Source organism: Cronbergia sp. UHCC 0137, from assembly GCF_034932285.1.
Classification (GTDB): Bacteria; Cyanobacteriota; Cyanobacteriia; order Cyanobacteriales; family Nostocaceae; genus Cronbergia.
Genome location: NZ_JAYGHC010000046.1, coordinates 1 through 42,137, shown reverse-complemented (window position 1 = coordinate 42,137; position 42,137 = coordinate 1). Strand labels below are relative to the sequence as shown.

Annotated in this window: 35 protein-coding genes and 1 pseudogene; 26 read left to right on the top strand and 10 right to left on the bottom strand. The window is 38.0% G+C overall.

Annotated features, from left to right (window positions below; all coding sequences use genetic code 11):
- Nucleotides 1-213: 213 nt before the first annotated feature.
- Nucleotides 214-783: a Uma2 family endonuclease gene (locus VB711_RS20075; RefSeq protein ID WP_323288036.1), complete on the top strand. Its 570-nt coding sequence runs from the start codon at nt 214-216 to the stop codon at nt 781-783.
- Between the two features lie 232 nt (nt 784-1,015).
- Nucleotides 1,016-2,575, top strand: a complete 1,560-nt coding sequence (locus VB711_RS20070; RefSeq protein ID WP_323288035.1) for a sodium:proton antiporter — start codon at nt 1,016-1,018, stop codon at nt 2,573-2,575.
- Nucleotides 2,576-2,976: 401 nt separating this feature from the next.
- On the opposite strand, the gene VB711_RS20065 is transcribed toward VB711_RS20070, so the two are convergent.
- Nucleotides 2,977-3,939, bottom strand: a complete 963-nt coding sequence (locus VB711_RS20065) for a ribonuclease Z (RefSeq protein ID WP_323288033.1) — start codon at nt 3,937-3,939, stop codon at nt 2,977-2,979.
- A 484-nt stretch (nt 3,940-4,423) separates the two neighbouring features.
- Between VB711_RS20065 and VB711_RS20060 the strand changes: the two genes are divergently transcribed.
- From VB711_RS20060 to VB711_RS20015, 10 genes are all read left to right on the top strand, one after another.
- Nucleotides 4,424-4,603 (top strand): hypothetical protein, encoded by a 180-nt coding sequence (locus VB711_RS20060; RefSeq protein WP_323288032.1) that lies wholly within the window; start codon nt 4,424-4,426, stop codon nt 4,601-4,603.
- Between the two features lie 520 nt (nt 4,604-5,123).
- On the top strand, nt 5,124-5,309 hold the full coding sequence (locus tag VB711_RS20055) for a hypothetical protein (RefSeq protein ID WP_323288031.1): 186 nt from the start codon (nt 5,124-5,126) through the stop codon (nt 5,307-5,309).
- An 858-nt stretch (nt 5,310-6,167) separates the two neighbouring features.
- Entirely contained in the window at nt 6,168-9,290 is a 3,123-nt protein-coding gene (locus tag VB711_RS20050; protein ID WP_323288030.1) for a peptidase domain-containing ABC transporter, read from the top strand.
- Nucleotides 9,291-9,682: 392 nt separating this feature from the next.
- The gene (locus VB711_RS20045; protein ID WP_323288029.1) at nt 9,683-11,203 is read left to right on the top strand and encodes an HlyD family efflux transporter periplasmic adaptor subunit; all 1,521 of its coding nucleotides are present in this window, start codon (nt 9,683-9,685) and stop codon (nt 11,201-11,203) included.
- 74 nt (nt 11,204-11,277) lie between these two features.
- Entirely contained in the window at nt 11,278-11,622 is a 345-nt protein-coding gene (locus tag VB711_RS20040; protein ID WP_323288028.1) for a HetP family heterocyst commitment protein, read from the top strand.
- Between the two features lie 266 nt (nt 11,623-11,888).
- A complete protein-coding gene (locus VB711_RS20035; protein ID WP_323288026.1) occupies nt 11,889-12,620 on the top strand; it encodes a peptidylprolyl isomerase in 732 nt (243 codons plus the stop codon).
- A 427-nt stretch (nt 12,621-13,047) separates the two neighbouring features.
- Nucleotides 13,048-13,251, top strand: a complete 204-nt coding sequence (locus VB711_RS20030; RefSeq protein WP_416233597.1) for a helix-turn-helix domain-containing protein — start codon at nt 13,048-13,050, stop codon at nt 13,249-13,251.
- Nucleotides 13,252-13,500: 249 nt separating this feature from the next.
- Complete coding sequence (locus tag VB711_RS20025) at nt 13,501-14,853, top strand: protein kinase domain-containing protein (protein ID WP_323288024.1); 1,353 nt, start codon at nt 13,501-13,503, stop codon at nt 14,851-14,853.
- A 463-nt stretch (nt 14,854-15,316) separates the two neighbouring features.
- Nucleotides 15,317-15,769 (top strand): photosystem II protein PsbQ, encoded by a 453-nt coding sequence (gene psbQ / locus VB711_RS20020; protein WP_323288023.1) that lies wholly within the window; start codon nt 15,317-15,319, stop codon nt 15,767-15,769.
- A 109-nt stretch (nt 15,770-15,878) separates the two neighbouring features.
- On the top strand, nt 15,879-17,009 hold the full coding sequence (locus VB711_RS20015) for an FAD-dependent oxidoreductase (RefSeq protein ID WP_323288022.1): 1,131 nt from the start codon (nt 15,879-15,881) through the stop codon (nt 17,007-17,009).
- A gap of 6 nt (nt 17,010-17,015) precedes the next feature.
- Here the strand turns inward: VB711_RS20015 and VB711_RS20010 are convergent, their stop codons facing one another.
- Entirely contained in the window at nt 17,016-17,330 is a 315-nt protein-coding gene (locus VB711_RS20010) for an antitoxin (RefSeq protein WP_323288021.1), read from the bottom strand.
- Nucleotides 17,331-17,453: 123 nt separating this feature from the next.
- Here VB711_RS20010 and VB711_RS20005 point away from each other — a divergent pair, with 123 nt between their 5' ends.
- Nucleotides 17,454-18,305 (top strand): alpha/beta fold hydrolase, encoded by an 852-nt coding sequence (locus VB711_RS20005; protein ID WP_323288020.1) that lies wholly within the window; start codon nt 17,454-17,456, stop codon nt 18,303-18,305.
- A 370-nt stretch (nt 18,306-18,675) separates the two neighbouring features.
- Nucleotides 18,676-19,260, top strand: coding sequence for a protoporphyrinogen oxidase HemJ (gene hemJ, locus VB711_RS20000; protein WP_323288019.1), 585 nt, complete (start codon nt 18,676-18,678; stop codon nt 19,258-19,260).
- 333 nt (nt 19,261-19,593) lie between these two features.
- Here hemJ and VB711_RS19995 read toward each other — a convergent pair whose 3' ends face one another.
- The 4 genes from VB711_RS19995 to plsX all read right to left on the bottom strand — a co-directional run bounded on the left by VB711_RS19995 (nt 19,594) and on the right by plsX (nt 24,203).
- Nucleotides 19,594-19,863, bottom strand: coding sequence for a hypothetical protein (locus VB711_RS19995; RefSeq protein WP_323288039.1), 270 nt, complete (start codon nt 19,861-19,863; stop codon nt 19,594-19,596).
- Nucleotides 19,864-20,844: 981 nt separating this feature from the next.
- Nucleotides 20,845-21,735, bottom strand: coding sequence for an ACP S-malonyltransferase (gene fabD, locus VB711_RS19990; protein ID WP_323288018.1), 891 nt, complete (start codon nt 21,733-21,735; stop codon nt 20,845-20,847).
- Between the two features lie 220 nt (nt 21,736-21,955).
- Complete coding sequence (locus tag VB711_RS19985) at nt 21,956-22,945, bottom strand: beta-ketoacyl-ACP synthase III (protein WP_323288017.1); 990 nt, start codon at nt 22,943-22,945, stop codon at nt 21,956-21,958.
- Nucleotides 22,946-23,177: 232 nt separating this feature from the next.
- Nucleotides 23,178-24,203 carry a phosphate acyltransferase PlsX gene (gene plsX / locus VB711_RS19980; protein ID WP_323288016.1) on the bottom strand — a complete coding sequence of 342 codons (1,026 nt, stop codon included), beginning with the start codon at nt 24,201-24,203 and terminating at the stop codon, nt 23,178-23,180.
- A 248-nt stretch (nt 24,204-24,451) separates the two neighbouring features.
- On the opposite strand from plsX, the gene VB711_RS19975 reads away from it, so the two are divergent.
- From VB711_RS19975 to VB711_RS19960, 4 genes and pseudogenes are all read left to right on the top strand, one after another.
- Entirely contained in the window at nt 24,452-25,018 is a 567-nt protein-coding gene (locus VB711_RS19975; RefSeq protein ID WP_323288038.1) for a Uma2 family endonuclease, read from the top strand.
- A gap of 265 nt (nt 25,019-25,283) precedes the next feature.
- Nucleotides 25,284-25,556, top strand: a pseudogene (locus tag VB711_RS19970) (DUF4365 domain-containing protein); the annotation flags it as partial.
- A complete protein-coding gene (locus tag VB711_RS19965) occupies nt 25,553-26,734 on the top strand; it encodes a hypothetical protein (RefSeq protein WP_323288015.1) in 1,182 nt (393 codons plus the stop codon). The pseudogene VB711_RS19970 and the gene VB711_RS19965, both read left to right, overlap by 4 nt.
- Before the next feature lie 154 nt (nt 26,735-26,888).
- Nucleotides 26,889-27,077, top strand: coding sequence for a type II toxin-antitoxin system HicB family antitoxin (locus VB711_RS19960; RefSeq protein WP_323288037.1), 189 nt, complete (start codon nt 26,889-26,891; stop codon nt 27,075-27,077).
- Nucleotides 27,078-27,384: 307 nt separating this feature from the next.
- On the opposite strand, the gene aroB is transcribed toward VB711_RS19960, so the two are convergent.
- Nucleotides 27,385-28,479, bottom strand: coding sequence for a 3-dehydroquinate synthase (gene aroB / locus VB711_RS19955; RefSeq protein WP_323288014.1), 1,095 nt, complete (start codon nt 28,477-28,479; stop codon nt 27,385-27,387).
- Between the two features lie 317 nt (nt 28,480-28,796).
- On the opposite strand from aroB, the gene VB711_RS19950 reads away from it, so the two are divergent.
- The gene (locus VB711_RS19950; protein ID WP_323288013.1) at nt 28,797-33,725 is read left to right on the top strand and encodes a response regulator; all 4,929 of its coding nucleotides are present in this window, start codon (nt 28,797-28,799) and stop codon (nt 33,723-33,725) included.
- Nucleotides 33,726-33,807: 82 nt separating this feature from the next.
- Nucleotides 33,808-34,617, top strand: coding sequence for a dienelactone hydrolase family protein (locus VB711_RS19945; protein ID WP_323288012.1), 810 nt, complete (start codon nt 33,808-33,810; stop codon nt 34,615-34,617).
- A 92-nt stretch (nt 34,618-34,709) separates the two neighbouring features.
- Here VB711_RS19945 and VB711_RS19940 read toward each other — a convergent pair whose 3' ends face one another.
- Nucleotides 34,710-35,006 carry an acylphosphatase gene (locus VB711_RS19940; RefSeq protein WP_323288011.1) on the bottom strand — a complete coding sequence of 99 codons (297 nt, stop codon included), beginning with the start codon at nt 35,004-35,006 and terminating at the stop codon, nt 34,710-34,712.
- Nucleotides 35,007-35,159: 153 nt separating this feature from the next.
- Here VB711_RS19940 and VB711_RS19935 point away from each other — a divergent pair, with 153 nt between their 5' ends.
- On the top strand, nt 35,160-35,537 hold the full coding sequence (locus VB711_RS19935) for a DUF1823 family protein (protein ID WP_323288010.1): 378 nt from the start codon (nt 35,160-35,162) through the stop codon (nt 35,535-35,537).
- Nucleotides 35,538-35,950: 413 nt separating this feature from the next.
- Here the strand turns inward: VB711_RS19935 and VB711_RS19930 are convergent, their stop codons facing one another.
- Both VB711_RS19930 and VB711_RS19925 read right to left on the bottom strand, forming a co-directional pair.
- The gene (locus VB711_RS19930) at nt 35,951-36,469 is read right to left on the bottom strand and encodes a DUF29 family protein (protein WP_323288009.1); all 519 of its coding nucleotides are present in this window, start codon (nt 36,467-36,469) and stop codon (nt 35,951-35,953) included.
- Between the two features lie 111 nt (nt 36,470-36,580).
- Nucleotides 36,581-38,962, bottom strand: a complete 2,382-nt coding sequence (locus VB711_RS19925; protein WP_323288008.1) for a phosphoketolase family protein — start codon at nt 38,960-38,962, stop codon at nt 36,581-36,583.
- Nucleotides 38,963-39,359: 397 nt separating this feature from the next.
- On the opposite strand from VB711_RS19925, the gene VB711_RS19920 reads away from it, so the two are divergent.
- From VB711_RS19920 to VB711_RS19900, 5 genes are all read left to right on the top strand, one after another.
- Nucleotides 39,360-39,959 (top strand): hypothetical protein, encoded by a 600-nt coding sequence (locus VB711_RS19920; RefSeq protein WP_323288007.1) that lies wholly within the window; start codon nt 39,360-39,362, stop codon nt 39,957-39,959.
- Nucleotides 39,960-40,031: 72 nt separating this feature from the next.
- Nucleotides 40,032-40,229, top strand: coding sequence for a 50S ribosomal protein L35 (gene rpmI / locus VB711_RS19915; RefSeq protein ID WP_323288006.1), 198 nt, complete (start codon nt 40,032-40,034; stop codon nt 40,227-40,229).
- A 19-nt stretch (nt 40,230-40,248) separates the two neighbouring features.
- The gene (rplT, locus tag VB711_RS19910; RefSeq protein WP_323288004.1) at nt 40,249-40,605 is read left to right on the top strand and encodes a 50S ribosomal protein L20; all 357 of its coding nucleotides are present in this window, start codon (nt 40,249-40,251) and stop codon (nt 40,603-40,605) included.
- A 20-nt stretch (nt 40,606-40,625) separates the two neighbouring features.
- Entirely contained in the window at nt 40,626-41,504 is an 879-nt protein-coding gene (locus VB711_RS19905; protein ID WP_323288002.1) for a transporter substrate-binding domain-containing protein, read from the top strand.
- An 81-nt stretch (nt 41,505-41,585) separates the two neighbouring features.
- Nucleotides 41,586-42,110: a tetratricopeptide repeat protein gene (locus VB711_RS19900; protein WP_323288001.1), complete on the top strand. Its 525-nt coding sequence runs from the start codon at nt 41,586-41,588 to the stop codon at nt 42,108-42,110.
- Nucleotides 42,111-42,137: the final 27 nt, after the last annotated feature.

Sequence of the window (42,137 nt, the reverse complement as noted above, 5' to 3'; positions counted from 1 at the left end):
TTGACAAATAATATAAGTTGCTATTTTAGTTAAAATAAAAGGTGCGTCAGAATCTAAACATTACTGATTTTAGCCTAAATTATTCTGTCTGACGCACCCTACAGACTATAAAATATCCTAGTAAACACAAATTCAAAATCTGATGCACCTTAACCCATAAATTTAACCAATTACAAGTTGCTATAATCAAAACAAACTAAAAAAAATCCTGATATGATCGCCATTCCCCAAGACCCACAAAAAATGACCGTCGAGGAATATCTCGCATGGGAACTTAACCAAGATATTCGCTACGAATACATCAATGGTGAAGTTTTTGCCATGACTGATGGGACAATTCCTCATAATGATATTGCTCTCAATCTTTACAGACCTCTATACTCTCATGTACATCCTCAAGGTTGTCGGGTCAATGTATCAGATGTAAAAGTGCAGGTTAGTCCTCAAAGCCCATATTTTTACCCTGATCTTATCGTTAGTTGTCACCCTGATGACCTCAACGCCCGCAAATTTATTCAAAATCCCAAATTAATTGTTGAAGTCCTTTCTCCTGGTACAATCAGTAAGGATAGAGGAGAAAAATTCACTTATTATCTAACAATCCCCACTTTGCAAGAATATATTTTGATTGATTCTGAAAAAATCTCCGTTGAACGTTACTGTCGGGGAGAGGGAAGAATGTGGCTTTATTATCCCTATAGGACTGGAGACATCATCAGTTTATCAAGTATTGAATTTGAATTTCCTATTGAAATGCTTTATGATGGTGTTGAATTATATTAAGAATAGGAGGAAGGAGTCAGGAGTCAGGAGGAAAATTAGAAGACTAGAAAAATAGTCTTAAATCCGGTCAAGTGATAGGTAAATGAACAGTTTCAACGCTTATTCCTTGCACCTCTTTAAACTCTTGATATATCTAAGTTTTAGCTTTATTAAGCAAGCCTGCATTAATCTGGCAACTTACGTTAATACAAGTGCGATCGCTATAATAATACAGTGTATATTTTGGGAATCTATGGAATCAGCAATAGGCGAAGAAATTATAGCCAATAATCTAAAACAATTTCTGCTAGTTTTGTCCGTTTCTTTAGGAGTAGCCACCTTACCGCAAGTATTTGGTTGGTTTCGTCAGATTCCCTATACTTTGTTATTGGTAGTTGTAGGATTGGGGTTAGCTATAGCTGATGTTCGTCTTGTAACCCTTTCACCTGGCTTGATTTTATTGATTTTTTTACCACCACTGTTATTTGAAGCTGCTTGGAACTTGCACTGGTCAGAATTAAAGCGGGATTGGTTGCCGATTTTATTGTATGCTGTATTTGGGGTATTGATTTCTATTATAGGAGTAGCGATCGCTCTTGATCAATTCGCCAATATTTCCCTACCCATAGCCTTACTCATAGCTGCTAGTTTATCAGCCACAGACCCGGTTTCCGTCACCGCGTTATTTCGGGAATTAGGGGTGGATAGTCGGCTTGTCACCTTAATGGAAGGGGAAAGCCTCTTTAATGATGGCATGGCCGTAGTCGCCTTTGGTTTTTTAGTCGCCTTACCTTTAGGAACCGTACAATTAGGATTACAACCAGTTTTAGTAGAACTTTTCACAGTTGTTGGTATCGGTTTAGGAGTGGGTTGTTTAATTGGTTTTAGTATTTCTTACCTAACCCAACGCTTCGATTTACCAATGGTGGAACAATCTTTAACTTTAGTATCTGCTTACGGAACTTACCTAATTAGCGAAGATTTAGGAGGTTCTGGAGTAATTGGAGTTGTCACCACAGGCTTAATTTTAGGGAACTTTGGTTCTCGCATAGGAATGAACCCCCGCACTCGAATTATTGTTTCCCAGTTTTGGGAATTTTTAGCATTTTTCGTCAATTCCATCGTCTTTTTATTGATTGGCGACCAAATCCGCTTTGCTAATTTAAGAGACAACCTGCAAATCATCATCATCACAGTTATAGCCATGATTTTGATTCGCGCAGTAGCTATATTCATCCTCAGCAGAATTAGTATTAGCCTGACCAAATCAGAAATTTCCTTACCGGAACAGACAATATTATGGTGGGGTGGTTTAAGAGGTTCAGTAGCGATCGCTCTAGCTTTAAGTGTACCCGACATTTTACCAGAACGAGAAGAAATTATTGCTATAGTTTTCGGTGTAGTTCTGTTTACACTCCTAGTTCAAGGCTTGACAATTAAACCGCTATTAGAAAAACTCAACCTATTAGGTGATACTAAATTACGAGAGAGTTATCTAGAATTAGTTGCCCGTGATGTCGCGTTAAGCCGAGTCCTTCAATACTTGCAAGCCGACCAACGCCCAGGAATTGACCAGGAATTTTATCGTTACCAAGAAACCCTAATCAAAGGTGAAATTACAGAACTGCAAATAAAAATCGAAAAACTACAAACCGAATATCCTAACCTTCAAAATACCACAATGGAACTATTTCGAGAAGAATTACTAGCGATCGAAGCAGACACCTACGCCGAATTTGTCAGGGCTGGAAGGTTAAATAAAGAACTTGCACCCATGTTACAACAAGTTTTACAACCAGGAAACGGACTGTAAAACCAATAACTTACATACTTAATCTGTAGTACCTGTAGGGTGTGTCAGACAGAATAATTGAGACTAAAGTGAGTAATATTAAAGTTCTGACGCACCGAAATGAATCTGTAGTACCTGTAGGGCGCGTCAGACAGAATAAGGGACTTCCAAAGAATAAATTATCTGGATTAACGAACCACAGAGGCGCAGAGAACACAGAGGAATGAGGGTTTGAGTGGTCACTGAGCTTGTCGAAGTGAGATTTTTTATTTTGATTCTACAGATTAAATAGGCGGTTAGAAACCGCATCTACACAGACATGGCCACCTCCGTGGGTTTCAAATCCTCAATTTTTTCTGAGTCCGCGCAGGCGGACTTTGTTTGTGTAGCCGCGACTTCCAGTCGCCCAGGCTTAAACCATATTACGATACACCCAACTTATTCAACTCAACAGCCCGTCGTCGTGGTACATCATAAACCATAAAATCATGAGCCATATCCGTCTTAGGGAAGATAGCGCGGGCTTCCCGCAATAAATCCTTCAACTCAATCGCATTACCTGGAGCGTAACGAGGACTAAAATGAGTCATAATTAAACGACGTACCCCCGCAGCATAAGCCGTTTGTGCAGCCATAGTTGTTGTCGAGTGCAAACGCTGAAAAGCCATTTCTGCATCTTGGTGGGCAAAAGTCGCCTCATGAATTAGTACATCTGCATCTTCAGCCAATTGCACCGCCCCATCACAATATATAGTATCTGTACAGTAGGCAATCTTCCGCCCAATTTCCGTTGGTCCACATAATTCTCGACCATCAATTACCCGCCCGTCTTCCAGCGTCACAGTTTCCCCCCGCTTCAGTTGACCATAAATCGGACCAGAAGGGATTTGTAGCGCCTTAGCCTTTTCAATATCAAAACGTCCCTGTCGGTCTTTTTCGGTGACGCGGTAGCCGAAAGCCGTAATGCGGTGATGTAGTAAACCACAAGTTACAGTAAACTCATCATTTTCGTAAATTACCCCCGGACGCACGACGTGGACTTTAATCGGGTAAGAAAAGTGAGTATGGGAATAACGAGAAGCAGCTTGGAGATAATCATTTAATCCAGAAGGACCATAGATATCAATCCGTTGCACATTTCCAGCCAAACCGCAACTAGCTAGTAGTCCCATTAAACCAAAAATGTGGTCGCCGTGCAGATGGGTGATAAAAATTCGGGACAGTTGACTACTTTTCAGTTCACTCCGCAAAAGTTGATGTTGAGTTCCTTCTCCGCAGTCAAACAGCCACAATTCTGCCCGTTGTGGTAGTCTCAGGGCGACACTAGAAACATTGCGTGACCTTGTGGGTACACCAGAACTCGTCCCTAAAAAAGTTATCTGCACGGCGTTGATTAGCCTTCCTCTTGCTCAATACGATGCTCTTCTCTCTATATTGGCACGATTTTTGAGCAATTAACCAAAAAGCACTGCTCACACCAGTTAAGTTAAGGTGAAATCTTTGTCCCACAGTTATTTTAACCCTGTTTTTGGCAAGGGAAGAGGAGATTTTAGTTTAGTAAAGCCGGGGTGGGGTAATAATTTATCTTTTTCAGCCACTTCTGAAATTATATATAGCAATTCTAAATCAGTTATGAATAACAAGTCCTGGATCTAAATCTCTCAGTGTTTGCAAATCAAATAGGATTGCTATATGTGTAGAAACAAACTGCTCACTGAGGATTCAAATAAATAAAATAAAATGTCAGCCGATATGACCAGAAAATTAATTCTGAAGCCAATATGTCGCTACAAGTCGAATTTTGTTTTCTATAGTGATAACAACAACTCAAACAGAGTTGAAAAAACGAACAAATTAAGGAGAAAAGGAATGTTTATTACAGATTTGGCTTACTTGGAAGATGCTTCTCAAGAAATCGTTGCTGATGTTAAAGGTGGACAAGACATCAACGTTGGTGTTTTCGGACTAGCTAATCTGTTCGCTGGCAATACATCAATTATAGCGAACATAGAAGACGTTGAAGCAATTGTATTTGGTTTTAATCAGTAACCTAGTTACAATTAAAAGTTGATTCGAGTGTAAATTACACACTTTCATCAAAATAGCATTTCTGAAATTAGGCTCAATTATGAGTTAAATCTAGAAATGCACTAACAGCAAATATTTTTTATAAGAAGTAAAGAAAATTTGCTGAAAATAATAGGGTGTATTCAACGGAATGTTGCATATACCCTATTTTTATTATTTTAAATATACTACACATAAATCTAGTTTAATATTTTAAATTACTTGCGTAATAAGTTAGGGAAATATTTGTCTCTTACAAAATGAAGTGCGGAAGGTTACTTATATAGGAATCCTGTTTGAACTTTGAAAATATACTGAGACTTAAATCTCTATAGAATAAGGGTTTTAAGATCAAACTCGTCTGAAGTATAAAAATCTGGTCAACATGGCTAGAAAAATTAATATTCAAGCCAATATGTCCTTGCAAGTTACATTTACTTGTTTATAGTGGTCATAACAACTCAAACAGAGTTACCAAAAACACATCACAAGGAGAAAAGTAATGATTATTTCTGACTTACAATATTTGGAAGATACTACTCAAGATATTGATGCAGATCTTCAAGGTGGCTCATTTACTTTCAACATCAACATAGGAGCTATTATTATCGGTAGTCGTGTTAATAACAGTATTTTCATAGGACAAAACTCTTCACTTTTTACTAACTTTGTTAGAAGATGGAGATGATCAAAGTCTAAATGAGACGTTTTTGAAATCAAGCTTAATTATAAGTTGAATTTGGGAATATCTTGATCTAAAATCTTTTTTTAAAGACAGATTTTTGTACCAAAATATAGAGCATCTATTTTATACTGTATGCTCTATTTTACTATGATTAATACAAGAGGTTATTTGAAAACCTTTCTTATGGGATTTAATACTTTAGGACTTATGCACTGTACAAAAGGCAGATGATATCTATGAATGAAATTTCCTATTAGTGCGGTGCGTCAGATAGATAAAATCTGTTGTATCCTAAATTATTGCGTCTGACGTGGTTGGTGAGCTTGCCGAACCACACCCTACAAGAGATAAAATCTATAACCCTGATGTAATAGATTCTGTCAATATACTTCTGAACTATCCTGATAAAGATAGTCTTTGAAAAAATTATCTTATTTAACATCCTCTAAAGCTGGTGTTTATTGTCACAACCAAAACCCAAAATAAAATACTTTGATAAAAGTATAACAAGATTAATTGATAAACTGCGTAAGTTCTATTTATATAGATAGATATTTGTATTCCAAGGGGTTACATACCCTTGACAAGATTATCTAAAAGTGAGTATTATCTTGCCCTATATATCAAAATAAAAAGTAGTTGCATAAAGATGATTTATCTTGATGTCGTGAAATCAAAATCATCAAGTTAAAAAGGCGTAAAATAATTAGAATTTAGCCTTGGCTATCAGCCATTAATTTTGTTGAACTACTAATAACTAAATGTTTACCTAAAATCAAAAACTGCATCACAACTGAAATTACATACCTTCAGTTAATTGATGCTGCATACAATTTTGTAAAACTTGGTTTTAAGGAGATTATGAAAAATATTTTAAAAGCTGACAGAAATGGGTTTTTAGAAAAAGAAAGCAATTACCGTCAATTGTTATCTAATATTCTTTTGAACTTGTTTCCGGGAAATGATGATTTGGTGCTTAAATTTAGCCAGGAATTTGAACTGTCTGAATTTGAACTAGGAGATGTTGTCGGAAATTCAAATGGTTGTTATATTGTTTGCCAGGGTCAGGTGCGGTTAGTCGGTTTTGATATAATTGCCCATAAAGAAGTAGCCGCATCCTTGCTAGAAGTAGGAGAAAGCTATGGTGCAGATGAACTATTTAACGATCGCTCTTTATCATTATTACCTTATCGCGCGATCGCTGCTGGGGATGGTATAGTAGGCTTTATTACCTTAACCCAACTGGAAGAATGGTGCGATTCCTGCGGAGCGCTTCGCTATCGCTTACCCCAACTATCAGACCACTTTAATCGCGTCGTATCTGCCCGACAAACCCTCCTATTCTTCAAAACCGCCGTCAAACTCCAAAAATCCGCCAAAGTCCCCCTCAAGCTCTCTAGTCACAGGCTCAAGGAAATATTACCCTACATAGTCCCAGTTAAAATTCCTGCCGGTTCAACCCTAGCTGAATTAACAACTGGAAGGTTCTGGCTGCGTCAAGGTAAAATTCATAGTCCAGAAACACCACCGGACATCGGTGACAGTTGGGGATATCCTCAACCCACACCAACCGACTGGATAGCCGAAACAGATTTAATATTATACAACTTACCCAGAGAAAATTGGGAAATAGTTCAAGCGATCGCACCCCAATTATTAAGTGAATCTTCCGAAAAAGAAGTTAAAAACACCCTCCACCGTCGCCAACCGACCGCACCACCAAAACCCATAAGTCTCCCTCCCGCCCCAATCACCGACACAGACTCCCAACAAATCCTCTTTCCCCTGCCAAAAAAACAACGCCGTCCCCTACTAGCAAAACGCTATCCATTCATTCAACAACAAAGCACTGCTGACTGTGGACCCGCTTGTTTAGGCATGATCTCCCAATATTGGGGTAAAAAATTCAGCATCAATATGTTGCGTAATCTAGCAGCAGTGGGACTTGAGGGAGCATCTTTAAAAAACCTCGCCACCGCCGCCGAAACCATAGGATTTCAGTCTAGACCAGTGCGAGCCAGTTTCAACCGCCTAAGCGATCAAAAACATCCTTGGATTGCCCATTGGCGAGGAGATCACTATGTAGTTGTCTATGGTATCCAAAAGAATCGCGTCATTATTTCAGATCCAGCCATAGGACGATGCAAAATTACATTACAAGAGTTTCAAGATAGTTGGACTGGATACGCCATACTCCTAACTCCCACACCTCAATTTAAAAACATACCCACTTCTAAACCTTCATTGGGGCGATATTGGGGTGCCGTTGCACCTTATAGTTCCATGCTTTGGCCTATCTTAATTGCATCTGTATTATTGCAAGTATTTGGTCTAGTTACTCCCCTATTTACTCAGATTATTCTTGATCAGGTAGTAGTCCACAAAAGCTTAAATACCTTACAAGTTATGTCTGTTGGATTGTTGGTATTTAGTGTTTGGCGAATTGCTTTGGTGAGTATTCGTCAGTATATGCTAATTAATTTCTCCAATCGCGTAGATTTAACTCTTGTTAGTGGTTTTATCCGTCACGCGCTGAATTTACCTCTCAAGTTTTTTGCAACCCGTCATGTTGGCGATATCATTACCCGCGTTCAAGAAAATCATAAAATCCAGTCATTTCTCACCCGTCAAGCCATAGCAGTTTGGTTAGATGTGCTAACTGCAATTGTTTATCTATTTTTGATGATTTATTACAATTGGTATTTGACTTTATTGGTGCTGTTAGTGCTGTTACCAATTATTGTTTTAACTATGCTTGCTAGTCCCATGTTGCGCCAAACATCGCGGGAAATTTTTAACGAATCTGCTAAACAAAATTCTTCGTTAGTCGAAATGATTACTGGGGTGGCTACAGTCAAAGCCTCGGCTGCGGAACAGGAATTACGCTGGTTATGGGAAGATCATTTAACATCTTTCTTGAATGCTCAATTTCGTGGTCAAAAACAAGCTATTGGATTACAAGTAATTAGCGGATTAATTAATACTGTAGGCAGCACGGTCTTACTTTGGTATTCAGCTACATTAGTAATTCAAGACCAACTTACTATCGGTCAATTAGTAGCTTTTAATATGTTAATTGGTAACGTAACTCAACCGATTTTATCTTTAGTGGATCTTTGGGATGAGTTGCAAGAAGTAATGGTTTCTGTCGAAAGATTGGATGATGTATTTACCACTCAGCCAGAAGAAAGTCCAGATAATTTGATGTTAGTTCTGCCTAAATTGCATGGTGAATTAAAGTTTGAAAATGTAACTTTTCGCTATGCTAATGATGATGAACATAATATTTTACAAAATATTTCCTTTACAGCCTCACCTGGTCAAACTATTGCTATTGTTGGTCGTAGTGGTTCTGGTAAAAGCACCTTGGTTAATCTTGTCCAAGGTTTATATCATCCCACAACTGGCAAAATCTTAATTGATGGACATGATATCCGTCATGTTTCACCGCAGTCGTTACGTCGTCAATTAGGGGTAGTTCCACAGGAATGTTTTTTATTTTCTGGGACGATTTTAGAAAATATTACCTTGTATCGCCAAGAATTTAATTTAGACCAGGTAATAGAAGCGAGTAAATTAGCAGAAGCACACGCTTTTATTCAAAGTTTACCATTGGGATATAATACAAAAGTAGGTGAACGGGGTTCTAGTCTTTCCGGTGGACAACGACAAAGAATAGCGATCGCTCGGGCTATTTTACACAATCCTCAAATTTTAATTTTAGATGAAGCTACCAGTTCCCTAGATACGGAATCAGAACGACGCTTCCAACAAAATCTACGCCGCATTAGTCGCGTTAGCGAAACTTCTATCAAGGAAGCTCGTACTACTTTAATTATTGCTCACCGTCTCTCAACAGTCCGTCATGCTGACAGCATTATTGTACTAGATAAAGGGGTAATTGTTGAACATGGTAATCACGAAGAACTAATAAATGCACGCGGTCTTTACTATCATCTTTTGCAGCAACAAATTGATATGTAAATTCTTCAAAATCGTGTCAATTTGGCTGGTAAATTAGCTTAAAAATAGTAGGATATATATAGATAAAAACAAAAAAGTAAGTTGCTAATCAGGCAAATTGTCTGAATCAGGATGTCCAGGATTAAAGGATGAACAGGATGAAAGTTGAGATTTTATTACCAATTAACCAATTACCAACCCCAATTCAATAACTAACAACTTGAGTTATTATCTATCTTCATCAATTAATTCAAATTTCCTCTACAATGGCTATATCTACCTGGTTAGTAAAACCATAGAACTAATATTTGAATTTTGAAGTATGGCTATGCCTTAGAAAACCATTTTGGTTGTTTTCAAATATCATTTAAGATTCTTATGGATGGGAAAAGTTCTAAATTGAGGCAACTTCCATGAAACTAAAATCTAATTTTCAAAGTTCACATCACAGAGCAGATTTGGTTTATGGAGGTGCAGCTACATCTGTAAAAGTTCCTCCCAATCAACCTACTAATTTATCAGATCGTCAATCTCCAAATAGTTTAACAACAGGAATAGATGTTTCAACTATTTCTCAACCTGCTAAATGGTCTACATCACTACAAACTGTTCTTGATCAACCCCCTTCATCTCTTCCTTCCCAAATGGTTGCGGGTGGAATAATCTTTTGTATCATCATTGGGACTTGGGCAAACTTTGGACAGTTTGATGAAATAGGTAAAGCCAGAGGGCAATTAGTTCCTCAAGGAGAAACCTATAAAGTTCATCCTGTAATTGCCGGCAAAGTTGCCAATGTTAATGTTAAAGAAGGGCAAATAGTTAAAGCCGGACAGGTATTAGTAGAATTAGATCAGGAGATTGTACTAAATGAAATTGAGAGATTAAAACAAGAACGCACAGCCTACCAAATTCAAGTAAGTCAAACAGAAAATTTGATTGAAAAAACCAGTTTGGAAGCTAAGACTCGCATTGCTATTAATGATGCTGTGATTCAAGGTCAACAGGCAAATATTAACCAAGTTCTAGCCAAAATTCAAAGTCATAAAGTAGCGATCGCTCAAGGTAAAGAAAGAGTCAGTATCAGCCAAGCGTTACTGCGTCAATTATATACAGATGCCACCGCCCAAACAGAAAGATTGCAAAGACTAGAATCTCTAGTTAAACAAGGTGCATTGTCCCAAGATCAACTGTTTCAAGCACAACAAAATTTTAGCGATCGTCAGCGTACTATTACCCAACAAACAGGTGAAATTCAACAAAATTTATCAGAATCACAACGATTGCAAATAGACTTACAACAAACCCTAGCAGATTTACAACGATTACAAGCTGAATTAACCCAAAGACAAGCAGAAGCTAAAACAGTACAGATACAATCTGTCCAATCTATTCAGCAACTACAAGTAGAAAAAACCCAATTACAAGCCAAAGTTCAGCAAACTGAAAAGCTACTCCTAGAAGCACAAACCAGGTTAAGATATCACACACTCACTGCCCCTATTGCAGGAATACTTTTATCACTCAATATCAGCAATAGTGGAGAAGTAATTCAAACTGGACAAAACATAGCTGAATTAGCCTCCGAAAATGCACCATTAATTCTTAAAACTACTTTACCAACCCAAGAAGCAGGTTTTATCAAAGTAGGAAATACAGCGAAAATAAAATTTGATGCCTACCCTTTTCAAGATTATGGTATTATTGCCGGGAAAGTAATCTCCATTTCTCCCAATACCAAACCCGATGAAAAATTAGGTGCAATATATCAAGTAGAAATTGAACTAGATCGCAACTATGTCAAAGCAAATGATCAAACTATCAAATTTAAGCCTGGACAAACAGCTACTGCGGAAATTATTATCCGTCGCCGACGTATTGCAGATATCATATTTGAACCACTGAAAAAACTGCAAACAGATGGAGTTAATTTATAAGTTTTAGGTTATTTATACCATAGTGCTTGCCATAATTTTATTCCTTAACTTTGTATACCTTATCAAACCTGATCATGAACTACCACACCTCTCCTCTACAAAAAAGTGTCCAACACCCTATTACTTCTGAACAATTAAATCAAGTTATTGCGGCCATTACTGAAGGTAGATATTCCTGGGCTTGTGTTTTAATTTTGCGTTTTGTTGGCTACAATCCACTTCATTTTATCCCTCAACGCACTTATAGCCGATTAATGAAAGAATATAGACAAATAGCAAATTCCTCCAATCATCAAAATCCGTCTCCATCTGTTAGCAAAATCAATGATTTAGAATATTTAGAAATCTCTAACAAAAAACAGGCTAGTCTCCGAGGTGGCAATACAGCAATTTATTGGCAATCAATCAAGACTTCGTAGTTTATAAGAGTCTATAAGTAGTCTATAAGGTGGGCATTGCCCACCCTACTTTGATTGAGATCATTTGTAATCTATAGTAGTCTGTAGTCTGTAGGGTGCGTCAGACAGAATAATTTGGGTTACAACCACTAATGTTAAGATTCTGACGCACCTTAATTGATCTAAAATGTCAGACAAAATAATTTGGACTAGAATCATTAATTTTAAAATTCTGATGCACCTTAATCTTAATTAAGCTCAAAAAGCAACTTACATTAGTAACAAATATGATTGAATTTAAAGGTGAAAATATTTACCCCGAAGAAGTTATTACATATCTGAAAAAAAACTTGCAAATTAAAGAAGTATGTAATAATATTCTATACCAAAAAATTATCACTCAAGCAGTCAAAGAAAGAGATATAAATATCACACCAGAAGAAATTCAAGTTGAAGCCGATAGAATACGTTATGAAAATCGGTTAGTCAAAGCTAACGATACTTTAGCATGGTTAACAGATCAGCTAGTTTTACCGAACGACTGGGAAAATGGTATTCGTGATATTCTGTTGACTAAAAAATTAGCTGAAAGTTTATTTGCTAAAGAAGTAGAGAAATATTTTCTAGAAAATCAGCTTGATTATGATCAGTTTTTACTATATCAGATAGTTGTTCCATATCCACAATTAGCACAAGAAATTTGTTACCAAATTCAAGAAGGTGAACTCAGCTTTTATGATGCTGCTCACATTTATGATATTGATGAAAGACGAAGAAAACACTGTGGTTATGAAGGCCAATTTTCTCGTTGGAATTTAAAGCCTGATGTAGCCTCTGTTGTATTTAATGCCAAACCAAAAGATGTACTAGATCCCTTAATTATTGACCAAAAAAGTTACATTTTGATGGTAGAAGAATTTATTCCGGCTGAATTAACTCCTCAAAGACATCAGGAAATTTTAGATAAAATGTTCAAAGAATGGTTAGCAGCAGAGTTAAATTATTTATTACACGCATAACTACCTCCCTTGTCATCCAAGTCTAGATATTTTAATCTTTCCAAGAGCGATAAGTAGGTGGGTGCAAATAAACATAACTATGTGAATAAAAATTAACAAGGCTAAAACCCCCCTTCCCCCCTCTCACAAGAGTAGGTATTTTACATTGTCGTAAGGGCAAGACTTGGGGGACAAGGTAGACAAGGCGACAAGGGAGGAAAACTGTACAAAGAATGTACGATTGGTCACAAAAACTGAAGCTCAACAGACCATTTCTTGTATAAAATCTTCCTTGTCTACAATACCTCCTTGTCTTCCAAGTCCTGCCTTCACAGATAATATTAAAAACCTACACCTGTCAGAGGGGAGGCAGGGGGGTTAGGTTTCTAATATCTATTAGTTTCATATAATACTTTTCAAACGACCTCTAAATTCAGAAGTGGCACAGTTGATTTATACCGCGAGAACAAAGGCCGGGTTAACACAGAAACATCTGGCTGAACTTATTGGTACAAAACAGCCCGTGATTGCACGGCTTGAAGATGCTGATTACGAAGGACACTCCATTTCAATACTGCAAAAAATCGCTTACGCTCTCAATCAACGGGTAGTAATTGAGCTTGCCCCAATAGAACATGAACAAAGTGCATAGGGCGTTTTAAGTAGGTAGGTAGGTAAAATTAATTGCACATTTTTTAAACCATCAAAAATCTCTGTTCCGTGTTACCTGTTCCCTCTCCTCTATGCCAATTGGGGGAGTCGTCGATTAAACATTTGTGAAAAAGTTCGTTTTTTTTAGCATTTTGGGTATATATATTTGTAGAACAAGAGTTTTAGAGTAACGTGTTTGACTATTCAAATATCCTTTAAAACATCCACAAATTATTTTAAGTAATTGAATATGCCAGCTAAAATTACACTGACGATTATCCAAGGTAGACTTTCGGGAAAACAATATATTTTTGATTCTCGTACAACTTGTATTATTGGCAGAAAAGAAGATTGCTATCCCCGATTACCTAACGATCTTGAACATGATACAATTTCTCGTTATCACTGCTTACTAGATATTAATCCTCCAGATATTCGAGTCCGAGATTTTGGCAGTTTAAACGGAACTTATATTAATGGGGGCAAAATTGGTCAAAGAGAAAGTCACCAAACACCAGAACAAGCAGATAGATCCCATTGTTTAGAGTATGATTTACAGCATGGTGACGAAATAAAATTAGGTGATACAGTCTTTAAAGTAGCAATTGAAGTTGAACAGCAAATTATTCAAAGTTCTACTCCTAATTTTATTAGTGATCAAGAACCAAGGGATAGACCAAATTTTTTAGTAATAATTAAACGTCTTTTAGCTTTAGCAGATCAAGGCGATTTTGATTTAAAAATATTACATGGTTACAATACAGTTAAATTACTGGGTAAAGGTAGATTTGGTGATGTTTATTTAGTTCAACATCCAGAAACTAATAAATATCTAGTTTTAAAAGTAATGTCACCTGTAGTAACTGCCCAAGCAGCATCCGTACAAACATTTTTGTACCAAATCGAAAACATGAAAGTTTTACAGCATCCAAACTTAGTGCAGTTGTACAATTATGGATATGCAGAAAAACTTTTCTTTTTAATTATGGAATATTATGAAGAGGGGACTGTTTATGATTTAATGCAGCAGTTAGGAGGAAAGATACCTGTAGACATAGCTGTAGATATTATTATTCAAGTTTTAGATGGGTTAATACATACCCATAATGCCGAGATTCCTTTTATGGAATTAGCTAATGTTACAGTTGGAAAAGGTAGGGGTTTGGTTCATAGAAATTTAAAACCAACTAATATTTTACTCAGAAGAAACAATGATAAATTTATAGCTGCTATAGGTAACTATGGATTAGCTAAAGCCTTTGATTTAGCTGGTTTAAGTGGTCAAACTCTGACCAAAAAAACAGCAGGTACACCAGGGTTTATTCCCCGTCAGCAGGTAATTGATTTTAAAAGGGCTAAACCAGATGTAGATGTGTGGGCAACGGCGGCTTGTTTATATAATATGCTAACAGGATATGTTCCCCGCAATTTTACCGCAGATCCTTGGTTGTCGGTTTTGCAAAATAATCCTGTTCCCATTCAAAATCGTGATGCAAATATTCCAGCGAAGTTGGCAAAAGTGATAGATTTGGCATTGATAGAAAAGCCACAAATTCATTTCCAGAGTGCAGCAGAATTTAAGGAAGCATTGTTGAGTTGTTAATTAGATATCTCTGGGAAAAAATGCAGAAATGTTCCATGGTATGTCTCTATACTCCTTAGATGGTATGTATGAATAAAGTTGTCTAGTTTCAGGTTTTTGTCATCCCATATTAGTGCGGTGCGTCAGATAGAAAAAATCTATTTTATGCTAACTTATCGGGTCTGACGCACCCTACAAAAGGTAAAATTCATAATTTATATTTAATAGATTCTATTAAGGCGTAACTTGTAAATATAAGGGTTTGAGATGGCTACATCAGCTTCATAATGATGAAAATACCTTAATCTTGTGTAAGTCTTAATTTCTTATCCCTGTCCCTTTGGTTGTAACTTGATATTTGACCCCTTCTTGTGGGAGGGTTTAAAAAAGTCTAATTATTTTCAGTTACCTTGAACGATAAACTACGACGACGATCTAAAATTACACTGTTATCGGCAAACACATAGCAAATTAATTTCAGTGTATGGCGCGTCAACGCTCGATTTTTTCATTGATTCTAGTATTATTAGCAACTTTCCTGTTCAGTTGTGGCAGCCCTAGTGTAGCAACTGCACCTCCATCGTACACACCTGCTCAATTGGCTAAAATTGAGGGGTATGTTCCTGATGTTCAGGTTGTGCGCGATCGCGCTGATGAACTTAACAGCTTGATTCAAAATGGTGAATGGATCAAAGTTGGTAATTTCATTCATGGACCAATGACAGAAGCTAGATTGAATATGACTTATATCATCCCCAATCTAGACCCCCAAGATCAACCTAAAGCACGTCAAATTACAAAGGATTTGTTTAACCACCTGGTTAAAATCGATCAGGCTGCTACAGTCGGGAATACTGACAGGGCTTTAAGTAACTACAAAGATGTTATTGTAGATATTGATAAATTCCTGCAATTACTTCCTAAAACTAGCAGTTAAGTTGAAGATTAAAGCTTTAATCCTGCATTTGTAACAAAATCCCAGGGTGAGGGGGTGATAGGCTGAAGGAAATAATTCTTCACTTTTTACCCCTTACTTCTCAAAAGCCATGAATGTAGTGATTGTCGGTTGTGGTATAGTTGGGGCGGCGATCGCATATCAACTCAGCGAAGTTAAAGGTTTAAATATTACTGTTTTTGACCAAAAACCCCCAGCACAAGCTTCCACTGGCGCTGCCCTTGGTGTGTTAATGGGAGTAATTAGTCATAAAATTAAGGGTAAAGCTTGGCAAATGCGCCAATCTAGTATTCAACGTTATGAAACTTTGATTCCTGAACTGGAGGCTTTAACTGGTCGGAAAATCCCTTATAATCGTCAGGGAATTTTGATGCTGTTGTCAGAAAACCCAGAACAACCTCTAGAAAGTGGGGTGGAGGTGCTTTCTGATTGGGAACAATTGCGAGATGTTCGTAAATTGCAAGGTTGGGAATTGCAGGTTTGGGAAAATCAGCAACTCCAGCAATATTGTCCCCAAATTAATCATCCTAATATTATTGGTGCAGTTTATTCTCCCCAAGACCGTCAACTTAATCCTACTGCTTTAACTTTAGCTTTGGTGGATGCGGCCCAACGCAGAGGTGTTAATTTTAAATTTGGTGTGGCTGTTCAGAGTTTAGAAAAAGCCGATACTGAAAATTTGGCAGAAGTCAAAAAATGTACTTTTATTGAAACTACAGAAGGTAAATTTCCGGCTGATTGGTTGGTTGTGGCTGCTGGTTTGGGTTCAACATTATTAACGACTCAATTAGTGAATATTCGTCCTGTTTTAGGGCAAGCTTTGTATTTGAGTTTAGGACATATTTTAGGAAATCCGAATTTTCAACCTGTGATTACTGGTAATGATGTACATATTGTGCCGATGGGTGGTGGTGATTACTGGGTGGGAGCTACGGTACAATTCCCAGATGAAGAGAATCAGATTTTACCAAAACAGGATTTGTTGGCATCGGTGAGAAAACAAGCGATCGCTTTCATTCCCGATTTAGCCTCAGCCAAGATTCTCCGCACCTGGTCAGGTTTACGTCCCCGTCCCGAAGGCAGACCAGCACCAGTGATTGACAAGTTGCCAGGTTTTAGTAATGTTCTTTTAGCTACGGGACACTATCGCAATGGTGTTTTACTCGCACCTGCCACAGCCTCGGCAATTTGTGAGATGATCAATCCTGTAAATGCAATTTAAACTAGATTATTTTTCAACTAATTCTCCTTTTAAATATCTATGAATAATATCTTCAGCCAAGCTAGAAACAGATTGACCAAACTGATTAGCTAAATCATAAATTCTAGTGGTATCTTCCATAGATATTTTAACTTCTATTTTCTGCCTAGCAAGCTGATTTTTGGCATAACTTTGAAATCGCTTAATTTCTTCTTCAACATTAGGGACGCTGACCCATTCATCATTTTCAATACTTTCTAGTAATTCACGTTCCTCTTGATCTAACTTTAAAGCTACAGTGAGTTGATCAATAGTCATATTGTCAAAATCTAAATTGTGCATTTTTTTAACCTCGTAAGTATGCGATCGCCTAACCAGCCTAAAAATAAATTAAAATTACAGCGATCGCTGTACATCTGCTACCTATTTGTAAGATGATAAAAGTGTCCCAAATAGGAAAGTATTGTGTCAATAAAAGAACATAAGATAACTGTAAATTCTTTAGAATGGTTTTATCGAGAAGCTGAACCAATTGGTGAAACTGACCTATTGCCCGTGTTGTTGCTCCACGGCATTGTTTCCCAAAGTTATAGTTGGAGAAATATTATACCAGCTTTAGCCAAGCAAGGAACAAGAGCGATCGCTCCCGATTGGATTGGTTACGGTTATTCTGCCAAACCAGAAAAACGGGACTTTGCCTATACCCCCGACGCATTTATTACAGCTTTAGGTGAATTTGTCAATACCCTAGAAATAAAACGTTTTTCCCTAGTTGTACAAGGCTTTTTAGGTTCTGTTGGCTTACAATATGCCTTACGTCATCCCGAACAAATTGCCAATATCGTCATTTTAAATACACCCATTTCTCCATCTGTCAAATTACCTTGGAAAATTCAACAAATGGGTTTACCAATAGCAGGGGAAATAATGACTCAAGACCCCTTATTAGTTGATAGAACCTTAGAAGGTGGTAGTTGTTACCGCGTCGAAGATAAAGATTTAGATGTTTATCGTAGACCATATTTAAAGACATCCGCATCTGGTCGCGGACTTCTCGCTACAATTCGCAACTTACAACTATCCCAGTCCATGACAGAAATTGAATCAGGTTTTAAACAATGGCAACAACCAATTTTAATACAATGGGGAATGAATGATCCTTGGTTATCTGTAGATATGGCGGAAAGTTTTGCCAATTCTGTACCCAATGCCGAGTTAATTAAACTTAACAACGTCGCCCATTATCCCCAAGAACACTATCACGAAACAATTCTGCAAGACCTATTACCCTTTATCCGTCGTAGTCAGAACAAATAAATCTGGTCTGAATACATGAAAACTGGCATATTAGTAGAGTGCGTCAAATTCAATAATTTCAACAACAATAGACATCTCTGATAAAAAATGTAGAGACGTTTAATAGAACCCCTTTACAAAGGTTCTAGAAAACACACGTTTAATTTCGGAGATATCTCATCTAGGACTTACCCAAAAAACCTCTCAAACTCTTATTTCTCTGTGTCCTCTGCGTCCTCTGCGGTTAGATACTCCGTAACTCGTACGTAAGTCCTATAATCAATAAACTTGAGAAATCTGACGCACTGTAAAACTGCAATGCTGTAATCATATTAATTACAAGCATCTAACAGTTACTCTACAACAAATTAAAAAAGGTAGGTTACGATTCATGGCTTATTCTTGGTTTAAAGCGTTTCATATTGTTGGGTTTGTTGTTTGGTTTGCTGGGTTATTTTACTTGGTACGTCTTTTTATTTACCATGTTGAAGCTAACCAAGAACCAGAACCCGCAAGAACAATACTGAAAAATCAGTATCAAATCATGGAAAAGCGTCTTTACGACATTATTACCACCCCAGGAATGTTTGTAACGATCGCTATGGCAGTGGGTATAATTTCCACAGAACCAGATGTTTTAAAAGAACCTTGGTTACACTTTAAACTTTTGTGTGTTGCCCTCTTAATTGGCTATCATCATTACTGCGGTCGGTTAATGAAACAATTAGCCAAAGGTGAATGTGGTTGGAGTGGTCAACATTTGCGGGCTTTAAACGAAGCACCAACCCTGATGTTAGTGGTGATAGTCATGTTGGCTATATTTAAGAATAATTTGCCCACAGACCTAACTGCATGGTTAATTTTTGGTTTAATTGTTTTCATGGCTGTCAGCATTCAGCTTTACGCCAAAATTCGCAGACGCAATAAAGAAAAGGAATTGGAACAACTAAATCAAGTTCCTCAAGCCCAAAGTTAACGGGGTATAAAGTAGAGATGTTTTGGCGTAACATCTATAGAATTTACACCAGAAAACGCCAAAAATATATTATCAAAAAACCACATTTTTTGTAGAGGGTAATTTATAAATTACCCCTACTTTCGTTACGTTTTGCGTAAGTCGTGATAATATGCTGTAGGCGATCGCTTTCTAACCACAGTACAAAATAATTTATTCCTCCATTTCGAGTAAAACAGTCCAGATTATGGATGCTGACGCAGCCATTTCTGTTCCACGCATACATCACCAGTATCTCCCTGATGTTTTACGGGTAGAACCTTGGGTTAGTGACTGAAGATGGTGAAAGTTCTCCTAAAGGCTTTGATTCTGCACAGTTGACTCTGCATAAACACTACCACCAAACTCGCTAGACCTGGCACTGGGTACTAATGTCCAACCTGCTTTTAAGAGTTTTTGGTAAGTAGCCCAACCCTTAGAACCACCAGGAATTTGATAATCTGGAACTGCAAATTGAGGAAAGGTGGTATGAGGTCGCCAAGGTTGGCCAGGGGCGATTTGCAAATACAAAATCTTTTCACCATCGCCGCTAGACTTAGATAACCAGCACATTTGTCGATGCATGGTAAACTCCTTTGCATTTAGCTTATGTTGCATAATGACAGCCTTTTGTCAAGTGCTGCCTCAATCTTGTGGTATAGTTTGTTGGCTCATTTTGGAGACAACATCATATAGATACTATTCAATGCAGGTAAATTATTTGAAGACTTATACTCCTGTTAATGGCTGTCTGTAAGATAGAAAGACAAAGGGGAACAAAAATTTTTGTCCTTTATTTTTTTGTTTGATGCAAGATTTTTCTAATGTTAACTACGCTTTTCGTGATTGTATGTATCAAGCACTACTATTTAAGATAAAAAATACGAAATATATTAATTTATATTACTTATGATTGACTAAAGGTAGAATATAAGTATCGGTTTGCAGGTTTTATCTGTATAACAGTAAACAAAACTTGGTATATTTTTCACCATTCTTCGCTGTCTGAATCAGGATGTTCAGGATTTTAGGATGTTCAGGATTTAGACTTACAATTTATCTTAATCTTGTTTATTTTTCACTGTCTGAATCAGGATACTCAGGATTTTAGGATGTTCAGGATTTAGAATTTATGGCGTTGCTGATTTGAGGTATGACAATGATTTTTGATGATTTAAAAACCCTTCTGGAGACGTTCCATGGAAAGTCTCTACACTTACGGCAATTTCCAATTATATAACATATACTAAACACGGCTTAATCATTTGATTCTGTGGGTAAGGGTTTAGCATTGCTAAACCCCTACAAATCTGGGTTTTTCGTAATTTTGGAAAAGTACATGTCTCAACCGTTTTTAGTATACATCTTAGCCCCCTCCTCGCTTGCGGGGAGGGGGTTGGGGGTGGGGTTCTTGTTCCAGGTTTGATGACAATTTGCTGTAAATTCATACTTGGTTTCAGCAACGCTAATTTATATTCATCTTGTTCATTTTTCATTGACTTGTGCGTAAATCCTAATCATCTTTTATTTTAATCCTGTGAATCCTTAAATCCTGTAAATCCTGGTTCAGACCACACATTCAGCAGGTAAATCCGCCGTACTACGAATATTTTCTAAAGTTAAACCAGAAACAGTACGTTTAATTAAACCTGTTAAAACGTTACCAGGACCTACTTCTATAACTCGTTCAATTCCATTTTCTGGTAATTGCAACACAATTTCTCGCCAGCGTACTGAACCAGTCATTTGTTTAGTAAGTCGGTGTTTTAAAATTTCTGCATCAATGGTTGGAGTAGGTTCAACATTAGATAAAACTGGAATAATAGCTGATTCAAAGATTACAGAATCTAGTATTTCTTGAAATTCTGTAGCTGCGGCTGTCATTAAATGTGAGTGAAATCCTCCAGAAGTTCTCAAAGGGATAGCGCGTTTGGCTTTTACTTCAGACATCACCTTTCTTACCCCATCTGGAGTACCAGAAATTACCACTTGTGCGGGACTGTTATCATTTGCCAGCACTACATCTGGGGTTTCGGCAATGAGTTTTTCTAATTCTTCTCGGTCAAAGTTCATTAACGCTGCCATCATTCCACCGGCGGCTTCATCCATAATTTCCGCACGACGTTTAACTAAATATAACCCTGTAGACCAATCAAAAACCCCAGCGACATACAGGGCTATATATTCTCCTAAACTGTGACCAGCAACTAAATCTGGTTTTTCTTTTTCTTTCAAAATATCAGCAAGAATACTTTCTATAACGTAGAGAATTGGTTGAGTGTAAAGTGTGCGTGATAGTTTTTCTTCGTTACTTTGACAAATATCTATGATAGACCAACCTAATATCGCCTCAGCTTCAACAAATTTTTCTTTGGCAAATGCTATATCTAATAAATCCATACCCATACCCAAAGTTTGAGAACCTTGTCCGGGAAACACCCATGCAGTTTTAGTCATTGATAATTGGTGATTGGTAATTGGTAATTGGTAATTGGTAATTGGTGATTGGTGATTGGTGATTGGTGATTGGTGATTGGTGATTGGTAATTGGTAATTGGTAATTGGTGATTGGTGATTGGTAATTGGTAATTGGTAATAAATTAATTATTCCTCCCCTGCCTCCCCTGCCTCCCCTGCCCCCTGCCCCCTGCCTCCCCTGCCCCCTGCCCCCTGCCCCCTATCTTCCCCATTGAAAAATCGCTGCCCCCCAGGTCAAACCTGCGCCGAAGCCGGAGGTGGCAATGATATCATGGGGTTTAATTTTACCTTGTTGGACGGCTTCATTTAAAGCTAGGGGGATAGAAGCAGCCGAAGTGTTACCATAATTGGCAACGTTGCTAATTACTTTATGCTCTGGTATATTTAAACGTTCTGCAACGGCATTGAGTATGCGTTGATTTGCTTGGTGTAATATGAGCCAATCTATTTGATCGATGGTGATATTAGCTTGGAATAAGGCTTTGTCAATGACTTCTGGCACTTTTTGTACTGCAAAACGGTAGACTTCTTTACCGTTCATGGTGATGGGGTGATAAGTGCCTTTCGTTACGTTAATCCCTGGTGATAATTCTTGGGCAGAGCCGTGATATGGTAGATTGAGATAGTGGTTTTGAGTGCCGTCACTTTTCAGGGAAAATCCTAGTAAGCGATCGCTCTCGTTGGACTGCAAAACTACCGCCCCCGCACCATCACCAAATAATATACAAGTCCGTCGATCTTGCCAATCTACCCAACGAGACAGGATATCTCCCCCTATCAATAGTACATTCTGATACACACCTGTTCTAATGTATTGAGCTGCTGTCACAAGTCCAAAGACAAAACCAGAACAGGCCGCAGTTAAGTCAAAGGCCACTGCTTTAGTTGCACCTAATTCCGCTTGAATACGGCAAGCACTCCCAAATAAATCATCAGGGGTAGAGGTTGCCAACAAAATCAAATCAATGTCCGCAGCCGTAATTCCCGCCGCAGCGATCGCTTGCTTACCTGCGGTTGTAGCCAGTATACTTAAAGACTCGGTTGGTAATGATATTCGCCGTTGACTAATTCCTGTTCTTGTGGTAATCCACTCATCTGAAGTTTCTACCAACTGTGTTAATAACTGGTTATCTAAAGTAGTTGCTGGTACTGCCGAACCGCTACCTGTAATTGCAATCCCCTTTAACATTGGCACTCCTAATCTCTTCTAAACTTTAGCGTTGTCATTTGTCCGTGCTATCTGCTCAATAATTCGGGGCGGACTACCTGGAATGGAAACGATTTTGCGCCATTTGAGGGTTATCACTGAGCAATTTACCCCCAATTATTGAGTGATCACTGTCTGTTGCCTATGACCTAATGACAAATGACAGATGGCTAAAGTCCGTCTCCCCTAGCATTACCGACAGAACCAGAGAAGCTTAACTACTCTCATTCTGGAGGATGGGATATTGGGAATTAAGTCTTTGCAGTACATGATTATCTACAGCTTCTTTTGCCATGCGAATAGCACTAAAAATAGAAGGTGCTTGAGAAGATCCGTGACCGATAAAACAAATTCCCGCTACACCTAACAGCAAAGCACCACCGTGTTCTGCGTGATCCATGCGTTGTTTAATCCGTTTGAGGTTGGGTTTTAAGATGGCTGTACCGATTTGACCGTGTAGACCTTGGGGTAATTCTTCTCGTAGGATTTGGAGAATTACTGAACCAAGGGATTCGGCAAATTTTAGCAACACATTACCTACAAAACCATCGCAGACAATAACATCAAAGTTACCGGATAATACATCCCGACCTTCAGCATTGCCAATAAAGTTAATTTGGTGATTTTTCTGTAACAATTGATAGGCGCGGAGAGCTACTTCATTACCTTTACTTTCTTCTTCACCGATATTCAATAAACCTACTTTGGGTTCAGGTGTACCCAAAACATACTGACTGTAAACCGACCCCATCACAGCAAACTGTTCTAAAAATTTGGGGCGACAGTCTACATTAGCGCCAACATCAAGGATGAGTACAGGCTTGCTGGCTAAAATTGTCGGAAAAACTGTGCCAATTGCGGGTCGATCAATGCCCTTTAATCGTCCTAAGCGAAGCAAAGCTGATGCCATTGCTGCCCCAGAATGACCCGCAGAGAATACCGCATCTGCCTGTTGTTTTTTGACTAAATCCATCGCTACGTTGATAGAAGCCTTGGGTTTACGTCTAACGGCGTTTAAAGGCTCGTCATCCATAGCGATCGCTTCATCAGCCGGAACTATCTCCACATCCGCCAGATTCGTTTTTGGCGGCATAGCAGCTTCAATTTGTTGAGGATCACCCACCAACAATATTTTTACACCCAATTCTTCCCGTGCGCGTAATGCGCCAGCGACGATTTCACCGGGTGCGTGATCTCCTCCCATAGCGTCAATCGCGATCCGTACCTCAGTCGATGCCATTGCTCCTAGCTCAAAGAAACCTTACAAATTTTATCAGATGGTAATACTCAACAATTCAAATTTAGACAAATTGTTCTAAAAAAACTAGGTCTGGGGTCTAGGGGCAACTCGGTGTTAAAATCTAACTAACAGCAAATTAGGTGCTTCAAACCCACGCAGGTTGTTTACCCATACGGGACGCTATGCGAACATCTGTGTAACTGTCATTTGTAATCGGTTGTATTGAGAGTAATCACGGAGTGACCATGATGCTACAAACTAAACATCAATTTCAAACCTTTGAAGAATACCTATCTTATGATGATGGCACAGACAAACTCTATGAGTTATTCAATGGAGAATTAATTGAAATGCCCCCAGAATCAGGAACTAATGTTCAGGCTGCCACATTCTTGTTATTTCAATTTGTCCTACTATTAGGCTATAAAAGAGTGAGAGGACATGGTTTAGAATTGGAAGTGAGGGGAGAACCAAGAAACCGTTATCCTGATCTAACTATTATTCGAGAAGAGCATATTCAGCAATTAGCAAATCGTAACACAATTCGCCTATCAATGTTACCACCTTTATTGGTGATTGAAGTAGTTAGTCCTGGTGAATTACAACGAGACAGAGATTTTATCGCCAAGCGTTCACAATATCAAGATTGCGGTATTCCTGAATATTGGATTATTGACCCACAAACCAAAACCGTATTAGTGTTAGAATTGATTAACCAAATTTACACTGAAATTGGTAACTTTTCCGGTGATGATTTAATTGTATCTCCACAATTTAGTCAATTAAATTTTAAAGTATCACAAATTTTCAATTAAATTACATATTTTCTTCCTTCGCGTCTATCCCTACGGGACGCTACGCAAATTATCAATTCTATCTCTCGTAGGGTGCGTCAGACCCAATAATTGAGCATCTAACAGACTTCCTGTATCTGACGCACCGCACTAATATGGGATGACAAAAGCGTGAAACTAGGCAATGACCTATTGGAACTTATCGCTCTCCTCGTTTAGAATTACAGTTAAAAGCCCCTTTTCAAAGGAATGTAGTTAATGCTAAGAGTATGAGTTATTCCTTAAAGAAAAAAACTATGATGATTTGAGATATACTGATGTTTATGTTCCGCGTATTTTAGTTGTTGTTGTCTTGGCTGATGATATAAATAGCTGGTTATACCAATCCGAAGAAGAATTAGTTATGAAACATTGTGCTTACTGGATATCACTACGAGGAAAAGAGGAATTACCTGCTGGACAAGAAAGTAAGTCAGTGCGTTTATCAAGAGACAAAATATTCAATGTAGAAGCTCTAGAAAATTTGATGAAAATAATTTCAAATGGGGGCGCTCCATGAAAGCAACTATACAAGATATTGATATTCTTAAATCTATAAATCCCTTAGAAGTTGCTGGCTATTTAAGAAATCAGGGTTGGCAACAGCAAAGCCAAATAAACGATATTGCATCAATTTGGATCTTAGAAGTAGGTGAGGGAGAAAGTGTTGAAATTCTCTTACCTCTAAATCCTGAGTTTCGTGATTTTCCTGCTCGAATGAGCGAAGTTTTACAAAATCTGGCAATTGTAGAACATCGTTCTCAGTTAGAAATAATAAATAATCTTAAAAATCCATTGGCAGAAATTATAAAAATTTCAGTGAATCATGCAGAAATTATAAATGGTAGTATTCCTATATCTCAAGGAGTTCAATTATTTGAATCAGCGAAAAAGCTGATGTGGTCTGCTGCTTCGTCTGCCGTAGAACCTAGACCTTACTTTAAAGGTTCATTTAGTGAAGTAACTGACTATATGCAAAAATTACGTCTGGGTCATACTAAAGAAGGAAGTTATGTTCTAACTATTATTTCTCCATTACAAGTAGATAATTATCAATCTGAAGATTGCTTTGAAAGAAAAGTTACTAAAACTCTATTTAAAGCTTTGAATATTATTAGTTTAGCTCCTGAACAAAAGCTTTCTGAAAGAGAAAATGTTTTAGATGAAGCAATAGAAGAGGGTGTGAGTGCTAATTTATGTGATGCGTTATCACACATGATAAATACTGCTACTGAACCAAATTTGAGTTTTAATTTAACAGGTTCTAAAATAATAGAACGTACATCTAATTTTCCTTTAGAAATAAAATTAAATAAACAAATTTTACCTGTGATTACAGAGGTTAAAAATAAACTGAAATCTCGTAAAGTTACTTTGGGTAGAAACAGAAAAAATATTCAACAGGATACGATTATATTGCCTTTATCTTCTCAGCAAGCACTATTACGCTCAACAATTACAGGGTTAGTAATTAAGCTTGAATGGTTTGGAGGAGATGAAAAAGCAAAAGTTATCGTTATAACTATGATAGAAAATAGAGAGGAAGAGGTTGTTATTGAAGTTAATCGTCAAGATTATCTAATAGCAATTCAAGCTAATTTAGATCAACTTCCAATAATATGTAATGGTAGTTTGATTGAAGAAAATGAACAATTAATTGTGAGGGAAGTAGAGAAATTTTCTATACAGCGAAAATAATCGTTAAATTCACTAAATTTTAAAGTATCACAAATTTTTGATTAAATTACATATCTTCTTCCTTCGCGTCTATCCCTACGGGACGCTACGCAATACTTGTCGCTTAAACTAAAAACATTAAATCAGGTAGGTTGGGTTGACGTTAGGAAACCCAATATTTACGGGCTTTTGTTGGGTTGCGCTGTCGCTTAACCCAACCTACAAAGCTACTCATGGTGAAACTTACGAAGAAGCTTTAAAAAATGGTCAGGAAGTCTTAGAAATGCTGATTGAGTCATGTTTAGCAGACGGTGAATCTCTTCCCGAACCGCAAGTTTTAGGCAAGTTCTTGAAAGTCGCGTAATTTTTACATTGATTAATTTTTGGTTGGGTTGCGCTTTGCTTAACCCAACATTGAAATCCTTACTGGATAAGGCATCGACACAGGTTAACGAAATTATAAGGTTTTCAAGGTTCGGTAGTGGTGGCGATAAAATTTTAGACGCTGTTTCAAATCTATATTAAGATGGGTTGCTTTTTTTGTTAAGTTAGGTGCGTCAAAATCTTAAAATTAGTGATTTTGTCCTCAATTATTCGGTCTGACGCACCCTACAGTCTACAAAATCAGGACTTAGGCAAAATATAACTCAAACCTAAATATATCAGCCTATTTACTGCATCTGCTGTAATACTTTGATGATAATATCCGTTGGTACTTCGTCTGTCACCTTTACAACTCCTATTTGGGTTGGTAAGACAAACCGGACTTTACCCGCTTTCACTTTTTTATCTAATTGCAAGGCATCAATTATAGTTTCAATATCCAAGTCCGTGGGTAACTTAATTGGTAAACCGGCTTTTTGAATCAGGGCGTTTTGGCTTTCTGCGTCTTCCTTTGCCCAAAGTCCCAATTCTACAGCAATTTCTCCGGCTGCTACCATACCAATTCCCACAGCTTCACCGTGTTTAAACAGACGATAATTTGTGACACTTTCGACTGCATGACCGATGGTGTGACCATAATTAAGAATAGCCCTCAGTCCAGATTCTTTTTCATCTTGACTGACAACATCTGCTTTAGCTTGACAAGAATGAGTTAATATGTAATTTATCAGGTCGGTTTTTACATAGCGGAGTTGATCAAGGTGTTTGCTGGCTGCCAATTGGCTAAACAATTCAGCATCCCAAATGATGCCATATTTGATCACCTCTGCCATTCCCGCCCGAAATTCCCGCGCTGGGAGAGTTTTTAATACTTCTGGATCAATAATAACTAGACGTGGTTGGTGAAAGGCGCCAATTAAATTTTTGCCGTGGGGATGATTTACGCCGGTTTTACCACCAACTGAGGAGTCTACCATTGCCAAAAGACTGGTAGGAACTTGGACAACGTTGATACCACGTAGCCAGGTGGCGGCGGCAAAGCCTGTCATATCACCAATTACACCCCCCCCTAATGCCACCATTGTCGAGGAACGTTCTAGGCGATTTTCTAGGGCGATGTTGTATATTTTTTGGATGGAGTTGAGGGTTTTATAGTGTTCGCCGGCTGGTAGGTTGTAGCTGGTGACTTCAAATCCGGCATTTTCGAGAGATGCGATCGCTCTTGTTCCATAATGTTTAAATATCATGGGGTTGGATACTAGCAAAACCTTCTTACCTAGTTGTAGACTAGACATTTTTTCACCTAACTGATCTAAACTAGCAGGTGCGATCGCTATTTCGTAAGCATTTTCCGGTAGATTAACTTTAATTACAGAACTCATTTTTCTACACCATAGATCAGTCCGGGTATTTTAGCGCATTCTGGAAGCTTGGGGGTAGGTAGTTCGGCTATGCTTACCGACGAAGAAATGAAATAGTTAATATTCAAAAATCAGTAAAGCACTGTTATACTGAGGAATGTGAAAGAATTAGACTTTTTTAAATACTTAATTTTTTGGTTCCATGAATAGGGGTTTAGTAGGGGTAAACTACGAAGAAATATCATAGTTTTTTAGTAATTTTACAAAAGCTCAAATCTCATTTTTCTGGAGTATATCTTTGCCAAATTCACTTCCATTAATTTATCTAGTTTTAATTTATGAAAGCACGATTACCCGATAACGAAGCACAGAGAATAGAAGCACTTTTAGAGTATAAAATTCTTGATACTGCACCGGAAGCTGCTTTTGATGATCTAACTCGTTTAGCTTCTTATATTTGTGGAACTCCCATAGCTTTAGTTAGTTTGATTGATACAAATCGTCAATGGTTTAAATCTAAACTTGGAATAGACGCGCTAGAAACATCTCGTGATATAGCATTTTGCAGTCATGCCATTTTACAAAATGATGTTTTTATCGTTCCTGATGCTACACTTGACGAACGATTTAAAAATAATCCCTTAGTTACATCAAGTCCCGATATTCGTTTTTATGCAGGTGTACCTTTAGTTAATGCTGAGGGGTACGCATTGGGAACTTTATGTGTGATTGATAATGTACCCAGAGAACTTAGTGAAAAACAGTTAGAAGCATTACGAATTTTAGGGCATCACGTAATTAAGGAATTAGAATTGCGACGTAATTTAGCAAATTTAGTGTTAGTAAAAAAAGAAAATCAAAAACAAAAACAAGCAAATAAACTATTTTTAATTAAGTTGGGGGGATGGTTTGGATTAGCATCCTTAGTAATGGTAATGATTGGTGCAGTTTGTTATCAAAACGTTAGAGTTTTTCTAGATATATATAATGAACAAAAAAAGACCTTGGAGCTAATAAATCTTCAAGAAAAAATATTATTTTATGTTAAACAAGCTGAATCTGCCCAAAATACTTATATGATTATGGCTAATCAGGTTAATTTAAATAAATATCAACAGGTGATTACAAATGTTAATCAAAAAATGGAAGAATTAAAAAAATTAACAGCAGATGAACCAGAGCAATTAAAGCGCGTTTTTGCAATTGAAGCACAGATAAAATTAAAGGTATCAACAAGTAAAGAAAATATTAGGTTGCGTCAGCAAAATAGTTTATCAAAACCATTGGAAGATTTTTTATCCATACAACGAAAAGAGATAAATGATAAAATATATCAAGATATTGATCAGTTAGAGCAAGAAGAAAGAAATAAACTGGTGAAGCAGTCTAAAAAATTAAGCACGAATGTTCAGAATACGATTTTAGCATTAGCGATCGCTATTTGTCTATCAATCTTAATCTTAGTTGTAGTCTACTACCTAATTTATCGGGAAATTACCGAACGTAAATCAACAGAAGAATCACTCAAACAAGAACGCAACTTTATTTCTAGCATCCTCGATACAGCCAGTATTTTAGTCATGGTGATCGATCCTCAAGGACAAATTATCCGCTTCAATCGAGCCTGTGAACAAACAACTGGTTACACCTTCAACGAAGTTACTGGTCGATGTTTCTGGAACTTGTTTATAGCAGAGTCAGATAAATCATCTACCCAAGCTATATTTGAGCAGCTAAAGTTAGGTAAAGGTGGAAAAGAATACGAAAGCTGTTGGATTACTAGAGACGGTAAACAAAGACTTATTACCTGGTCAAATACCACCCTGATTAATTATGAAGGGGATATTGAATATATCATCAGTACAGGTCTTGATATCACTGAACGCAAAGAAGTAGAAGATTCACTACAACGTCAATTAACTGCAATAGAAGCTGCCACTGATGGCATTGCGATCATTGGTAAAAATGGAGAATACGTTTATCTCAATAGTGCCTACATCACAATGTTTGGATATACCGATGCTAGTGAATTGATGGGTAAAACAAGAGAACATATTTATAGTCAAGATGAGATTAAATGGTTTGATGCTCAGGTGCAACCGATATTGATAGAAAAGGGTTATTGGCATGGAGAAATTGTAGCCAAGAAAAAGGACGGGAGTAAATTTGCCGAAGAAATTTCACTCACACGATTAGAACAGGGAGGAATAATTTCTGTTTGTCGTGATATCAGTGAACAAAAACAGGCTGAACAATATCTAAATGTACAATATGCGGCCACCAGTGCCTTAGCCATAGCTACAACTATTAATGATGTGACTCACTTGAGTTTAAAAGGAATTTGTCAAACTTTAGCATGGGATTGGGGCGAAATTTGGATAATTGACCAGGAAGAAAATATCCTGCGTTGTTTAGATATTTGGTATAGAGAATCTTTAGCAGGTGATGAATTTGCCGCAGTGACTCGAAAAATCACTTTTGCACCAGGAATTGGACTACCTGGAAGAATTTGGACTACAGGAGAATCTGTATGGTTAGATAATGTTTGCATTGACTGTAATTTTGAGAGAATAGAGATTGCTAACCGAGTAGGATTACATGGAGGATTTGGCTTTCCGATTCGCAGTGGTAATATCACAATTGGAGTCATGGCTTTCTTTCATCACCATATTCAACTAGAAAATCCAGAATTGTTGAGGGTGATGACTTCTATTGGTAATCAAATTGGTCAGTTTATCAAGCGCAAAGAGGCAGAAGAAGAATTACAACGTCAAAACTTGCGATCGCAATTATTAGCCAATGTTACTCTCAAAATCCGGGAATCTTTACAAATCCACGATATCCTCCAAACCAGCGTTACAGAAGTACAAAGGCTGCTACAAGCTGATCGTGTACTGATTATGGAATTGGAAGAAAATGGTTCTTTAACAGCCTTAAAAGAAGCAGTGATTCCTGGCTTGTCAATAGTTATGGGTGAAAATATTGTTGACCCTTGTTTTAAAGAAGATTACATTCAGAAATATCGTCAGGGCTGGATTGGTATGATTAACGATATAGCCCAAGCGAATATCGAACCTTGTCACTTGGAACTACTACAAAGGTTTAATGTTAAAGCCAACCTTGTGATTCCAATTTTCCTTAAAGATCAACTTTGGGGTTTATTAATTGCTCATCAATGTCACCAAACTCGTCAATGGAATAACTGGGAAACTGAACTTTTAAAATCCCTATCTGATCAAATAGGTATTGCCCTAGCTCAAGGTCAATTACTCACAGCAGAAACTCTGCAAAGACAAGAACTAGAATTAGCTCGTGAGCAAGCCGAGTTAGCTTCTCAAGCTAAAAGTAGTTTTTTAGCTAACATGAGTCACGAAATTCGGACTCCAATGAATGCAGTTTTAGGTATGACAGGTTTATTATTAGAAACTCCTCTTACCCCAGAACAGCGAGATTTTGTCGAAACAGTTCGTGTGAGTGGTGATGCTCTGTTAACCCTAATTAACGAGATTTTAGATTTGTCTAAACTAGAAGCCGGAGAAATGCTGTTAGAAACTCTGGATTTTGACTTATCTATCTGTATTGAAGAAGTATTAGAGTTGTTAGCTCCCCAAGCCCATGATAAAACATTAGAAATTGGGGCTTTAATTGATCGCAATGTCCCCACCCATCTCCAGGGAGATGCTAGTCGTCTACGACAAATTTTAATGAATCTGATTGGTAATGCGATCAAATTCACCAGTGTGGGAGAGGTGGTGGTGCAAGCAAAACTAAAATCAGAAACCCACACTACAGCTATTATTCATTTTGCGATTACAGATACGGGTGTTGGTATTAGTCCTGAAGATCAAAATAAGCTGTTTCAACCATTTACTCAAGTTGATGCTTCTATTACCCGGAAATACGGTGGCACAGGTTTAGGATTGGCTATTTGTCAACAGTTAGTAACTTTAATGGGGGGAGAAATTGGTGTCAAAAGTCAACGTGGTAAAGGCTCTAAATTTTGGTTCGAGTTACCTTTTAACAAGTTATCTGTACCTTTTTCTCAGAATAAAGAAAATGATATTCTTAACCAGCGACGTTTGTTAGTTGTAGATGATAATGCTACCAACCGGAAAATTATTTACCATCAGGCTACCTTGTGGGGAATGGAAGTAGATCAAGCCGATTGTGCTGTCGCTGCTTTGGAAATTTTACACCATTCTGCTGAACAAGGGATGTTGTATGATGTGGTTTTGGTCGATATGCAAATGCCTGATATAGATGGATTAACTTTGGGGGTGCAAATTAAAGCCAATAGTGCGATCGCTCATGTTCCTCTAATTATGTTAACCTCTACCAATCAAAGAGATGAAGTGCAGAAAGCATTAGATATCGGATTTACCAGTTATTTGGTTAAACCCGTCAAACCATCTCGACTGCTTGATACGATTATGAATATTTTACAGCATCAAACAAAATTAGATTATGCTTCAGTTTCTAGAGTTGAACAACCTCATATCTCTGGGGAATTTCCACAGTTACATGATCCTAGTAAACCAAAGTTAAAACTACTATTAGCAGAAGATAATCTGGTGAATCAAAAAGTTCTTGTCAAACAACTCCAACGATTAGGTTACAATCCTGATGTTGTTGCCAATGGTCAAGAAGTTTTGGATTTATTAGAAAAAGTTCCCTATGATTTAATTCTGATGGATTACCAAATGCCAATTTTAGACGGTTTGGAAACTACCAGAGAAATTCGTCGTCGAAATTTAAATTCATTTCCTAGTGGTCGTCAACCAGTGGTTATTGCTATCACAGCCAATGCCATGAAAGAAGACCAACAAAGTTGTATAGATGCGGGAATGGATGATTATTTAAGTAAGCCAGTTGCTAAGGATAAATTGGCAGCGATGCTAGAACGTTGGACTCAAGTAATATCTAGTCCAGAGTTAACAATTAATTGGGAATATTTACATCAACTTTCAGACAACAATACAGAATTTGAATTTGAATTATTGGAAATGTTTGTAGAAGATACTACGTCTCATATAGAGATGGCAAAAAGAGCGATCGCTGTTAATGATCTGACCCAACTCGCAAAAGAAGCCCATCATATCAAAGGTTCTAGTGGTAATGTTGGGGTGACAATCATGCAGGAAGCAGCAGAAAAGATTGAAGAAATGATTCGTAATCATGATCTGACTAATGTGGAAGATTTAATCTCACAATTAGAAGATTCTATCAATCACATCCAAGCTTTTTTAATTAAAAATAAATTACCTTAATCACAATTTGAGAGCCATTACTTTACACCACAGCACTTTACAGGCATAATCAATTTTAATGTCAGTCTCCGGGAGGTTTTAGATGAAATTTCTATATTCTATTTTACTCACACCATTCGTTGTATTATTAGCTTCTAGTGATGTTTCCGCAGCCATTAGAACCAAAACCATCGAGTATAAACAAGGAAATACAGTTTTAGAAGGCTATTTGGCCTATGATGACGCAATTAAAAGCAAGCGCCCTGGTGTATTGGTAGTTCACGAATGGAATGGTTTACAGTCCTATGTGAAAAAACGGACTGAACAATTAGCCAAACTAGGCTATGTTGCCTTTGCCGCCGATATATATGGTAAAGGAGTTAGACCAAAAAACCAACAAGAAGCCGGAGCGCAAGCGACATTTTATCGTCAAGATCGGAAATTATTACGCGAAAGAGCGATCGCTGGCTTAAAAGTTTTACAAAACTATAATTTAACCGACCCCAAACGCATTGCTGCCATTGGTTACTGCTTCGGTGGTGGAACAGTGCTAGAATTAGCCCGTAGTGGTGCAAATATCGCTGGTGTAGTCAGTTTCCACGGCAACCTCGACACCCCTAACCCCAACGACGCTAAAAACATCAAAGCCAAAGTATTAGTATTACATGGTGCTGATGATCCCTTTGTCCCAAAAGAGCAAATCACAGACTTTGAAGACGAAATGCGTCAAGCAAAAGTAGACTGGCAATTTATCTCCTACGGCAAAACAGTACATAGTTTCACCAACCCAGAAGCCAAAAATGACCCCAAAGGCGCGGAATATAATCAAATCGCAGATCAACGTTCTTGGCAAGCAATGCGGCAATTTTTCGCGGAAATCTTTCGCAAGCAACCTGTAAAGAAAAAATCCTAAAAAAATATAGTTAGTAGGGTGCGTCAGATGGAGAAATATGGCTAATGGTGGTGAAATTATCAGGTCTGACGCACCGTAGAAGAAAAAAACGATCATCTTCTCACATCAAAACCCCGCAAACCTTCCAAAGGTTCATACTTAACCAAAACTTCCTTCACCACAGCCGCAGGTGGTCCGACATGACACCACCGAACCATCTCTTCCACAATTTCCCGCGCCCCTTCAAACACAGCTTCTACACGACTATCAGGGAGATTTTGTACCCAACCAGTTAACCCCAACTGGCTTGCAGTCTCCACAGTAGCGTAACGATAGCCAACCCCCTGGACTCGGCCAGCAATAAAAACATGAGCGCGAACTAATTTTGGTACTGGTGGGCTATTTTGCATAAACAAATTTAGTATTATTAATCTTACTGGGACTATATAGCAGGAGTCAGGAGTCAGGAGTCAAGAGTATCTTGCCATAAGGCTTTTACTGTAGATTCTGTATCTCATTCAAGTGCATACCACTATAGAAATCATAAATTATTCGTGAAGAATATGTCTAACCTACCACCACTTAACACAGAAACAATTTGGGCAATTATCAATGATACAATTGATGATACCACCGTCAACCAATTGGTATGGTATTATTTAGGTTATCGCTATGACTCAGCCAGCAACAAATGGGATACCAGCCAAGTTATACCAGAATGGCGAGATGAGTATCCAGAACCAACAAATTTTCTTGATTCTCGCCCTGCAACCATGAAATTAACGCGCTCCATTCCCCAAGAAAACAAACAAATCCTCAAAGAAAAGTTAGGTTTCAAAGGTTATAAAATTGGTGAATTTGGACCCCGACAAACCCGTAGAGCAACAGCAGCTAATTGGTTATTAAGTTATATGCAATTAACAACAGGTAAAATTGAATAAAGAACTTTTTAAGACTTACGCATTAAACATCTCCAAAAAAGAATGTAAAACTGAGAATCCCTACACTCCTTAAGAGGGTGTTTGAAAAGTCTAAATTCATACTCGTCCTGGCGACTAGAAGTCGCGGCTACATAGACAAAACCCTTTATTTTCCGTTATACTTGAGAAGTCTATAACTTGCGTTTTTACATCAATATATCCCCTTTAGGCAAAAGCTCAAATTGTAACCTTGAGAAGTATAGTCCGCGCAGGCGGACTTTGTTTGTGTAGTAGCGATTTGTAATCGCCGGAAACTTTTCAAACATCCTCTAACCGAGAAGTATTGATCATAACCCCTCCTCGCTTGCGGGGAGGGGGTTGGGGGTGGGGTTCTTATCTTGAACTTTTCTCGCAATTTTGTAAAAAAACCCATATTACTTTTTCCCCAATTTCCAATCATTACCACCAGGTAACTGAGTTAAAAAATCAGCAATAACCGCAGGTAACTCTTTCACAGAATAAGAATATGTCAAAGCCAAAACTTCTAAACAAATTGAAATTACTTGGTTTCTTTCTACAACTTCAGTAATTTGAAATTCATTGTAAATACCATCTAAAACTTCCATACTCGCATCACGAATAGCCACTTCTATTTCATCTTCAATATAGGTATCCCATTCATTTAGATTAATATAATATGACTTTTTATTTTCTTTGAGGTTAAGTTTTTTAATTTCTATCAGTGAATTACGAATTGAAGCAGCCCAAGAGTTTGTTATTCGCTGTTCTACTTGAATTTTAATTAAATGAATCAATAAAATCTTCAAAAAAGATTGGATATTCCGTAAAATCCCCTGTCTACTCATTCCTTCTAAGTCATCAACAATAGCTAAAGCTTCTGTATAACGTTGTTGTAAAATTCTATTTCTGAGGTCAATTAATTCCTGTGTCATTTGTGTATTAGCCTCAAATTCAAACTTAGTTAAGAAATGTAGAGACGTTCCATGGAACGTCTCTACAGAATTTCCCTGCTCATAAATTTGCTTAACTGAGCAGTATTTAACCTAATATGGCCATTTCCAATCGCGAATTTCTGGCATATCTTCGCCGTGTTTAGCGATGTAGTGTTTGTGTTCGATCAGTTTATCTTCCAGTTGTTGTTTAACGTAAGCGGCTTTATAACCTAGTTTTGGTACACGATCAATTACATCCATGACTAAATGGAAACGATCAAGATCGTTGAGAACAACCATATCAAAAGGAGTGGTTGTTGTTCCTTCTTCTTTATAACCACGAACATGAAGGTTCTTATGATTAGTATGGCGATAGGTCAAGCGGTGAATTAACCAAGGATAGCCATGAAAAGCAAAGATAATCGGTTTATCAGTGGTAAAAATGGTGTCGAAATCTTTGCCGCTTAAACCGTGGGGATGTTCGCTTTGTGGTTGTAATTTCATCAAATTCACAACATTAACCACCCGCACCTTTAATTCTGGGAAATGTTGCCGCATGATGTCTACTGCTGCTAGAGTTTCTAGGGTGGGAACATCTCCAGCGCAGGCCATAACTACATCGGGTTCACCATCTAAATCGCTGCTCGCCCATTCCCAAATACCTAAACCTTTGGTACAATGTTTGATGGCTGCATCTATGTTTAAGTATTGCAACGCTGGTTGTTTACCTGCAACAATAACGTTAACATATTGACGACTTCTCAAACAGTGGTCAGTGACAGAGAGTAAAGTATTAGCGTCGGGTGGCAAATATACGCGAATAACTTCCGCTTTTTTGTTCAATACATGATCGATAAAGCCGGGATCTTGGTGAGAAAATCCGTTGTGATCTTGTCGCCAAACGTGAGATGTTAAGAGATAATTGAGAGAAGCTACTGGTCGCCGCCAGGGAATCCCACGGGTAGTTTTCAACCATTTGGCGTGTTGGTTGAACATAGAATCAATGATGTGAATAAATGCTTCGTAGCAAGAGAAGAAGCCGTGACGACCGGTGAGGAGATAGCCTTCTAACCAGCCCTGACAGTTGGTTTCACTGAGCATTTCCATGACTCGACCGTTGGGTGAGAGATGGTCATCTTCGGGGAGAGTTTGGGCTACCCAGGTGCGGTCAGTAACTTCTAAGACGGGATCTATGCGATTGGATGCGGTTTCGTCGGGTCCAAAAATGCGGAAATTACGACTTTTTTCATTGAGTTTCATGATATCCCGCAGAAATTTACCACTGACCTTGGTGGCTTCAGCGATCGCTCTCCCTGGTTCTGGTACATCTACAGCATAGTCTTCAAATTCCGGCATAATCAGATCACGCAACAAGGCTCCCCCGTTGGTGTGGGGGTTGTCTCCCATGCGGCGCTGTCCTTTGGGGGCTAATTCTGCTAATTCAGGAATTAGTGTACCGTTAGCGTCAAAGAGTTCTTCTGGTTTGTAACTCTTCAACCAATCTTCTAATAGTTGCAAATGTCCTGGTACTCCGGCAACATTACCAAAAGGAACTTGGTGCGATCGCCAATAATCTTCGGTTTTTTTCCCATCCACTTCCTTAGGACCCGTCCAACCTTTAGGAGTGCGTAAAACAATCATCGGCCATTGTGGTCTTTCTTTAAACCCATGCACCCGCGCTTCTCTTTGGATACCTTGAATTTCTGGAATGATTATATCTAAAGTTGCCGCCATTTTTTGGTGAACATCGGCGGGATCTGAACCTTCCACAAAATACGGTTTATAACCATAGCCGATAAATAGGCTTTCTAGTTCATCATGGGGCAATCGTGCTAAAACTGTGGGGTTAGCAATTTTATACCCGTTCAAGTGCAGAATCGGCAAAACTGCACCATCAGTAACTGGGTTAAGAAATTTGTTAGAATGCCAGCTAGTAGCTAATGCACCAGTTTCCGCTTCTCCATCCCCAACAACCGCCGCAACCAGTAAATCAGGGTTATCAAAAGCAGCACCAAAGGCATGAACCAAAGCATAACCCAATTCTCCACCTTCATGGATAGAACCAGGGGTTTCTGGTGCAACGTGGCTAGGAATACCACCAGGAAAGGAAAACTGTTTGAAAAGTTTTTGCATTCCCCCAGCATCTTGGGAAATATTCGGGTAGTATTCGCTGTATGTTCCCTCTAAATAGGTGTTAGCAACGAGTCCAGGTCCACCATGACCAGGGCCAGCTATGTAAATTGTGTTCAAGTCGTACTTTTTAATGACTCGATTCAGGTGAGCATAAATAAAGTTTAGCCCTGGTGTAGTTCCCCAGTGTCCCAACAGTCGGGGTTTAACGTGTTCTATTTTCAGAGGTTCTCTCAGTAATGGATTGTCGAGAAGATATATTTGTCCAACTGAGAGATAATTAGCAGCACGCCAGTAAGCGTTAATTTTCTGTAGTTCTGTGTCTGATAATGGTTTTAATGGGGTTGTGGTTGCTAAGGTCATTGTCAACTCCAAAAAGTATTTGCACCTATTCAGGTTTATTGTAGCTGTGATTATTTTTTTTGAGTTTTGCTTAATAAGTTCTTTTTATTTGCGGATGTTTTCTAGTCTGTACGGTGTATCAGGTAGATTGAAGAAGGAGTCAAGAGTCAGGAGTCAGAATATAAAAACGCAACTTAGGGTAATAATTAGCCCTTATTTCTTAAATAGAGCAATATGGCTGAAATAATGCTCATTTATCAACTAGATTTTTTGGAAAAAATTCACTATAGTAGCGACATTACTGTGATTTTTAAAAGCCATGAGCAAGTTATATTCTCAATTCAACAAAAACCGTAAATTACCCCAAATATTTGTTTTAATTTTCACCCTGATCAGTCTCTTGTCCTGTGGTTCAGGAATGAATAATAACAATACTACTGTGGCTGTTCCCACTGCAAAAGAAATTCAAGTATCTCAAAACAACTTACCTAAAAATATTGCTCAAGCAGTTTTAAAAGATGCTTCCCAGCGTTCTGGGGTGAAAATTGCTGATTTGAAAATTACACAAGTCACAGCAACAACCTTTGGTAATGCTTGCGGCTTTAAATTTGGGGAAATCTGCACAAAAGAGTATAAACCAATTCAAGGTTGGTCAATAGTTGTAAATGTAGACAAAAAACCTTGGACTTATCATGTCAATAAACCAGGTTCACAAATTGTTCTTGATCCCCAAATTATTGTCTCTAGTGCCACCCAATTACCAGAAAATATCGCTGATAAAATTTTACTTGATGCTTCCCAACGTTCTGGTTTACCAATTAACACCATCAAAATTATTCAAGCTACACCAAAAACCTTCAGTAATTCTTGCGTATTCAATTTTGGTGAAGTCTGCGCTCAGATATTTGACCCGATTGAAGGCTGGATAGTAACCGTTCAGGTTAAAGGCCAATCTTGGACTTATCATGTAGACCAATCCGGCTCACGCATGGTTTTAGATCCTAGTATCAGCAATTAAAAAAATAAAATGTTAGTGAAATTTGAGGTTTTTGGTATATAATAAGGGATTGTGTTGAATTAAAGCCCTCCCATGCCTAAACTCAAAACTCGTAAAGCAGCAGCAAAACGGTTCCGTGCCACAGGTACTGGTAAAATCGTGCGTCGCAAGGCTTTCAAAAACCACCTACTAGAACACAAGTCTGCTAACAAAAAGCGCAATATGTCTAAAATGGCTGTTGTGGATGAACGGGATGCAGACAATGTACGCTTAATGCTCCCTTATTTGTAAATCCTTCAGGTAGTAAGATATGACCCGGGTAAAACGCGGTAACGTAGCTCGTAAACGCCGCAATAAAATTCTCAAATTAGCTAAAGGTTTTCGTGGTTCTCACTCGACTCTGTTTAGAACCGCTAACCAACAGGTAATGAAGGCACTTAGAAGTGCCTACCGCGATCGCAAAAAGAAAAAGCGCGATTTTCGCCGTCTGTGGATCACTCGGATTAATGCCGCTTCTAGGCAGCACGGCTTGAGTTACAGCCAGTTAATCGGAAATTTGAAAAAAGCCAACGTGGAACTAAATCGCAAGATGTTAGCGCAATTGGCGGTTTTAGATCCTGCAAGTTTTAGCAAAATTGCTGAATTGGCAAGCTCAATGAAAGGTTAAGGTTGTCCCAAGGATGAACTATGAAGGTTGAAGTGTACCCTACAAATAAATCTGGGGGGGTGAAAAATGAGGGCTTTTGGTTCCCATTTTCATCCTTCATCCTTTATTGTTTATTTTTGTTGGGCAAAATATTAGTATTATCAACTAGCTTGTTGGTATTATTTTTTGGGTTTTGGGGTACGGATTTGGTCGCATCTGCCGCCCCGATGTCAGAAATTCAGCAACGCGGTTATTTAAATATTGCTGTTAAAGATAACTTGCGTCCTTTGGGATTTAGGGATGAACAGGGCAATTTACAAGGCTTAGAAATTGATTTAGCGAAACGTTTAGGGGCTGATTTACTGGGTAATAAAGATGGTGTGAAGTTGCTACCCGTAGCCAATAGCGATCGCCTATCTGTGATTTTAGACCAAAAAGTTGATTTAGCGATCGCTAGAATCACCGCTACTGAGTCACGTTCTCGAATAGTTAGTCTCAGTGTTCCCTATTATTTTGATGGTGCTGCTTTAATTACAAAAAATCCTGCTATTAAAGATTTAAAAGATTTAGAAAAAGGTAAAATAGCTGTACTTAACAACTCCAGTACCATCGGTCAGGTAAAATATTATCTTCCTAATGCTGAATTAGTCGGGGTTGATTCCTATATCCAAGGACGGGAAAAAATAGAAAGTCAAGCCGTAGATAGTTTTGCGGCTGATGGGAGTGTGCTAAGTGGTTGGCTACAAACATATCCAGAATATCATATTTTACCTACAAAGTTATCTACTGAACCTTTATCTGTAGTCATGGCCAGAGGATTGCAGTATGATGAATTAAGACGAAAGGTAAATGAAGCGATCGCTCGTTACCAAGTCACAGGTTGGCTCAAAGAACGCACCCAATATTGGAAACTTCCATAAGGGGGCAGGGGGCAGGGGAGGAATAAATCTTTTATTACCAATCACCAATTACCAATTACCAATCACCTATTACCTATAATAATGGATAAAAATCTAGTTATCGTTTATCTTTCTATTTTCATTGGGTTACTCGCATTTGCTGGAGTGACTGTATTTCGCCAAATCTTCAAAACTCGCAAACTAGAGAGTTCTTTAGCCAAATTAAAAACCAAGCTAAATAAAGAAAAAGGTACCGCTCAAGAATATTATGAATTAGCCAGTATTTACTCAGAAAAAAAAGTCTTTACCTTAGCAATACCATTATTTCAAAAAGCTCTTAAAGCTGCCGAAGAAGAAGGAGAAGAAAGTATTGCTCCTATTTATAACGGTTTAGGTTACGTTTATTTTGCCCAAGATCAATATGATTTAGCAATTCGTCAATATAAAGAAGCCATCAAACTTAAACCAGACTATGTAGTAGCTTTGAATAATCTGGGTCACGCTTACGAGCGCAAAAACTTAAATACTCAAGCGCTAGAAATGTATGAACAAGCCCTGAAATTCTCCCCCAATAATCCTACAGCAAAACGTCGGGCTGAATCTTTGCGTCGTTTGGTGATTGCGTAAAATTTAGACTTGACAAATTTTCCTAAA

Coding starts and splice junctions, on each gene's coding strand:
- VB711_RS20075 (WP_323288036.1), top strand. CDS start 214: ATGATCGCCATTCCCCAAGACCCACAAAAAATGACCGTCGAGGAATAT.
- VB711_RS20070 (WP_323288035.1), top strand. CDS start 1,016: ATGGAATCAGCAATAGGCGAAGAAATTATAGCCAATAATCTAAAACAA.
- VB711_RS20060 (WP_323288032.1), top strand. CDS start 4,424: ATGTTTATTACAGATTTGGCTTACTTGGAAGATGCTTCTCAAGAAATC.
- VB711_RS20055 (WP_323288031.1), top strand. CDS start 5,124: ATGATTATTTCTGACTTACAATATTTGGAAGATACTACTCAAGATATT.
- VB711_RS20050 (WP_323288030.1), top strand. CDS start 6,168: ATGAAAAATATTTTAAAAGCTGACAGAAATGGGTTTTTAGAAAAAGAA.
- VB711_RS20045 (WP_323288029.1), top strand. CDS start 9,683: ATGAAACTAAAATCTAATTTTCAAAGTTCACATCACAGAGCAGATTTG.
- VB711_RS20040 (WP_323288028.1), top strand. CDS start 11,278: ATGAACTACCACACCTCTCCTCTACAAAAAAGTGTCCAACACCCTATT.
- VB711_RS20035 (WP_323288026.1), top strand. CDS start 11,889: ATGATTGAATTTAAAGGTGAAAATATTTACCCCGAAGAAGTTATTACA.
- VB711_RS20025 (WP_323288024.1), top strand. CDS start 13,501: ATGCCAGCTAAAATTACACTGACGATTATCCAAGGTAGACTTTCGGGA.
- psbQ (WP_323288023.1), top strand. CDS start 15,317: ATGGCGCGTCAACGCTCGATTTTTTCATTGATTCTAGTATTATTAGCA.
- VB711_RS20015 (WP_323288022.1), top strand. CDS start 15,879: ATGAATGTAGTGATTGTCGGTTGTGGTATAGTTGGGGCGGCGATCGCA.
- VB711_RS20010 (WP_323288021.1), bottom strand. CDS start 17,330: ATGCACAATTTAGATTTTGACAATATGACTATTGATCAACTCACTGTA.
- hemJ (WP_323288019.1), top strand. CDS start 18,676: ATGGCTTATTCTTGGTTTAAAGCGTTTCATATTGTTGGGTTTGTTGTT.
- VB711_RS19995 (WP_323288039.1), bottom strand. CDS start 19,863: ATGCATCGACAAATGTGCTGGTTATCTAAGTCTAGCGGCGATGGTGAA.
- fabD (WP_323288018.1), bottom strand. CDS start 21,735: ATGACTAAAACTGCATGGGTGTTTCCCGGACAAGGTTCTCAAACTTTG.
- VB711_RS19985 (WP_323288017.1), bottom strand. CDS start 22,945: ATGTTAAAGGGGATTGCAATTACAGGTAGCGGTTCGGCAGTACCAGCA.
- plsX (WP_323288016.1), bottom strand. CDS start 24,203: ATGGCATCGACTGAGGTACGGATCGCGATTGACGCTATGGGAGGAGAT.
- VB711_RS19975 (WP_323288038.1), top strand. CDS start 24,452: ATGCTACAAACTAAACATCAATTTCAAACCTTTGAAGAATACCTATCT.
- VB711_RS19965 (WP_323288015.1), top strand. CDS start 25,553: ATGAAAGCAACTATACAAGATATTGATATTCTTAAATCTATAAATCCC.
- aroB (WP_323288014.1), bottom strand. CDS start 28,479: ATGAGTTCTGTAATTAAAGTTAATCTACCGGAAAATGCTTACGAAATA.
- VB711_RS19950 (WP_323288013.1), top strand. CDS start 28,797: ATGAAAGCACGATTACCCGATAACGAAGCACAGAGAATAGAAGCACTT.
- VB711_RS19945 (WP_323288012.1), top strand. CDS start 33,808: ATGAAATTTCTATATTCTATTTTACTCACACCATTCGTTGTATTATTA.
- VB711_RS19940 (WP_323288011.1), bottom strand. CDS start 35,006: ATGCAAAATAGCCCACCAGTACCAAAATTAGTTCGCGCTCATGTTTTT.
- VB711_RS19935 (WP_323288010.1), top strand. CDS start 35,160: ATGTCTAACCTACCACCACTTAACACAGAAACAATTTGGGCAATTATC.
- VB711_RS19930 (WP_323288009.1), bottom strand. CDS start 36,469: ATGACACAGGAATTAATTGACCTCAGAAATAGAATTTTACAACAACGT.
- VB711_RS19925 (WP_323288008.1), bottom strand. CDS start 38,962: ATGACCTTAGCAACCACAACCCCATTAAAACCATTATCAGACACAGAA.
- VB711_RS19920 (WP_323288007.1), top strand. CDS start 39,360: ATGAATAATAACAATACTACTGTGGCTGTTCCCACTGCAAAAGAAATT.
- rpmI (WP_323288006.1), top strand. CDS start 40,032: ATGCCTAAACTCAAAACTCGTAAAGCAGCAGCAAAACGGTTCCGTGCC.
- rplT (WP_323288004.1), top strand. CDS start 40,249: ATGACCCGGGTAAAACGCGGTAACGTAGCTCGTAAACGCCGCAATAAA.
- VB711_RS19905 (WP_323288002.1), top strand. CDS start 40,626: ATGAAGGTTGAAGTGTACCCTACAAATAAATCTGGGGGGGTGAAAAAT.
- VB711_RS19900 (WP_323288001.1), top strand. CDS start 41,586: ATGGATAAAAATCTAGTTATCGTTTATCTTTCTATTTTCATTGGGTTA.